Annotated in this window: 51 protein-coding genes (2 of these 51 running past the window's edge); 23 read left to right on the top strand and 28 right to left on the bottom strand. The window is 72.3% G+C overall.

The annotated features are described in order from the left end of the window. Nucleotides 1–496, bottom strand: partial view of a recombinase family protein gene (locus tag CP970_RS24580; RefSeq protein WP_055544324.1) — the start only. 1,244 nt of this gene lie to the left of the window's left edge; the window shows 496 of its 1,740 coding nt (coding positions 1–496); the start codon lies at nt 494–496; its stop codon lies off the left edge, out of view. 223 nt (nt 497–719) lie between these two features. After that, nucleotides 720–2,324, bottom strand: a complete 1,605-nt coding sequence (locus CP970_RS24575) for a FadD3 family acyl-CoA ligase (protein WP_079043207.1) — start codon at nt 2,322–2,324, stop codon at nt 720–722. A gap of 105 nt (nt 2,325–2,429) precedes the next feature. Here CP970_RS24575 and CP970_RS24570 point away from each other — a divergent pair, with 105 nt between their 5' ends. The 3 genes from CP970_RS24570 (at nt 2,430) to CP970_RS24560 (ending at nt 4,898) form a co-directional block, all read left to right on the top strand. Beyond that, complete coding sequence (locus tag CP970_RS24570) at nt 2,430–3,581, top strand: lipid-transfer protein (RefSeq protein WP_055544317.1); 1,152 nt, start codon at nt 2,430–2,432, stop codon at nt 3,579–3,581. An 85-nt stretch (nt 3,582–3,666) separates the two neighbouring features. After that, nucleotides 3,667–4,125, top strand: coding sequence for a Zn-ribbon domain-containing OB-fold protein (locus CP970_RS24565; RefSeq protein WP_055544318.1), 459 nt, complete (start codon nt 3,667–3,669; stop codon nt 4,123–4,125). Continuing rightward, a complete protein-coding gene (locus CP970_RS24560) occupies nt 4,122–4,898 on the top strand; it encodes an enoyl-CoA hydratase/isomerase family protein (protein ID WP_107098828.1) in 777 nt (258 codons plus the stop codon). Before CP970_RS24565 ends, CP970_RS24560 begins: the two co-directional genes overlap by 4 nt. Before the next feature lie 50 nt (nt 4,899–4,948). On the opposite strand, the gene CP970_RS24555 is transcribed toward CP970_RS24560, so the two are convergent. Further along, entirely contained in the window at nt 4,949–6,121 is a 1,173-nt protein-coding gene (locus CP970_RS24555) for a DNA glycosylase AlkZ-like family protein (RefSeq protein WP_055544319.1), read from the bottom strand. A 97-nt stretch (nt 6,122–6,218) separates the two neighbouring features. Here CP970_RS24555 and CP970_RS24550 point away from each other — a divergent pair, with 97 nt between their 5' ends. Beyond that, the gene (locus CP970_RS24550) at nt 6,219–6,752 is read left to right on the top strand and encodes a hypothetical protein (RefSeq protein WP_317987165.1); all 534 of its coding nucleotides are present in this window, start codon (nt 6,219–6,221) and stop codon (nt 6,750–6,752) included. A gap of 25 nt (nt 6,753–6,777) precedes the next feature. Here the strand turns inward: CP970_RS24550 and CP970_RS24545 are convergent, their stop codons facing one another. Then, nucleotides 6,778–9,150 carry a serine/threonine-protein kinase gene (locus tag CP970_RS24545; RefSeq protein ID WP_150493907.1) on the bottom strand — a complete coding sequence of 791 codons (2,373 nt, stop codon included), beginning with the start codon at nt 9,148–9,150 and terminating at the stop codon, nt 6,778–6,780. Nucleotides 9,151–9,438: 288 nt separating this feature from the next. Between CP970_RS24545 and CP970_RS24540 the strand changes: the two genes are divergently transcribed. Further along, the gene (locus tag CP970_RS24540; RefSeq protein ID WP_055544320.1) at nt 9,439–10,086 is read left to right on the top strand and encodes a TetR family transcriptional regulator; all 648 of its coding nucleotides are present in this window, start codon (nt 9,439–9,441) and stop codon (nt 10,084–10,086) included. Between the two features lie 187 nt (nt 10,087–10,273). On the opposite strand, the gene CP970_RS24535 is transcribed toward CP970_RS24540, so the two are convergent. Then, entirely contained in the window at nt 10,274–10,747 is a 474-nt protein-coding gene (locus CP970_RS24535; protein WP_055544321.1) for a nitroreductase family deazaflavin-dependent oxidoreductase, read from the bottom strand. After that, a complete protein-coding gene (locus CP970_RS24530) occupies nt 10,747–12,084 on the bottom strand; it encodes an acyl-CoA dehydrogenase family protein (protein WP_055544322.1) in 1,338 nt (445 codons plus the stop codon). The genes CP970_RS24535 and CP970_RS24530 overlap by 1 nt, the downstream gene beginning before the upstream one ends. 204 nt (nt 12,085–12,288) lie before the next feature. Between CP970_RS24530 and CP970_RS24525 the strand changes: the two genes are divergently transcribed. Both CP970_RS24525 and CP970_RS24520 read left to right on the top strand, forming a co-directional pair. Next, nucleotides 12,289–13,470 carry a thiolase C-terminal domain-containing protein gene (locus CP970_RS24525; protein WP_150493906.1) on the top strand — a complete coding sequence of 394 codons (1,182 nt, stop codon included), beginning with the start codon at nt 12,289–12,291 and terminating at the stop codon, nt 13,468–13,470. A gap of 85 nt (nt 13,471–13,555) precedes the next feature. After that, nucleotides 13,556–14,329 carry a pyridoxine/pyridoxamine 5'-phosphate oxidase gene (locus CP970_RS24520; RefSeq protein WP_150493904.1) on the top strand — a complete coding sequence of 258 codons (774 nt, stop codon included), beginning with the start codon at nt 13,556–13,558 and terminating at the stop codon, nt 14,327–14,329. A 15-nt stretch (nt 14,330–14,344) separates the two neighbouring features. On the opposite strand, the gene CP970_RS24515 is transcribed toward CP970_RS24520, so the two are convergent. Then, nucleotides 14,345–14,863 carry an Imm63 family immunity protein gene (locus CP970_RS24515; protein ID WP_055556606.1) on the bottom strand — a complete coding sequence of 173 codons (519 nt, stop codon included), beginning with the start codon at nt 14,861–14,863 and terminating at the stop codon, nt 14,345–14,347. A 126-nt stretch (nt 14,864–14,989) separates the two neighbouring features. Between CP970_RS24515 and CP970_RS24510 the strand changes: the two genes are divergently transcribed. Next, nucleotides 14,990–15,562 (top strand): EF-Tu/IF-2/RF-3 family GTPase, encoded by a 573-nt coding sequence (locus tag CP970_RS24510; protein WP_055556604.1) that lies wholly within the window; start codon nt 14,990–14,992, stop codon nt 15,560–15,562. Nucleotides 15,563–15,613: 51 nt separating this feature from the next. On the opposite strand, the gene CP970_RS24505 is transcribed toward CP970_RS24510, so the two are convergent. From CP970_RS24505 to CP970_RS24495, 3 genes are all read right to left on the bottom strand, one after another. After that, on the bottom strand, nt 15,614–16,498 hold the full coding sequence (locus tag CP970_RS24505) for a GNAT family N-acetyltransferase (RefSeq protein ID WP_150493902.1): 885 nt from the start codon (nt 16,496–16,498) through the stop codon (nt 15,614–15,616). A gap of 103 nt (nt 16,499–16,601) precedes the next feature. Further along, entirely contained in the window at nt 16,602–17,105 is a 504-nt protein-coding gene (locus tag CP970_RS24500; RefSeq protein WP_398655680.1) for a Zn-ribbon domain-containing OB-fold protein, read from the bottom strand. Continuing rightward, complete coding sequence (locus CP970_RS24495) at nt 17,105–17,554, bottom strand: DoxX family membrane protein (RefSeq protein ID WP_055555120.1); 450 nt, start codon at nt 17,552–17,554, stop codon at nt 17,105–17,107. Before CP970_RS24495 ends, CP970_RS24500 begins: the two co-directional genes overlap by 1 nt. Nucleotides 17,555–17,751: 197 nt before the next feature. Here CP970_RS24495 and CP970_RS24490 point away from each other — a divergent pair, with 197 nt between their 5' ends. The 3 genes from CP970_RS24490 (at nt 17,752) to CP970_RS24480 (ending at nt 22,477) form a co-directional block, all read left to right on the top strand. Continuing rightward, nucleotides 17,752–18,918 carry a flavin-containing monooxygenase gene (locus CP970_RS24490; protein WP_150493901.1) on the top strand — a complete coding sequence of 389 codons (1,167 nt, stop codon included), beginning with the start codon at nt 17,752–17,754 and terminating at the stop codon, nt 18,916–18,918. A gap of 426 nt (nt 18,919–19,344) precedes the next feature. Next, complete coding sequence (locus CP970_RS24485) at nt 19,345–21,570, top strand: acetate--CoA ligase family protein (protein ID WP_150493899.1); 2,226 nt, start codon at nt 19,345–19,347, stop codon at nt 21,568–21,570. A gap of 85 nt (nt 21,571–21,655) precedes the next feature. Then, nucleotides 21,656–22,477 (top strand): enoyl-CoA hydratase/isomerase family protein, encoded by an 822-nt coding sequence (locus CP970_RS24480; protein ID WP_150493897.1) that lies wholly within the window; start codon nt 21,656–21,658, stop codon nt 22,475–22,477. A gap of 90 nt (nt 22,478–22,567) precedes the next feature. Here the strand turns inward: CP970_RS24480 and CP970_RS24475 are convergent, their stop codons facing one another. Next, nucleotides 22,568–23,554 carry a hypothetical protein gene (locus CP970_RS24475; protein ID WP_150493895.1) on the bottom strand — a complete coding sequence of 329 codons (987 nt, stop codon included), beginning with the start codon at nt 23,552–23,554 and terminating at the stop codon, nt 22,568–22,570. Nucleotides 23,555–23,637: 83 nt separating this feature from the next. On the opposite strand from CP970_RS24475, the gene CP970_RS24470 reads away from it, so the two are divergent. Continuing rightward, complete coding sequence (locus CP970_RS24470) at nt 23,638–24,294, top strand: flavin reductase family protein (protein ID WP_079043816.1); 657 nt, start codon at nt 23,638–23,640, stop codon at nt 24,292–24,294. 32 nt (nt 24,295–24,326) lie between these two features. On the opposite strand, the gene CP970_RS24465 is transcribed toward CP970_RS24470, so the two are convergent. Then, entirely contained in the window at nt 24,327–25,646 is a 1,320-nt protein-coding gene (locus CP970_RS24465) for an MFS transporter (protein ID WP_055552486.1), read from the bottom strand. Between the two features lie 71 nt (nt 25,647–25,717). Here CP970_RS24465 and CP970_RS24460 point away from each other — a divergent pair, with 71 nt between their 5' ends. Next, nucleotides 25,718–26,752, top strand: a complete 1,035-nt coding sequence (locus CP970_RS24460) for a GlxA family transcriptional regulator (protein ID WP_055552488.1) — start codon at nt 25,718–25,720, stop codon at nt 26,750–26,752. Here CP970_RS24460 and CP970_RS24455 read toward each other — a convergent pair. From CP970_RS24455 to CP970_RS24440, 4 genes are all read right to left on the bottom strand, one after another. Next, a complete protein-coding gene (locus CP970_RS24455) occupies nt 26,666–27,955 on the bottom strand; it encodes an MFS transporter (RefSeq protein ID WP_079043817.1) in 1,290 nt (429 codons plus the stop codon). The two genes, CP970_RS24460 and CP970_RS24455, sit on opposite strands and share 87 nt — an antisense overlap. Nucleotides 27,956–28,036: 81 nt before the next feature. Continuing rightward, the gene (locus tag CP970_RS24450) at nt 28,037–29,086 is read right to left on the bottom strand and encodes a Zn-dependent alcohol dehydrogenase (RefSeq protein WP_055552522.1); all 1,050 of its coding nucleotides are present in this window, start codon (nt 29,084–29,086) and stop codon (nt 28,037–28,039) included. Between the two features lie 10 nt (nt 29,087–29,096). Beyond that, a complete protein-coding gene (locus CP970_RS24445; RefSeq protein ID WP_055552491.1) occupies nt 29,097–30,368 on the bottom strand; it encodes an acyl-CoA dehydrogenase family protein in 1,272 nt (423 codons plus the stop codon). A gap of 8 nt (nt 30,369–30,376) precedes the next feature. Beyond that, the gene (locus CP970_RS24440; RefSeq protein ID WP_055552493.1) at nt 30,377–31,288 is read right to left on the bottom strand and encodes an SDR family NAD(P)-dependent oxidoreductase; all 912 of its coding nucleotides are present in this window, start codon (nt 31,286–31,288) and stop codon (nt 30,377–30,379) included. An 84-nt stretch (nt 31,289–31,372) separates the two neighbouring features. Here CP970_RS24440 and CP970_RS24435 point away from each other — a divergent pair, with 84 nt between their 5' ends. Continuing rightward, nucleotides 31,373–32,332 (top strand): cyclase family protein, encoded by a 960-nt coding sequence (locus tag CP970_RS24435; RefSeq protein ID WP_055552495.1) that lies wholly within the window; start codon nt 31,373–31,375, stop codon nt 32,330–32,332. A 404-nt stretch (nt 32,333–32,736) separates the two neighbouring features. On the opposite strand, the gene CP970_RS24430 is transcribed toward CP970_RS24435, so the two are convergent. The 3 genes from CP970_RS24430 to CP970_RS24415 all read right to left on the bottom strand — a co-directional run bounded on the left by CP970_RS24430 (nt 32,737) and on the right by CP970_RS24415 (nt 35,687). Continuing rightward, nucleotides 32,737–33,231 carry an ATP-binding protein gene (locus CP970_RS24430; RefSeq protein ID WP_055552497.1) on the bottom strand — a complete coding sequence of 165 codons (495 nt, stop codon included), beginning with the start codon at nt 33,229–33,231 and terminating at the stop codon, nt 32,737–32,739. Nucleotides 33,232–33,619: 388 nt separating this feature from the next. Next, nucleotides 33,620–34,516: an acyl-CoA dehydrogenase family protein gene (locus tag CP970_RS24420; protein WP_055552499.1), complete on the bottom strand. Its 897-nt coding sequence runs from the start codon at nt 34,514–34,516 to the stop codon at nt 33,620–33,622. A gap of 7 nt (nt 34,517–34,523) precedes the next feature. Further along, a complete protein-coding gene (locus tag CP970_RS24415; RefSeq protein ID WP_055552501.1) occupies nt 34,524–35,687 on the bottom strand; it encodes an acyl-CoA dehydrogenase family protein in 1,164 nt (387 codons plus the stop codon). Nucleotides 35,688–35,844: 157 nt separating this feature from the next. Between CP970_RS24415 and CP970_RS24410 the strand changes: the two genes are divergently transcribed. Further along, on the top strand, nt 35,845–37,422 hold the full coding sequence (locus CP970_RS24410; RefSeq protein WP_055552503.1) for a class I adenylate-forming enzyme family protein: 1,578 nt from the start codon (nt 35,845–35,847) through the stop codon (nt 37,420–37,422). Nucleotides 37,423–37,446: 24 nt separating this feature from the next. On the opposite strand, the gene CP970_RS24405 is transcribed toward CP970_RS24410, so the two are convergent. After that, on the bottom strand, nt 37,447–37,959 hold the full coding sequence (locus CP970_RS24405) for an EF-hand domain-containing protein (protein WP_055552505.1): 513 nt from the start codon (nt 37,957–37,959) through the stop codon (nt 37,447–37,449). A gap of 182 nt (nt 37,960–38,141) precedes the next feature. Here CP970_RS24405 and CP970_RS24400 point away from each other — a divergent pair, with 182 nt between their 5' ends. Next, nucleotides 38,142–38,603, top strand: coding sequence for a hypothetical protein (locus CP970_RS24400; protein WP_055552507.1), 462 nt, complete (start codon nt 38,142–38,144; stop codon nt 38,601–38,603). A gap of 4 nt (nt 38,604–38,607) precedes the next feature. Here CP970_RS24400 and CP970_RS24395 read toward each other — a convergent pair whose 3' ends face one another. Continuing rightward, nucleotides 38,608–38,982, bottom strand: a complete 375-nt coding sequence (locus CP970_RS24395; RefSeq protein ID WP_055552509.1) for an STAS domain-containing protein — start codon at nt 38,980–38,982, stop codon at nt 38,608–38,610. A gap of 258 nt (nt 38,983–39,240) precedes the next feature. Between CP970_RS24395 and CP970_RS24390 the strand changes: the two genes are divergently transcribed. Together CP970_RS24390 and CP970_RS24385 are read left to right on the top strand one after the other, a co-directional pair. Continuing rightward, nucleotides 39,241–39,816: a sigma-70 family RNA polymerase sigma factor gene (locus tag CP970_RS24390; RefSeq protein ID WP_055552511.1), complete on the top strand. Its 576-nt coding sequence runs from the start codon at nt 39,241–39,243 to the stop codon at nt 39,814–39,816. After that, nucleotides 39,798–41,147 (top strand): maleylpyruvate isomerase mycothiol-dependent enzyme family protein, encoded by a 1,350-nt coding sequence (locus tag CP970_RS24385; protein WP_055552514.1) that lies wholly within the window; start codon nt 39,798–39,800, stop codon nt 41,145–41,147. Before CP970_RS24390 ends, CP970_RS24385 begins: the two co-directional genes overlap by 19 nt. Nucleotides 41,148–41,159: 12 nt before the next feature. Here the strand turns inward: CP970_RS24385 and purU are convergent, their stop codons facing one another. Then, the gene (purU, locus tag CP970_RS24380) at nt 41,160–42,041 is read right to left on the bottom strand and encodes a formyltetrahydrofolate deformylase (protein WP_055552516.1); all 882 of its coding nucleotides are present in this window, start codon (nt 42,039–42,041) and stop codon (nt 41,160–41,162) included. 42 nt (nt 42,042–42,083) lie between these two features. Continuing rightward, entirely contained in the window at nt 42,084–42,584 is a 501-nt protein-coding gene (locus tag CP970_RS24375) for an SCO4402 family protein (RefSeq protein WP_079043819.1), read from the bottom strand. 118 nt (nt 42,585–42,702) lie between these two features. Between CP970_RS24375 and CP970_RS24370 the strand changes: the two genes are divergently transcribed. After that, entirely contained in the window at nt 42,703–43,977 is a 1,275-nt protein-coding gene (locus CP970_RS24370) for an ABC transporter substrate-binding protein (RefSeq protein WP_055552520.1), read from the top strand. Between the two features lie 50 nt (nt 43,978–44,027). Here the strand turns inward: CP970_RS24370 and CP970_RS24365 are convergent, their stop codons facing one another. Both CP970_RS24365 and CP970_RS24360 read right to left on the bottom strand, forming a co-directional pair. Continuing rightward, nucleotides 44,028–46,019 carry a hypothetical protein gene (locus CP970_RS24365; RefSeq protein WP_150493893.1) on the bottom strand — a complete coding sequence of 664 codons (1,992 nt, stop codon included), beginning with the start codon at nt 46,017–46,019 and terminating at the stop codon, nt 44,028–44,030. A 159-nt stretch (nt 46,020–46,178) separates the two neighbouring features. Further along, a complete protein-coding gene (locus tag CP970_RS24360) occupies nt 46,179–47,567 on the bottom strand; it encodes a hypothetical protein (RefSeq protein WP_055546674.1) in 1,389 nt (462 codons plus the stop codon). 284 nt (nt 47,568–47,851) lie between these two features. On the opposite strand from CP970_RS24360, the gene CP970_RS24355 reads away from it, so the two are divergent. From CP970_RS24355 to CP970_RS24340, 4 genes are all read left to right on the top strand, one after another. Beyond that, nucleotides 47,852–48,511: a bifunctional DNA primase/polymerase gene (locus tag CP970_RS24355; protein WP_055546676.1), complete on the top strand. Its 660-nt coding sequence runs from the start codon at nt 47,852–47,854 to the stop codon at nt 48,509–48,511. A gap of 138 nt (nt 48,512–48,649) precedes the next feature. Beyond that, entirely contained in the window at nt 48,650–49,429 is a 780-nt protein-coding gene (locus CP970_RS24350) for an ABC transporter ATP-binding protein (RefSeq protein ID WP_055546678.1), read from the top strand. Then, nucleotides 49,426–51,027, top strand: coding sequence for a hypothetical protein (locus CP970_RS24345; protein ID WP_055546680.1), 1,602 nt, complete (start codon nt 49,426–49,428; stop codon nt 51,025–51,027). The genes CP970_RS24350 and CP970_RS24345 overlap by 4 nt, the downstream gene beginning before the upstream one ends. A gap of 477 nt (nt 51,028–51,504) precedes the next feature. Further along, nucleotides 51,505–52,869: a PAS domain-containing protein gene (locus CP970_RS24340; protein ID WP_150493892.1), complete on the top strand. Its 1,365-nt coding sequence runs from the start codon at nt 51,505–51,507 to the stop codon at nt 52,867–52,869. 396 nt (nt 52,870–53,265) lie between these two features. Here the strand turns inward: CP970_RS24340 and CP970_RS24335 are convergent, their stop codons facing one another. The 3 genes in view from CP970_RS24335 to CP970_RS24325 are tightly spaced (each overlapping or abutting the next) and all read right to left on the bottom strand, a layout consistent with a single transcriptional unit that may run on beyond the window. Beyond that, nucleotides 53,266–54,486, bottom strand: coding sequence for an ABC transporter permease (locus tag CP970_RS24335; protein WP_055556448.1), 1,221 nt, complete (start codon nt 54,484–54,486; stop codon nt 53,266–53,268). Then, nucleotides 54,486–55,190, bottom strand: a complete 705-nt coding sequence (locus tag CP970_RS24330; RefSeq protein ID WP_150493890.1) for an ABC transporter ATP-binding protein — start codon at nt 55,188–55,190, stop codon at nt 54,486–54,488. Before CP970_RS24330 ends, CP970_RS24335 begins: the two co-directional genes overlap by 1 nt. Next, a protein-coding gene (locus tag CP970_RS24325; protein ID WP_224058664.1) for a peptidoglycan-binding protein crosses the window boundary here: on the bottom strand, nt 55,187–55,924 show its 3' portion. 333 nt of this gene lie beyond the right edge of the window; 738 of the gene's 1,071 nt are visible here — the last part of the coding sequence; its start codon lies off the right edge, out of view — the gene reads right to left on this strand; the stop codon is at nt 55,187–55,189. The genes CP970_RS24330 and CP970_RS24325 overlap by 4 nt, the downstream gene beginning before the upstream one ends.

The raw sequence follows: 55,924 nt of genomic DNA, 5'->3' as shown, positions 1-55,924 counted from the left end.
CCTTGATGCTCTGCGACTCGACCTGAGCGGCAAACGCCAACATGAGCATCATGAGTTCGCTCATGGGGTCCATGGGGTTGCGGAAGTCGAACACCAGCCGTCCCCCGCCGATGCCCTCGGCGAAGACGAGCATCTTCCGGTGTTCCTTGGCCCATTTCGCAAGCTCGTGCATGTGCGCCATGGACCGGATGGCACGGTCAAACCGCCACCACACCAGTGCATCAAAGTCATCGGGGCGCGCGAGCCACCCGCCGAGCTCTGGACGGTCGAACGGGCCGAACTCGGACGCACTCACGTCAAGGTCTACGGCCTCGCGCAGCTGGTCACCCTCGCCAAAGTCGATACCGAGGGCTGCCGCTGCTATGTCGTCGGCCTCGCGCTGACGCTCGGGGCTGGTGGTCTCGTCGGTGAGCACGGACAGGCGTACGCACCGCACACCCCGCAGGGTCTCGGTTTCGTAGACCGTGCCCGCAAGCGGGTTCGATGTCTCTTCCATGCCCGCTGTGGAGGGCAAAGGTTGCCTGCTACTGCCCTTGACCAGCGTTGATGCCACCATGCCGCACACTCCAGAACGTCAAGTTCTGAGTGCTGGGAGACCCGGAGGGCAACGAGTTCTGCGTGGAGTGCGGCGCCGCCGAACGCGCCGCCATCATCGCGGCCGAGGAGCGCGCCAACGGCTGAGCCGACTCCGCAGCCACCCCCCAAGCCGACGCCAGCGCCTAGCGCGCCGCGCCCCGCAGCTCCCCCTTGACCACCTTCCCGCTCGCGTTCCGCGGCAGTTCCGCCACGAACTCCACCGCCCTCGGCACCTTGTAGTTCGCCATCTCCCGGCGCGACCAGGCGATCAGGTCGTCCGCCGTGACGAGCGCGCCCGGGCGGCGTACCACGTACGCCTTGCCCACCTCGCCGAGGCGCGGGTCGGGGACGCCGATCACCGCGACGTCCGCCACCTCCGGGTGGACGCCGAGGAGTTGCTCTATCTCGGCCGGGTAGGCGTTGAAGCCGCCGACGATGAACATGTCCTTGATCCGGTCCGTGATGCGCAGGTTGCCCTGTTCGTCGAGCACGCCCACGTCCCCGGTCCGCAGCCAGCCGTCCGGGGAGATCACCAGGGCGGTCTGCGCCGGGTCCTCGAAGTACTCCCGCATGACGTGGTGGCCGCGTACGAGGACCTCGCCGGGGTTGCCGGGCGGCAGCGTCTCCCCCGCGGGGGAGACCACGCGGACCTCGGTCCCGGGGATCGCGCGGCCCGAGGTCGCCGCGATGACCTCCAGCGGGTCGCCCCTGCGGCACATCGTGACGAAGCCGCTCGCCTCGGAGAGTCCGTACGCCGTCAGGACGGTGCCCACCCGCAGTTCGCTGCGGAGCCGCTCGACGAGCTGGAGCGGCACCACCGCGGCGCCGGTCACCACGAGGCGGAGCGCCGACAGGTCGTGTTGGTCGCGCGCCGGGTGGTCCAGGAGCGACTGGTGCAGGGTCGGGGGACCCGGCAGTACGGAGATGCGCTCGGCGGCGACGTTGGCGAGGACGGTGTCCACGTTGAAGACGGGCTGCGGGACCATCGTCGCGCCGCGCATCAGGCAGGCGATGATCCCGGCCTTGTAGCCGAAGGTGTGGAAGAACGGGTTCACGATCAGATAGCGGTCGCCCTCGCGCAGGCCCGCGAGTTCGCTCCACACGTCGTAGCAGCGCAGGGTCTGCGCGTGGGTGATGACGGCACCCTTGGGGCGCCCCGTGGTGCCCGAGGTGAAGATGATGTCCGAGGGGGCCGAGCTCTCGACCGAGGCCGCCCGCGCGCGGACCGCGTCGGCCGCCACCCGGTCGCCGCCCGCCAGGAAGTCCTTCCAGGTGCGGAAGGAGTCGGGGGCGTCGTCCGAGAGCACGACGACCCGTTCCAGGTGCGGAAGGCCGGGCAGCGGGCCCTCGCCGGGGCCCTCCGCCGTCGCGCGGCGCAGGGACGCGACGTACGACGTACCGAGGAAGGTGCCCGTGATGAAGAGGAGTTTCGCGCGGCTGCGCTCCAGGACGTAGGCCGCCTCGGCGCCCTTGAAGCGGGTGTTGAGCGGGACGAGGACCGCGCCCGCCGAGACCGCGCCGAGGGCGGAGACGATCCAGTCGAGGGTGTTCGGGGCCCAGACGGCGACGCGGTCGCCCGGTTCGACGCCGTCGGCCATGCACGCGGCGGCGGCCCGCTCCACGCGCTCGCCCAGTTCCCGGTACGAGAGGCGGGTGCGGCCCTCGACGACCGCTTCCCGGTCGCCGTACCGCGCGGCGGCCGCCCGCACCAGTGCCGGGATGCTGCCCCATTCCAGGTCGCCGCGCATCGCAAGCCCTCCCATTGCAGTAGCTGACTATCCGTCAGATTAGCTGTAGCCTGACGCGCTGTCAGCAGTGGTGACACGCGCGACAAGGCGGAGGTGCCGTTGCCCATGGCTTCACTCAAGGACGCTACAGCGATAGTCGGGATCGGCCAGACCCCCTTCGCGAAACAACTCCCCGACAGCGAGAAGACGTTGGCGTGCAAGGCGATACTCGCCGCGCTCGACGACGCGGGCATCGCCCCGTCCGAGGTCGACGCGTTCGCCTCGTACACGATGGAGGAGACCGACGAGGTCGAGGTCGCCAAGGCCATCGGGGCCGGCGACGTGACCTTCTTCAGCAAGGTCGGCTACGGCGGCGGCGGTTCGTGCGCGACGGTCGCGCACCTCGCCGCCGCGATCGCCACCGGACAGGCGAGCGTCGGCATCGCCTGGCGCTCCCGCAAGCGCGGCAGCGGACCCCGGCCCTGGAAGAACACGGCCGTCCAACTCCCCACCCCGGCCCAGTGGACCCGACCCTTCGGCCTGCTCCGCCCAGCCGACGAGATAGCCATGCTGGCCCGCCGCCACATGCACGAGTACGGCACGACCCGCGACCACCTCTTCAACGTCGCCCTCGCCTGCCGCAACCGCGCCAACCAGAACCCGGCCGCGATGATGTACGAGCGCCCACTGACCCGCGACATGTATATGACCTCGCGCTGGATCAGCGAACCCCTCTGCCTCTTCGACAACTGCCTGGAGACCGACGGGGCGTTGGCGTGCGTCATCGTCTCGGCCGAGCGCGCCCGCGACTGCCGCCAGAAGCCCGTCTACGTCCACTCCACCGCCCAGGGCCTGCCCGCCCAGCACCACGGCATGGTCAACTACTGGAACGACGACCCGCTCTCGGGACCCGCCTGGACGGCGGCCCGACACCTGTGGAAGCAGGCCGACTTCGGGCCGGAGGATGTGGATGTGGCGCAGATCTATGACGCCTTCACTCCACTCATCCCGCTCTCCCTGGAGGGCTACGGCTTCTGCGGCCGAGGCGAGGGTGGCGCGTTCACCGAGGGCGGCGCCCTGGAGAGCGGCGGCCGCCTCCCCATCAACACCGGCGGCGGCGGCCTCAGCGAGGCCTACGTCCACGGCTTCAACCTCATCAACGAGGGCGTCAAGCAACTACGGGGCACGAGCACGGCCCAGGTGCCGGACGCGGCGACTTGTCTGGTGACGGCGGGTGAAGGGGTCCCCACGTCGGCGGTGCTGCTGAGGGCCCCGTAAGGGGCGCGGGGCTGCATCAATATGCGGCTCCGCCGCGTGAGCGCGAGCAACCACAACAAACCCGCACCCGGCGAAGGACACCCACATGGCAGACGCGAAGACGAAACAAGAACCCCTCCTGACACCGACCGTCGACGACGACGGCGCCCCCTTCTGGGAGCACGCCGCCCGAGGCGAACTACGCATACAATCCTGCACCGCCTGCGGCGAACTCCGCTTCCCGCCAAGGCCCTGCTGCCCCCACTGCCAGTCCTTCGACAGCGAGTGGCGCAAGATGAGCGGCCGGGGCCGCATCTGGTCGTACGTCTTCCCGCACCCGCCCCTGCTGCCCGCCTACGCCGCACAGCCCGGCTACAACGCGATCGTCGTCGAGCTGGCCGACGCCCCCCGCATCCGCCTGGTCGGCAACCTCGTCACCGCCCCCGACGCCCCCTTGAACTCCATCGCCCCGGAACGGCTCCGCATCGGCGCGAAGGTGCAGGTCGCCTTCACCACGCTGGACGACGGCCACACGGTCCCGCGCTGGGTCCTGGAGCGGCCGTGAGCGCGCTGCGCAAGGCCACCGACAAGGACACGGGCGTGGCGACCCTGACGCTGGACCGCCCGGCGCGGCACAACGCGATCGACTTGGAGACTGCGGCCGAACTGGCGGACGCCTGGCGGGAGTTCAGGTTCGACGACACCGTACGGACGATCGTGGTGACCGGCGCGGGCGACAAGGCCTTCTGCACCGGAATCGACCGCGGCGTCGACGTGCCGCAGCCCGCGTCCCCGTACACGATCGACGATCCGCTGATCGCGATCGGGCCGAAGGCGAACGACCTCTGGAAACCCGTCATCGCGGCCGTCAACGGCATGGCGTGCGGCGGCGCCTTCTACCTCATCGGCGAGGCGGAGTTCGTCGTCGCGGACGAGCACGCCACCTTCTTCGACCCGCACACCACGTACGGCATGGTCAGCGCCTTCGAAACCATCCACATGGCGCAGCGCATGCCGTTCGGCGAGGTGGCCAGGATGGCGCTGATGGGCACGGCCGAACGGATCTCCGCGCGCCGGGCCCACGAGACCGGACTGGTCTCCGAACTCACCGCGCCGGGCGGCGCGTTGGCGGCGGCCACCCGTGCGGCCGAGGTCATCGCCTCGTACCCGACGGAGGCGGTGCAGGGCACGGTGCGGGCGCTCTGGTCGGCGAAGGAGGCGGCCCGCGCCCAGGCCCTCGCGCACGCGCCGCACCTGATCGCCCTCGGGAACCTGCCTCCCGACCGACAGGCGGAACTCTTCGGAACGCGACGCAACGGCGACTTCCGCACCCGGTGAATGGTGAACCGTGAGCAGTGAACGGTGAGCAGCGGCCACCACTCCCCGCCTCACCCCCGCAGTTCGGCCACCCGAGGCTCCCTGCTCTTCGGGGAGTCGAGGCTGAAGGCGCGCGCGTCACCGAGTTCGTCGCGCACGAAGGTCTCGGTGGCGGCGACGGCGGCACGCAGCGCGGCGGCCGCCGTACCGCGATCACCGTCCCCGTCGAACACGCGCCAGACCACCTCGCGCGCCGCCACGTCGTACTCCCAGAGCCCGACGAGCCGCCCCCGGTCGACGATGACGTGCGCGGGCGCGTCCGCGAGCCCGCCGAGCCGCCTGCCGCCGAACTCCCGCTCGGCGTCGGCCGGTTCGAGGATCCTGGCGAGGTCGCGGTGCAGCAGGTGGATGCCGTCGAGCCCGGCGAGCAGTGCGTACGAAGGGGTGGTGGGCGGCGCGTACGCCCGGAAGTCGTCGACGAGATACGGCGGCATCAGCAGCCCCTCCCCCACGTCGACGAGCCCGAGCCCGGCGACCGCCGCCCTGGCCGCCGCCGCGGTGAACCCGGAGAACCAGCGGAAGTGCGCGAGCGTGGCCGGGGCCGCCCAGTCGAAGTAGCGCGCGGCGAGCTCCGCGCGGGCCTCCTCCACCGTGCGGGCGCCGACGTCCAGGTCCCAGCGGACGTACCCGTACCGCTGCTGGTCGAGGCGGCCGCCCACCGGCACGCGGCGGATCAGGCCGCGGGCCTGGAGCAGCCCGAGCGCGAGCGGCAGCGTGGTGCTCAGGCCCCGCTTCTTGCCGTCGGCACCGAGGCTCCGGACCGCGTCGCCCGTGGCGGCCTTGATCTTCGCGGGATCCAGCGGGACGTCGCCGAGCGCGTCGTGCACCGCGACGCACAGGCCCTCCACCTCGGCCTCCGTCACCCCCAGGTGCTTCGCGGCCTGCCGGGCCTCGGCCAGCGGGGCGTGGGCGCCCACGGTGAGGCCGAGGGCGTAGTCGGCGGCGGGCAGGACGTAGGCGCAGCCGCGGGCTGCGGGCAGCTCGTGGATCTCCAGGCGGGCGACGGCCGCGTCGATCTCCTCGCGCGAGGCGCCGCAGCGGGCGCGCAGCCCCAGGTAGGGTCCTGAACCGCCGACGGAGCGGGCCCAGCCGGTGCGGGCGAGCACGTCGGCGGGCGCGGCCCCGAGCAGGGTGCCGTCCAGTCCCTGGCGGTGCGCCCACCAGGCGCGCGGGTGAGGGTCCATGGGGCAAGTGTCGTCATCTGGCGGGGGTCACGCACCCGGCGTAGCGTCGATCTTGAGAGACACACGGTTGCACGGTGCACCCACGAGGAGGCCCGACATGGTCCGCAACGTCCTCGGGTCGATCCTCGCTCTCATCGGAGCGACGGCCGCCGTCTCGAGCCCCTTCCAAGCCTGGAACGACGGCCGTCACGGACGTTACTTCCGCCTAGACGAGCTCTTCTCGGGCGCCGGGATCACGGACGCGAGGGCCGAGCTCCTCGGCTCCGTCTTCCTGCCGTTCGCCGTCGCCGCGCTGCTCGCGCTGGTCGGGGTGGTCCTGCGGGCGCGCCTCCTGGTGGCGCTCGCGGGCGTGCTCGTCCTCGGCTTCACGGTGCTGTGGATGGTCCGCCAGGGCCAGGCCGAGGGCAGCCTCACGGTGGCGGGCGACGGCTCCGGCCTCGGCCAGGGGCTCCTGAACAGCCTCGGCGGTGGCGTCTTCCTGCTGCTCGGCGCGGCGGTCATGTCGGGCCGAACCCGCCGCCGTACGACTCCGGAGCCGCAGTCGGCACCGGCACAGGAACCGGAACGGGGACCGGAACCGGCACCCCCGGTCCCGACCCTGGACGGCGACGGCTGGCCCCCGCGCGGCTAACGCCAGAGCCAGGTCCGGGCCCCGGTCAGGACCTCGGCGACGTCCCCGTCCCCCGCTCCGCGTCCAGCGCGTACACGCAGCGGTCCTTGCTGCACGCGTACACGACCCCGTCCCGCACCACCGGAGCCCCGGTGATCTCCCCGCCCGTGGCGAGCTTCCAGCGCAGTCGGCCGTCGTCGGCCTTGAGCGTGTAGAGGAGGTGGTCCGTGGAGCCGAAGTGGATGCGCCGGTCGGCGACGACGGGCGTGCCGACGATCTCGCCGCCCGCCTGGAACCGCCACTTCGGCGTGCCCGTGACCGCGTCCAGGGTGTAGAGCCCCTTGCCGCTGCCCACGTGGACGTGGCCGTCGGCGACGAGGACGGGCTCGATGGAGGAGCGGGACTCGGTGGCGATGCGCCACCGGTCGCGGCCGTCGGTCGCGTCGAGCGCGTACACCGTGCCCAGGTAGTCGGCGAGGTAGACGCCGCCGCCCGTCACCGCGGGCCCCGGCGCGAACGCGGGCGGGCACAGGAAGGCGGCGGGCGCCTCGAAGTGCCAGCGGACGTGGCCGCCCGCCACGTCGATCGCGAGGACCCGGCTGCCCGCGGCGACGTACACGTAGCCGTCCTGCGCCTGGGTGAGCCGCACCGGGACGCCGCCGCAGGAGGCCGTGTCGCCGACGGGGTACGACCAGCGTTCCTCGCCGGTGCGTGCCTCCAGGGCGCGCAGGCGCGCGTCCTTCCAGACGTACACCGTGCCGTCGAACACGGCGGGCCCGGCCTCCGGCGTCTCGAAGTCGGTCTGCGCCCCGGTGATCTCCCAGAGCTTCTCGCCGTTGGCCGCCTCCCACGCCTGGACGCCGCCGCCGCGCGTGCCGGTGACGACGGTGCCCCTGTCGGCCTGGAGGGAGTAGACCCAGGCGTCGGTCGGCAGGCGCCACAGGTCGGATCCGTCGGTACCGTCCAGGGCGTAGAGCGTGGGGCCGTCCGAGGCGTGGATGCGTCCGTCGGCGACGGCGAGCGACCAGGCGACGTCCCGCGTCTTGAAGCTGCGGCGGCCGGTGGAGACGTCCAGGGCGTGCACCTCGAAGGAGGTGACGTAAACGAGGTTCCCGGCGACGGCGGGCGTGCCCCATACGTCGTTGGACATGCGGAAGCGCCACGGCCGCCAGGACGTCGTGTCCGGGGCAGGTGCGGGCGCGGGCACCGGGGCGGGCGCCGCGGGCGCGATGCCGTTGGCCGCGACCTTGGAGCGCGACCAGGAGGCGGCGAGCCCGGTGTCGCCGGGCCCGGGGGCCGAGCGGGCCGCGGCGACCCGCGGTCCGGGACCGATCGACACCTTCGCCCCGGCGAGCCGCACGGGCCCGGCGTCGGGCGCGGGCGCGAACGGCGCCTGGGACGGCGCGGGCGCCGGGGGCGCCGGGGGCCGCTGCGGGGGCGGCGGCGCGGTGACCGGGGCGGCGGCGCCGCGGCCGCCGCTGCGCGCGCCGGTGACCGCCGCCCTGGCGGGCGGGCGGCCGCCCCTGCGCGCCTCGATGAGCGCGACGGCCCGCTCGGGCAGCCACGCGGACGCGGTGCCGCTGTCGTCGCCGTCGGCGCTCTCGGAGGCGAAGAGGTGGGGTGCGAGCTGGGCCTGGAGGTCGGCGGGGGTGGGCCGGAGCGCCGCCTCCATCTGCATGCACGTCTCGATGAGCGGACGCAGCTCGTCCGGGAGTCCTTCGAGGTCAGGGCCCTCGCGGAGCAGCATGAAGACGGTCTCGACGGGGTTCGCGCCGTGGAAGGGCGCGTGCCCGGTGGCGGCGAAGACGAGCATCGAGCCGAGCGAGAAGACATCGCTGGCGCCGGTCACGCTCCGCGAGTCCTTGGCCTGCTCGGGCGACATGTACGCGGGGGTGCCCACGGCGACGTTCGTCATGGTCAGCCGGGTGTTGGAGACGCCGGACGCGATGCCGAAGTCGATGACGCGCGGCCCGTCCTCCACCACGAGGACGTTCGACGGCTTGAGGTCACGGTGGACCAGGCCCGCGCCGTGGATGGACTCCAGGGCCTCGGCCACGCCCGCCGCCAGCCAGCGCACCGCCTGGGTGGGCAGCGGCCCGTGTTCATTCACTATTTCCTCGAGCGAGGGCGCGGGGACGTACGCCGTGGCGAGCCACGGCACCGCCGCGCGCGGGTCGGCGTCCACGACGGCCGCCGTGTAGAAGCCGGACACGGCCCGCGCCGCCTCCACCTCGCGCGTGAAGCGGACGCGGAACAGCTGGTCCTCGGCGAGCTCGGTCCGCACTGTCTTGATCGCCACGCGTCGTCCCGACGCGGAGCGCGCGAGATAGACCAGGCCCATGCCTCCGGCGCCCAGCCTGCCGAGGACCTCGAACGGGCCGATCCGCCTGGGATCGTGCTGCGTCAGCTGATCCACCACTTGCCCTGCCACCTCCCCGTACGCGGCCGCCGTACAAGGCAGCCCCGTGCAGCGTCTCACCACCGAGCCGCTACGGCGGCACGCACCCTGATTCTTCCTGTCCGAGCCGGTCGTGGCGAACCCGGGGCGGGATCGGGGTGTCTAAGGACAAATCCCCGCCCCCACATCACCACGATTCGAACATTTGCTCAATTATTTCCGGACGCGCGGAGGGCCGCCCCTACGCGCCCCAACCCCATTTGCACTCGGCCGAATCGCGCTCCGATCACCCCTCGGTAAGCTGACGGCATGACAGGACAGGTACGTACCGTCGACGGCCGTGTGGCCGGTCGACGTGGTCAGGCGACACGTCAGAAACTGCTCGACTGCCTCAGCGAGATGCTCAGCTCCTCGCCCTACCGGGACGTCAAAGTCATCGACGTCGCCCGGAAGGCGGGCACTTCACCCGCGACGTTCTACCAGTACTTCCCGGACGTGGAAGGCGCGGTCCTGGAAATCGCGGAGCAAATGGCCGCGGAGGGCGCCGAGTTGACGCAGCTGCTCGACGGCCGCTCATGGGTCGGCAAGGCGGGCTGGCAGACCTCCCAGGACCTGGTCGACGGGTTCCTCGACTTCTGGCGCAAGAACGACGCGATCCTGCGCGTCGTCGACCTGGGCGCCGCCGAGGGCGACAAGCGCTTCTACAAGATCCGGATGAAGATCCTCAACTCGGTCAACAACTCCCTTACCGACACGGTGAAGGAGCTGCAGGCCAAGGGGAAGGTCGACAAGGACGTCAGCCCCGCGGCGATGGCCGGTTCCCTGGTCGCGATGCTCGCCGCGGTCGCCTCGCACCAGCGCGGCTTCCAGACCTGGGGTGTGAAGCAGGCCGAACTGAAGCCGAATCTGGCATTGTTGGTGCATTTGGGCGTGACCGGGAAGAAGCCGACGAAGTAGCCCGAGGGCTCCCTTCCACTCTTCCCTGTGGTGCCTCGGCGGTACTTCGTCGGCACCTCAGCAGCACGCGATTCCTGTCAGCCGCGCGGCGGATCAGCCTCATGGAGGTGATCCGCCGCTGTGGTCTCAGCGCTGCTCGGGAGCGGCGCGCTCAGCGGCACACTCGGCCGCACGCCCAGTGGTCCACTCAGCGGCGCTCCAGCCTGAACAGGCGGATCTCCCGCTCGATCCGGGATTGATACGCGGCGTACGGCGGCCAGAACACCAGCGCCTCCTGCCATACGGCCGCCCGCTCCTCCCCTTCCAACAGCCGCGCCCGCACCGGGATGTCCGCGCCCCGCCAGTTGACGTCGGCGTCCGGGTGGGCCAGCAGGTTGGCGGTCCAGGCGGGGTGCCCAGGGCGCCCGAAGTTGGAGCCGATGAGCACCCAGCCGCCCGTGCTCTCCTGCGGCATGCACGCCAGCGGCGTACGCCTGGGGAGCCCGCTCCTGGCCCCCCGCACCGTCAGGATCACCCCCGGCAGCATCTTCGCGCTGAGCAGCACCTTGCCGCGGGTCAGCCGGTGCACCGCGCGGTCCATCGCGGGGATGAAGTGCGGCGCGACTTTCGCGAACGTCCGGGTGGACGACACCTTCTGCATCAGACGTACGCCCGGTGGCATCAGACGGCCTCTCCGAGCTCGGCGGCGGCGTGGGGCACGGCCGCCTCCTGTCGTACGCCCTCCTCGAACAGCTCCGCGCGTTCGGCCGCGCGGGCCCGCAGCCGGTGGACGGGCCCGAAGAGCAGCTCGTCGCTCGACGCCCGCTTGAAGTACAGATGGGCCTCGTGCTCCCAGGTGAAGCCGATGCCGCCGTGCAGCTGTACCGCCTCGGACGCGGCGGTGCGCAGCGCGTCGAGGCCCTGCGCGAGGGCGAGCCCACCGGCCCGTTCGGCGCCCTGCCCGCCGAAGCCCGCGGCCTCGGCTCCCGCGGCCCACGCCGCGTAGTAGGCGGCCGACCTGGCGGCCTGCACCTGGACGTACACGTCGGCGAGGCGGTGCTTGACCGCCTGGAAGGACCCGATGGCGCGGCCGAACTGCTCGCGCTGCTTGACGTATTCGACGGTGCGCTCCATGACCCGGTCGGCGGCGCCGACGGCCTCTGCGGCGACGACGGTGGCGGCGACGTCGCCGACGGCGGCGAGCGCGGCGGGCACGTCGACCCGGTCGCCACCCTGCTGATCGCCTTGGCCGTCACCTTGGCCGACACCCTGGCCGTCACCTTGGCCGACATCCTGGCCGACAACCTGGTCGTCGCCCAACAACTCCGCCTCGACGTCGCGCAGTTCGACGCGCGCCTGGGTGCGGGTCTCGTCGAGTGCGGTCTGCCGCGCCCGCACCATGCCCGCGGCTCCCTCGCGCACGAGGAAGAGGAGCGTACGGGAACGGGCGAAGCCACCCGCGTGCGCGGCCACCACGAGCAGCCCAGCGCTGTGCCCGTCGAGGACCTGCTCGGCCTGCCCGTAGAGCCGCCACCCGCCCTCCGAGAGCCTGGCCTGCACCCCGCCCGCGCGACCGCCACCGGCCCAGTCGCCGGTGTTGTCGCCGACCAGGCCGAGCGCCGTGGCGAGCCCGGCGCCGGGCACGGCGAGCGTCGCGGTCAGCTCGCCCGCGGCGATGCGGGGAAGCAGTTCGGCGCGCTGTTCGTCGGTGCCGAGCGCGAGGATCAGCGGGGCGGCGAGCACGGCGGTGGCGAAGAGCGGGGACGGCGCGAGGGCCCGCCCCAACTCCTCGCAGCCAAGCGCTAGTTCGGCGGGCGTGCAGCCCACGCCTCCATACGTGTCCGGGAGCGCGAGCCCCGGAAGGCCGAGCTGTTCGGCGAGGGCGGCCCAGAGGGCGGCGTCGTACCCGGCAGGGGTGCGCACAGCGGCCTTGACCTCGTCGGGGCCGCAGCGTTTGGTGATCACTTCGCGAAGAGTGCGGCGGATCTCGCCCTGCTCCGCACTGAAGGCGGCGTCCATCGGCAGGCTCCTCCCCCGGGTCGGACGACCCGGACCCAGATCTGACGGGCCGTCATGTTAGGCCGGTGGCGGCGATATGCACAGAGTGGTGACGGGAGGTGGGGTGGCGGGCGGGTCCCGCCCTCCTGGAGTCCTGGAATCCCGGAGTTCCGGAGCGATCTCACCCCTCCACCGGCAGTGGTTATCTGATGTACCGTCAGAATCATGGCTACAGCTACCCGCTCCACCTCCCGCAAGGTCGCCGTCGTCGGCGTGGCCCTCTCGGACTGCGGCCGGGTCGACGAGGCCACGCCCTACGCCCTGCACGCCCAGGCCGCCCGTCGCGCGCTCGCCGACTCCGGGCTCGGCCGCGAGGTGATCGACGGGGTCGCGTCGGCGGGCCTCGGCACGCTCGCACCGGTCGAGGTCGCGGAGTACCTGGGGCTCAAACCCCTTTGGGTGGACTCGACTTCGGTCGGCGGAGCCACCTGGGAGGTGATGGCGGCGCACGCGGCGGAGGCGATCGCGGCGGGTCGGGCGAACGCCGTGCTCCTCGTGTACGGCTCGACGGCCCGCGCGGACATCAAGGCGAAACGGCGCACGTCCAACCTGTCGTTCGGCGCGCGGGGCCCGCTGCAGTTCGAAGTCCCCTACGGGCACTCCCTGATCGCGAAGTACGCGATGGCCGCGCGCCGCCACATGCACGAATACGGCACGACCCTCGAACAGCTCGCCTCGGTGGCCGTCCAGGCACGGGCGAACGCGGCGGCCAATCCGGACGCGATGTACCGCGACCCGATCACCGTCGACGACGTCCTGAGCGGCCCGATGATCGCGGACCCGTTCACCAAACTGCACTGCTGCATACGCTCCGACGGCGGCTGCGCGGTCCTGCTGGCCGCCGAGGACTACGTACAGGACTGCGCGTCCGAGCCGGTGTGGGTGCTCGGCGCGGGCGAGCACGTCTCGCACACCACGATGTCCGAGTGGGACGACTTCACGGTCTCCCCGGCAGCGATCAGCGGCCGCCTCGCGTTCGAACGCGCGGGCGTGCGGCCCGCCGACATCGACATCGCGCAGATCTACGACGCCTTCACCTATATGACGATGGTGACCCTGGAGGACCTCGGCTTCTGCGCCAAGGGCGAGGGCGGCGCCTTCGTGGAGAAGGGCAGACTGCTGCGGGACGGCGAACTGCCGACCAACACGGACGGCGGCGGCCTCTCCGCCCAACACCCGGGCATGCGGGGCCTGTTCCTGCTCGTGGAGGCGGTACGGCAACTGCGCGGCCAGGCGGGCGAAGGACAGGTCCGCCGCCCCGACGGCGACCTGCCGAAACTGGCGGTGGCTTCGGGGACGGGTGGGTGGTTCTGCTCTTCGGGGACGGTGGTGTTGGGGCGGGGGTGAGGGGGTGACGGGGTGAGGGGGTGAACAGCGCCCATGCGACTCGTCCCCCCACCAGGCACAGAGCCCCACGCGCCACAATCGGCACATGACTTCATCCGGCGCACAGCCCTCTCCTCCCCACCCATCCCCTCCCTCCCCTGCATCCCCCACCTCCCCCACCTCCCCCACCTCCCCCACCTCCCCCACCTCCCCCACAGAGTTTCAGCGCCTCCTGCGGGCGCAGCGGGTCTGGGACATCGACCTGCCCGCCTTCGACCCGGCGGAGGCACCGGCAAACCCGCTGCCCCTCTTCCACGAGTGGTTCGCGGAGGCCGTGGCCGCCGGGCAGGCCGAGCCGCACACCATGGGCCTGGCGACGGTGGACGAGACGGGCCTGCCCGACGTACGCACGGTGATGCTGCACGACGCCGACGACCGCGGCTGGCACTTCGCCTCACACGCGACCAGCGCGAAGGGCCGCCAGCTCGCCGCCCGCCCGGAGGCCGCCCTGCACTTCTACTGGCCCGCGCAGGCCCGCCAGATCCGCGTCCGTGGCCGGGTCGCCGAGGCCCCGCACCACGAGGGCATCGCGGATCTGCACGCCCGCTCGACCGGCGCCCTCGCGGCGGCGCTCGTGGGACACCAGAGCGAAGTCCTCAGCTCCTCGGACGAGTTGGCGCGGGCATCGACGGGCGCCTGGGAGCGGGCGGCGGCCGAGCCGGACGCGGACGCGGCGTCGTGGACGCTGTACGTGCTCGACCCGGTCGAGGTGGAGTACTTCCAGGGGGACGTGCGACGACGACATGTGCGACTGCGCTACCGACGGAACGGCGAGGCCTCCGAACGCGCCGACTGGGTGCGCGAGTTGCTGTGGCCTTAGCGTCGCCGCTGACGCTCAGTAGGGTTCGCGGAGCTTGTCGCGGAGCTTGCGCCAGCGCCGGGCGAGGAAGGACTCGTCGGCGGCTTCGATCGCGACCCAGCCGTCGAGGGGGTGGGCGTCCACGTCCTCCAGCCGGACCCCCGGGCATCGCTCGGGGATCTCCGCCCGGTACTCCTCGGCCCACTGATCGTCGAGGAGGCGCAGGAGTCCGACCTGCTTGGCGTTCCAGCCGATCCGAGTGTCCCGGTCCTCGGGCCACCTGTCCCGCTGGCCCAGCTCCCAGTACATGGCCATGGACCTGGTGGCGTCGAGGGCGACCCAGTGCATGGCCTCGTGCAGGTCCTCGGTGGTGGTGGGGCCGAATTTCACGCCGCGCTCCATCAGGGTCCAGTGGATGACGCCGTCGTGGACCTCGATCCAGGGGTAGGAGCCGTCGCGGATGGTGAACCCGACCAGGTCGCGCCTCTGCCCGTCGTAGAGCTTCGCGGACATGTCGTGCACCGCGGCCCGCACACCCTCGACCGTTATCGTCATGACGACGATTATTACATCTGACCGATCCGCTACGGGATCCGGCCGACGAGGAGGACGGTGCTCGGCCTGTGATCACTGTTATCCTCGGCGATCCGCTGATGGCTGGCCGTGGGGAGGGGAACCCGGATGGACGCACCGGGCAAGCCGTTCCTGATGCGCGTCGAGGATGTCTTCCGCCGGAACCAGGGCAGGATCGTCATGCTGACGGGCCGGATCGAGCGCGGGCGGGTTCGCAAGGGCGACGAGGTGGAGATCGTCGGCTTCGGCGGCGACGCCATCGTCACCGTAGGAGACATCGAAGCTTGCCGTCGGTACGTCGACGAGGCGAGTACGGGCATGAATGTGGGCCTGTTGATACGTGGGGCGGCGGCCGGTGCGGTTGAGCGAGGGCAGGCGCTGGCGGCACCTGGCTCCATCAGCGAACACACCCGTTTCGCCGCGGACATATCGCTGCTGTCCGAGGAACACGGCGCTGCTGAAGTACGCACTGGTGAGCGGCTCCACTGCTACATCGGCACCGCTGTAGTAACGGGTGACGTGACGCTCAGCCGGGAATCGGACACCTTGCATCCGCTCCACAGGGGCGATGTGACGATCACACTTGACCGGCCCGTCGCTCTGGAGCACGGCCAGTCCTTCACTTTCCGGCACCTCGGACGGGCTGCCGGCTCGGGGGATGTGACGCTCCTACTCGACTGAGCCTCGTCGGCGGAGCCAATGTCCGTCCGTTGCCGGGTAGCTGATGCCCCACTAGTAGGCGAAGTCGTACTGGGTGTAGTCGCGGACGGGCCGGTAGCCGATGCGTTGGTAGAGGCTGTTGCTCGTCGGGTTGTCGAGGTCGGTGAAGAGCAGGACGTCGGACGCGCCCGCGTCGAGGGCGGCGCGGCTGACCGCCACCGTGGCCGCGCCCCCGTAGCCACGGCCTCGCAGGGCCGCCGGGGTGTAGACGGGGGCGACGCGGACCTGGCCCGCGGTGCGGCGGGTGACACCGGCCATCGCGGCGGGGGTGCCGTCGGGGGTCTCCCAGAGGGTGATGCCTCCGTAGGTGAGGCGGGAGTCCGTCCACTCGCCGGGGTTCATCGCCGGGCGCTCGCCGACCGCCTCGCCGAACTCCTGGTGCCAGCGCGACAGGAGCTCCCGGTCCGCCCCGGTGGCGACGCGGGCGCGGCCGGGGGGTGCGGGCTCGGGCGGGGTGAGGGTGCCGAGCCGGTACAGACGCTGGTGGATTCCGGCCGACGCGGAGGCCCCGGTGTGCTTCTGCCAGGCCCGGACGAACGCCTCCCCGGTGGCGACATCGGCGGCGACTCCCGGCAGGTCCGGGCTGACGTCGGCGAGCTGCCGGGCGAGATCCTCGGCGGCCTCGGGGGCGAGCGGGCTGAGGGAGAGGCGGTGCGGAGGGGTCCACACGAAGGCGCCGCGGACGTCGCCGTCGGCATCGGCATCGGCATCGGCGTACGTACCGAAGAGCGGCGCCCCCTCCCCGTACACCTGGAGCCCCCGCACACGCAGGGTTTCCGTGACGCTGAGCAGGACGGTGTGCGGGGCGGGCGCGGAGTGCAGGAACTCTTCGGCGCGCGCGAGAAAACCGTCGAGGTCGGTGGTCAACTGCCAGGCGTGGTGCGGTTCGGAGGGCATGAACCATGGTGCATGGGGCCGCTCCACCTGCACAAAAACTTTTCGGCGACGCATCCTGGGTGACGACCGAGGCGCCACCCAGGCCCCGCCCCACGGCCCGTCGCTACCCGCGCCCCGCGGGCCCGAACACCGGCACCACGAACTCCCCGACCTCCCGGAACCCCACCTCCAAAGCCATCCCCATCCGCAGCTCTCCTCCCCCCTGCGACCGGCCTTCCCCCTCCCTCTCCCCCGCCCCCTCCGCACAGCCGACGATCTCCGTCATCATGCGCGGGCCCTCGGCGAGATCGACGACCGCGGCGACGTAGGGGACGCGGCTGCCGAAGGGGGGCAGGTCGTTGCGGTGCACCACCGACCACGTGTAGAGCGTGGCCCGGCCGCTCGCCCGCTCCCAGGTGACGTCCTCGCTCCAGCAGTGCGGGCAGAACTCGCGCGGATAGTGGTGCGCGGCGCCGCACGCCCCGCAGCGGCGGATCAGGAGCCGCCCCTCCGCCGCCGCGTCCCAGTAGGGGCGGGTGAAGGCATCGGCCTCCGGAAGGTCGAACCGCACGCCGCCCGCCCCACCGCTCATGCCGCCGCTCACGCCGCCGCCCATGCCGCCGCCCATCAGAAGAGTCCGATCGCGTTGTCGAGCGACCAGCTCTGCCAGGACATGGCGAAGAGGGCGACGAGCGAGGCGAGCGCCATCATCGCGTTCTGCCCCTGCTCGGCCCAGTCGTGGATCATCAGGACGAGGTAGAGGAGGTTGAGGAGCAGGCCGCCGAGCAGCGCGATCGGGGTGAGGAGGCCGACGATCAGGCCTAGCCCGAGGGCGAGTTCGGCATAGACGACGACGTACGCCATCGTCTTCGGCCGGGGCGCGACGACCGTGTCGAAGCCGCTGCGGACCGCGTTCCACTTGTGCTTGGCGGCCACGTCGGACGCCCACGCGATGCCCGTACCCCGCTCGAACCAGCCTTTCTTGTCCTTGTGGCGCCAGCTCTCCAGCCACCACAGACCGAGGCCTATGCGGAGCACGGCGAGCCATTCGGCGCCGGTGAGCCAGATCGAGTCCATGCCGTGGCCTCTTCCACTTCGGCTTGCGGGTACGCGCACGTCGGTCGGCGGTTACGCGTTTCTGACGGTACGTCAGTTCAGCGCACGGGGCGGCCGATGCGCAAGGGGCCGGAGCCGCACACACCCCGTGATCAATTCGCAACCGGTTCCGGACTTGACCGTCACCCATCAAGTAATCGCGCGATTACTCTCCAGTCATGGCCGACTCGACACCTCCGCTAACGACCCAGCAGGACCGCCCCGTCTACGTCATCGGCGGCGGTCCCGGCGGGCTCTCCGTGGCGGCGGCCCTGCGCGCACGAGGCGTACGCGCGGTCGTCCTGGAGAAGTCCGAACGCGTCGGCGCCTCCTGGCGCGGCCACTACGACCGCCTCCGGCTGCATACGACACGTCGACTCTCCAGCCTGCCGGGACTGGCCATTCCCCGGTCGTTCGGCCGCTGGGTGGCACGTGACAACGTGGTCCGCTACCTGGAGAAGTACGCCGAGTACCACCGCCTCGACGTCGTCACCGGCGTCGAGGTGACCGGCCTCGAGCGTGCGCCCGACGGCACCGGCTGGCTCCTGCACGCCACCGGCGGGCGGCAGTTGACGGGCAGCGCGGTCGTCGTCGCCACCGGCTACAACCACACCCCGCACCTCCCCGACTGGCCCGGCCTCGACACGTACTCCGGCGAACTCCTGCACGCGAGCGCCTATCGCAACCCCGCCCCCTTCGCGGGCAAGGACGTCCTGGTCGTCGGCGTCGGCAACACCGGCGCCGAGATCGCCGTCGACCTCGTCGAGGGCGGCGCGTCCCGGGTGCGGCTCGCGGTGCGCACGGCGCCGCACATCGTGCGCAGGGCCACGGCCGGGTGGCCCGCGCAGCGCACGGGCATCCTGTGCCGACGGCTCCCGGTCGCCCTGGTCGACCGCCTGTCGGGCCCGCTCGCCAGGATCAGCGTCCCCGACTTGTCGGCCAAGGGTCTGCCCCGCCCCGCCACGGGCCTGTACTCGCGGGTCAACGAGGGGGCGATCCCGGTCCAGGACGTGGGCCTGATCGACGCCGTGCGCGCGGGGCGCGTCGAGCCGGTCGCCGCGGTGGAGTCCTTCGAGGACGGCAAGGTCGCCCTCGCCGACGGCACCCTGATCGCCCCGGAGGCCGTCATCGCCGCGACGGGCTACCGTCGCGCCCTGGAAGACCTGGTCGGCGACCTCACCCCCCTGGACCCCCGAGGCCGTCCCACCACCCACGGCCCCCACACCCTCCGCCAGACCCCCGACCTCTACTTCACCGGCTTCACCAACCCCATCAGCGGAATGCTCCGCGAACTCTCCCGAGACGCGGAGAAGATCGCGAAGGCGATAGCGCGCCGCCACGGATAGCCCCCGAAGGGGCGCGGGGAACTGCGCGGCCAGCCCTCACAGACCCGCGGTCGCGTCTGCCGCGCCAGGCTCCTTGGCGGGTGCGGCTTTTCACTGGGTTGCTCGCGCAGGGAACGCAGCCGTTTAGGGGCGCGGGGAACTGCGCAGCCGTTTAGGGGCGCGAGGAACGGCGCAGCCGTTTAGGGGCGCGGGGAACGGCGCAGCTGTTTAGGGGCGCGAGGAACGGCGCAAGGGGCGAGGGGAACGGCGCGAGCAACCACAACGAGGCCCGCACCCACCCCACGACCCCACCACCCCACGACCCACCACCCAAGGCGCCCCCGCCAGAGCCGAGCCTTTGCCTGCAGCCCTGTTCCTGACACAGCGTCAGTTCAGTAATCTGACTATGCGTCAGTTAAATGCTGTCACACAGGAGCGGGCGGACCGATGCTTGGATCGACTCACGGCACCTTCACCACCGACCCCCGCCGCGCGCATGTTGTGGCCTGCGGCGAACTCCCACCCCCCGCCGTCCACGGCAGGGCCGCCACGGCGGACGACCTGGACGTCAGCGGCCGACCGCTGCACTCCGACGTACCCGACCTCGATCGCTTCTTCCGGCCCGAGTCCGTCGCCGTCATCGGCGCGTCGGACGCCGAGGGCCGCCCCAACACCGGCATCACCCGGCAGCTGATCGCCTGGTCCGAGCGGGTCGGCGCGCGACTGCATCCCGTGCACCCCACCCGTCAGTCCGTCTTCGGCATCCCCTGCTTCCCCTCCGTCGCGGACCTGCCCGAACAGGTCGATCTGGCCGTGCTGTTGGTCGGCGACCCGGGGCCCGTGATCGAGCAGCTCGCCGAGGAGAAGGTGCGCTTCGCCGTCGCCTTCGCCTCCGGGTTCGCCGAGACCGGCGAGGCAGGCGCGGCCGCCCAGGCCAGGCTCGCCGCGGCCGTAGGACGCTCCGGGCTCAGGCTGCTCGGGCCGAACACCAACCTCAACGCCTTCGAGAGGTTCCGCGACGACCTCGAAGGCCCCGCCATCGCGCTGATCACCCAGTCCGGGCACCAGGGCCGCCCCGTCTTCACCATGCAGGAACTCGGCGTCCGCCTCTCGCACTGGGCGCCCACCGGCAACGAGGCCGACCTGGAGACCGCCGACTTCATCTCCTACTTCGCCGAGCGCCCCGAGGTCGGCGCCATCGCCTGCTACGTGGAGGGCCTCAAGGACGGCCGCTCGTTCCTGCTCGCCGCCGACCGGGCGGCCCGGCGCGGGGTGCCCGTCGTCGCCGTCAAGGTGGGCCGCACCGAGACCGGCGCCCGCATGGCCGCCTCACACACCGGCAAACTGACCGGCGCCGACGCGGTGGTGGACGCGGCGATGCGGCAGTTCGGCGTGATCCGCGTGGACGGGCTCGATGAACTCCAGGACACCTCCGCCCTGTTGGCGAGGGCGCGCAGGCCGAGCGCCGACGGCGTCGTCGTCTATTCGATCTCGGGCGGCACGGGCGCGCACTTCTCCGACCTGGCGAGCGAGCGCGGGCTGCGGCTTCCCACGCTCTCCGCCGCCAAGCAGGCGGAACTGCACCAGTGGATACCGGAGTACCTGAACGTCGCCAACCCCGTCGACAACGGCGGCCACCCGGTCGGCGACTGGCGCGGCCGCAAGATCATCGACGCCATCCTCGACGACCCTGAGGTGGGGGTGCTGATCTGTCCGATCACCGGCCCCTTCCCGCCGATGAGCGACAAGCTCGCGCAGGACCTGGTGGACGCGGCGGAGCAGACGGACAAGCTGGTGTGCGTGGTGTGGGGCTCGCCGGTCGGCACCGAGGACGCCTACCGCCACACGCTGCTCGGCTCCTCGCGCGTCGCCACCTTCCGCACGTTCGCCAACTGCATCACGGCGGTGGGCGCCTATCTCGACCACCACCGCTTCACGGCCGGCTACCGCTCGCCCTTCGACGAGGCGCCGCGCTCCCCCTCGCCCTCCTTCCGCAAGGCCCAGGCCCTGATGCGGCCCGGCCAGCAGCTCAGCGAGCACGCGGCGAAGCAGCTGCTGCGCGCGTACGGGATTCGCGTACCGCGCGAGCAGTTGGTGACCAGCGCGGCGGCGGCCGTCCGCGCGGCCGGGCTCGTCGGCTACCCCGTCGTCATGAAGGCGTCCGGCCCGCAGCTCGCGCACAAGACCGAACTGGGCCTGGTGAAGGTCGGGTTGACCTCGGCGAGCCAGATCCGCGACGCCTACCGGGAGCTCACCGACATCGCCCGCTACGAGGGCATCGCGCTGGACGGCGTACTGGTCTGCCAGATGGTCGAGCCGGGGGTCGAGATGGTCGTCGGCGTCACCCACGACTCCCTGTTCGGCCCGACGGTGACCGTCGGGCTCGGCGGCGTGCTCGTCGAGGTCCTCAGGGACGCGGCCGTGCGCGTGCCGCCCTTCGGGGAGGACCAGGCGAAGACGATGCTGTCCGAACTGCGGGGGCGCGCCCTGCTCGACGGGGTCAGGGGGGCGCCGCCCGCCGATGTCGACGCGCTCGTCGAAGTCGTCCTGCGGGTGCAGCGGATGGCCCTGGAACTGGGCGACGACCTCGCCGAACTCGACATCAACCCCTTGATGGTGCTGCCCCGCGGGCAGGGCGCCGTGGCGCTCGACGCGCTCGCCGTCTGCCGCTGAACGGACCGCCGGTGAACGGCCCGAAGGCCCGCCCGGCCCGCGACGCCACCGCACTCCCGCCCGCACGAAACGGAGCCGATCCCCCATGACACCCTCCCCCGAAGCCCCCCGCGATCCCCTCGACTCATTGATACTCCACACCACTGACAACGGCGTCTCGTGGATCACGCTCAACCGTCCCGATGCCATGAACGCCGTCACCTGGGACCAGCGCGAACGCGTCATCTCGCTGCTCTCCGACGCCTCGGCCGACCCCGCCGTGCGGGCCGTGGTGATCACCGCGACCGGCAAGGGGTTCTGCGCGGGCGCCGACCTGCGCGGCGCGCCCGCCACCGGTGAGCGCGTGCCGGGCGACGTCGCCCGCACCATCAAGCGGGGCGCGCAGCGGCTGATCGCCGCGGTCCTCGACTGCGAGAAGCCGGTGATCGCCGCGGTGAACGGGACCGCGGCGGGCATCGGCGCCCATCTGGCGTTCGCCTGCGATCTGGTCATCGCCGCCGAACCCGCGAAGTTCATCGAGGTGTTCGTGCGCCGCGGCCTCGTGCCGGACGGCGGCGGCGCCTATCTGCTGCCCCGGCTCATCGGGCCGCAGCGCGCCAAGGAGCTGATGTTCTTCGGGGACGCGGTGTCCGCGGCGGACGCCGAGCGGCTGGGGCTCGTCAATCGCGTGGTGCCCGCCGACGAGCTGGAGAAGACGGCCCGGGAGTGGGCGGAGCGCCTGGCCGCCGGGCCGACGCGCGCGCTCGCGATGACCAAGCAACTGGTCAACGCCGCGCTGGAGTCGGACCGCGCCACGGCGTTCGCCGCCGAGGCCGCGGCGCAGGAGATCAACATGACCACGGCGGACTCGAACGAGGGCGTGGCGAGCTTTGTGGAGCGCCGGTCGCCGTCGTACGAAGGGCGTTGACGACCCCTACGTACGGGTACGGAGGGCATTGCCGACCACTACGTACGGAGGGTGCTGACGCCCCCCTTCCCCCGAGGCCCGACCCGCCCCCTACCTCTGATGCAGCTTCTCGATGTCCGGCGCGTCCATGTCCCCGGTCGCCACGAAGAGTTCGAGGTCGTCCTCCGTGCCGCCGATCATCCAGGACCGAGCGCCGTCTCCGCACGTGCCGACCTCGATCACGACCGTCGGGCGCCGCGGCGTGCCGTTCATCGGCTCGCCGGTGCCGACCGTCCACGTCCCGGTGCCCCCGCACGACGCACGCGCGCGTGGCACCACCGCTCGCCCGTCCGCCGCCAGCGTGAACGCGACCTTTCCGTCGTCGGACCGCCAGGCCCCCGCCAGTTGCCGGGGTGAGGGCTGCGGCGGCTCGTACTCCTTGATGAGGCCCGCCATCGTGGCGGGCACCGCGAGCCCCACGACCGCGACGCCGAGGACCACGGACGCGAGGGCCGAGCGGAGCCAGATCCCGCGTCGGCGCGGTGTGGCGCCGAGGCGTTCGGCCTGCCGCCGCCAGTACGCGACCGCGAGGACGGGCACCACGCCGCTCGCCGCGGCACCCAGCGCCAGTGCCACGAACGGGCCGCCCAGGAGGGCGAAGAAGGCCGCCCACGCGGCGCCCACCGGCAGCAGACCGACCAGCGAGAGCCCGAGGGACCAGGCCCGCTCATGCCCCCTGCCCCTGCCCCGGCGCCGCCGCCACCGGTCCGCGAGGCGCCCCAGTGCCATCGCGGGCAGCGTCTGCAGCGCGGAGTGCACCACTCCGGCGAGCGGCAGCAGCAGCGGCGCGAAGACGATCACGCAGGCGAGGCCGATGTAGGGCCCGCCGCCCGCTCCGTAGTCGTCGTTGTCGAGGGAGAGGACGTACGCGAGGAAGCCCGCCACCGGCAGCTGCGCCGCGCACGCGGCAGCAGCGGCCGTCATGCCGCTGCCGTCCCAGACGTCTCCCATGCTGCCCCGGACGTCTCGCGTGCCGCCGCCCGCGACGTCTCCCGTGCCGCCCCGCGACGCGGCTCCGACGGCATTCCCCCAGTTCATGGGCCTGAAGATACGCAAGGGGCCGGTGAGGTCCGGCAGCACCCTTCCCATCTGACACCCCGTCAGCTTCAATGGTGGATGTGATGGGACACGCAGGGATGGCGGCCACCGCCGTCCGATACCTCAGGTCGGTCGGGGCCCCCACCACTACGGGGCCCGTCGAAACTTCCCCGGCCGCCGCCGGGCCGTACCCGGGCGCGCCGCCGCGCCCCCGACTGCGCGCGGTCGGCGACGACGAGCGGGCGCCGCTCGATCCGGGCGAATTCCGGCGTGTGCTGGGGAACTTCGCGACGGGCGTGACCGTTGTCACCGCACCCGCCGCGGACGGCGAGGCGGGCCCCGCCGGTTTCGCCTGCCAGTCCTTCTCCTCGCTCTCCCTCGACCCGCCGCTGGTCTCCTTCATGGTCGCGCGTACGTCGACGACGTGGCCCCGGATCGCGCGCGCGGGCGTCTTCTGCGTGAACGTCCTGGGCGCCGACCAGGGCGAGCTCTGCCGCGGCTTCGCGGTGAGCGGCGCCGACAAGTTCGCCGGGGTGGTCTACGACGCGGCCCCGGTGTCCGGTTCGCCGCGCCTCACCGGTGCGCCCGCCTGGATCGACTGCACGGTCCAGGCCGTGCACACCGGCGGCGACCACCTGATCGTGGTCGGCCGCGTCGACGCGCTCGGCACCGACTCCGCCGATGCCGACGGAGAGCCGCTGCTCTTCCACCGCGGCAAGTTCGGCCGGTTCACGACCTGACCCGACCCGACCTGACCCGACCGTCCCACCGGTCACGCCGCGACGGGCCCCACCTTCGCCTGATCGCCGCTCCTGATCACCAGGGCCATCAGCGCCGCCGCCGCGCACAGGGCGCCCGAGGCATACCAGACCACGTCGTACGAGCCGAAGGTGTCCCGCGCCAGACCGCCGAGGAAGGCGACCAAGGCCGCGCCCACCTGGTGCGACGCCAGGACCCAGCCGAACACGATCGCGCTGTCGTCGCCGTACTGCTCGCGGCACAGGGCCAGCGTCGGCGGGACCGTCGCCACCCAGTCGAGGCCGTAGAAGACGATGAAGAAGATCATCGGCGGGTGGACGGTCTCCATGAGGAGCATCGGCAGGAAGAGCAGCGAGATGCCGCGCAGCGCGTAGTAGACGGCGAGCAGCCGCCGGGCGTCGAAGCGGTCCGTGAACCAGCCGGACGCGATCGTCCCCACGACGTCGAAGACCCCGATGACGGCGAGCAGCGAGGCGGCCGTCGTGATCTTCATGCCGTGGTCGTGCGCCGCGGGCACGAAGTGCGTCTGGACCAGGCCGTTCGTGGAGGCGCCGCAGATCGCGAAGGTGCCCGCGAGCAGCCAGAAGGGGCCCGTGCGGGCGGCCTTGACCAGCACCCCGATCGTGCGCCGTGCGGCCCCCGTGACGGGCGGCGGCTTCGGCACGAACTCCTTTGACCCGTACGGCTTCAGGCCCACGTCGGCCGGGTGGTCGCGCAGCAGCAGCCAGACGAAGGGGACCACGGCGAGGGCCGCGAGCGCGACCGTCACCGCGGCGGGGCGCCAGTCGTGCTCCTCGACGATCCAGGAGAGCACCGGCAGGAAGATCAGCTGACCGGAGGCGGAGGCCGCCGTGAGGATGCCGGTGACCAGGCCGCGCCGCGCCGTGAACCAGCGGTTGGTGACGGTGGCCGCGAAGGCGAGCGCCATCGACCCGGAGCCGAGGCCCACGAGCAGCCCCCAGCAGAGCAGCAGCTGCCAGGCCGAGTCCATCCAGTACGTCAGGCCCGAGCCGCACGCGATGACGACGAGGGCGACCGCGACGACCCTGCGGATGCCGAAGCGGTCCATCAGCGCGGCGGCGAACGGGGCGGTCAGGCCGTACAGCGCGAGGTTGATGGAGACCGCGAGCCCGATGGTGCCGCGCGACCAGTGGAATTCGTCGTTCAGCGGGTCGATGAGCAGCCCGGGGAGGGAGCGGAAGGCGGCCGCGCCGATGATCGTCACGAAGGTCACCGCGGCGACGAACCACGCGCGGTGGATGCGGGACGCGCGGCGCCCGCGCTCGGGTCCGGGAGTCCGCGTCGCGTCGGCCGGGTCGATTGTCTGGGTCACGTCAGCAAGGATCCGGCCGGAATCCGACCCGAACGAGTGGCCCGATGGTCAGCCTTCGCTAGGATCGGGCCATGGCCGCCGACCGTCCCGGAACACGGACAGACCCCGCCCCCGCACGCCACCGCATCGTCGTCCTCGCCCTCGACGGCGTCATCCCGTTCGAACTGGGCATCCCTCAGCGGATCTTCGGGCGGGCCAGGGACGCCGCGGGGCACCGGCTGTACGAGGTGGTGACCTGCTCCGTCCGGCCACCGGGGCCGGTGCGGACGGACGCGGACTACGCGATCCTCGTCGAACACGGGCCGGGGGCCCTGGCCGATGCGGACACCGTCGTGGTGCCCGCCTCGTACGAACTGGGTCCCGTGTACGAGGAGGGGCGGCTGACCGACGAGCTCACCGCCGCACTCGCGCACATCAGGCCGGGCACCCGGCTCATCTCCATCTGCACGGGCGGGTACGTCCTGGCCGCCGCCGGATACCTCGACGGCCGCCCCGCGACCACGCACTGGAGCTCCGCCGAGCACTTCCAGCGGCTCTTCCCGAAGATCAAGGTCGACGCGGACGTGCTGTTCATCGACGACGGTGACGTCCTGACGTCGGCGGGCGTGGCGTCCGGCGTCGACCTCTGCGTCCACATCGTGCGCCGCGACCACGGCACGGCCGTCGCCAACGCCGTGGCCCGCCTCACCGTCGTCCCCCCGCACCGCGACGGCGGCCAGGCGCAGTACATCGAACGCCCGGTCCCCGAGCCCCAGTTGGCGACCACGAGCACCGCGCGGGCCTGGGCGCTCGACCGCCTCGACCGGCCGCTCCAGCTGCGCGACCTGGCCGAGCAGGAGGCCATGTCGGTGCGCACGTTCACCCGCCGCTTCCGCGAGGAGGTCGGCATCAGCCCCGGGCAGTGGCTCACCCAGCAGCGCGTGGAGCGGGCGCGGCACCTCCTTGAGTCAAGCGGCCTCTCCGTCGACCAGGTGGCGCGGAACGCGGGCTTCGGCACGGCGCAGTCGATGCGCCAGCACCTACAGGCCGCGCTCGGCGTCACCCCCACCGCGTATCGCCGCACGTTCCGCGATGTCGTCGCCGCGCCCGCCGACGCCGTCCGCTGAAGCCGGGGAGGCGCCGGCCCCGCTGGACACGACCTGCCCCGTGGACGGTGCGGGCCGCACCTCACCGAGCAGCCCGACCACCGTGAGGACCACGCTGAGGCCGACGCCCGCCAGGATCGCCGTCGACGGCGACGCGACGCTGAGCAGGGCGCCCGCCAGGGAGCCGCTCGCCGCGTAACCCGCGCCCACCGCCGCGTACATCACCGAATAGCCCGCCGCGAGCGCGCTCGGCGGCAGGACCTCGCGCAGCGACAGGTTCCGGGTGAGCATCGCGCCCGCCTGCAGCACTCCCGCGACGCCGAGCGCGCCGAACAGCCAGCCGAGGGACGGCAGCAGGGCGACCAGGGCGAGGCAGCCCGAGACGGCGAACATCAGCACCATGCTCTGCGTCCGCAGCCGCCCCGGCCACGAGCGAAGGCCGTAGCAGAACGATCCGACGGCGGAGCCGAGCGCGAGCCCGGCGAGCAGCGGCCCCGCCCAGCCCACGGCTATGCCGCGCTGTTCGAGGAGGGCGGGCAGCACCAGCTCGGCGAGGGCGAGCATGGACAGGCTGGCCGCGCCCGTGACGTAGATCGGCCAGGCCCGCACGAGGATCCGCGTCATCGGCTCGCCGCCCCGGTCGTCCGCGTCGGAATCCCAGCCGACGGGCAGCAGCCAGAGCCCCGCGACGGCGGACGCCATGAGCGCGGCGGCGAGCAGGAGCGGGAGCGCGGGTGAGACGCCGAGGGCGAGCCCGGTGACGGCGGCGGGCGCGACGGCCCATATCCCGAAGGTCAGCATCGACTCGACGGACAGCGCCTGCGCGGCGGCCTTCTCCGGCACCACGCTGTTCAGGAGCGCGCGCAGGCCGCCGGTCGCGGCGGCGGGGGCGGCGCCCGCGACGAAGGCGAAGAGCCCGAGGGCCACGGGGTGCGCGCCGGGCAGCGCGCCGAGCGCGGCGAATCCGAGCGCGCCCACGGCGAGCCCCACGGCCAGCTGCGGCCGCGCCCGCTCGGCCCGCAGCCGCACGCCGAGCAGCGGGGCGCCGATGATCTCGCCGATCACGTACACCGCGGCGAGCACCGCGCCCAGCGCATAGCCGCCGGGCCGCTCGCGCACGAGGAAGACCACCGCGAGCGGCGCCGCGGCCACCGGCATCCGGGCGCCGACGGCCACGACGCCCCAGCGGACGACCTCCTTGGTCATGACCTCGCGATAGCTCATGTTCCGAAGCTAGGCGACGGCACTGACAATGCCCACGGGTTATCCACAGGCGCCTCGCGACCGGCCGCCTCTCGAACGGCTTCAGAACGTCAGCACCCCGCGCGCCACCCGTCCCGCCTCCGCGTCCTGCACGGCCTTGGCGAAGTCCTCGACCGGGTAGGTGGCGGTGACCAGTTCGTCCAGCATGAGCCGTCCCGCGCGGTACAGCTCGGCGTAGAGCGCGAAGTCCCGCTGGGGGCGCGCCGATCCGTAGCGGCAGCCGAGGATGGACTTGTCGAGGAACATCGACGCGACCACGAACGACGCCTCGGCCGTGGCGGCGGGCATGCCGAGAAGCACCGCCTGGCCGTGCCGGTCGAGCAGGTCGATCGCCTCGCGCACCAGCTCGACGCGGCCCACGCACTCGAAGGCGTGGTCGGCGCCGTCCGGCAGGATCTCCTTGACGCCCTCGGTGGAGCGCAGGAAGTGCGTGGCCCCGAACTGCCGTGCCACGGCTTCCTTTTCGGGGTTGGCGTCCACCGCGACGATGCGCGTCGCACCGGCGATCCGCGCGCCCTGGAGGACGTTGAGCCCGATGCCACCCGTGCCGATCACCACCACGGATTCGCCCCGGTCGACCTTGGCCCGGTTGAGCACGGCGCCGACGCCGGTGACCACGCCGCAGCCGATCAGCGCGGCCGAGGTCAGCGGAATGTCATCGGCGATCTTCACCGCCTGCACGGCCTTGACGATCGTGCGTTCGGCGAAGGCGGAGTTGGCGGCGAACTGGTAGATCGGCCGCCCACCGCGCGAGAACGTCTTGTCGGGCCTGCCGATGGCCTTGCGGCACATGGTCGGCCGCCCCCTGTTGCACTCCGCGCAGGCCCCGCAGCTCGCGATGGTCGACAGGGCCACGTGGTCGCCGGGCGCGACGTGGCTCACCCCGGCGCCCACGGCCTCCACGACCCCGGCCCCCTCGTGCCCGAGCACCACGGGCGGCGGGAACGGAATGGTCCCGTCGATCACCGAGAGATCGCTGTGGCAGAGCCCGGCCGCGGCGATCGCGACCAGCACCTCGCCGGGACCCGGATCACGTATCTCCAGGTCATCCACGACCTCGACCCGCTTCCCGTCGAAGACGACACCCCTCACCACGCACCCCTCACCGAGGCCCCCTGGCCTCTCTCGGCAGACCGAGCACGCGCTCGGCGATGATGTTCCGCTGGATCTCGTCCGAGCCGCCGTAGATCGTGTCGGCGCGGGTGAAGAGGAAGAGCCTTTGCAGGGCGTCGAGTTCGTACGGGGATGCCTCGGACCAGTCCGAGGGCCCGACGGTGGCCGCCGCGCCCCTGACGCTCATCGCGAGCTCCCCGAGCCGCTGGTGCCAGCGCCCCCACAGCAGCTTGGCGACGCTCGGCGCGCCCGCGTCGCCCTGCCCGCCGCCCTTCTCCGAAGAGCCGCCCTTCTCCGAAGCCGAAGCCGAAGCCGATCCCGAACCCGAACCCGAACCGCCCAGCGTCCGCAGCGCGTTCCACCGCATCACCCGCAGCTCCGCCCACTGCCGTACGAGCCGGTCGCGCAGCACGGGGTCGTCGGCCGCCCCGCCCGCGACGGCCTCGCGCAGCACGCCCCCGAGCTCCTCGGCGAACCCGATCTGCTGGACGAGCGTGGAGACCCCGCGTTCGAAGCCGAGCAGCCCCATGGCGACGCGCCAGCCGTTGCCCTCGCCGCCCACCACATGGGCGCTACGCGCGCGTGCCCCGTCGAAGAAGACTTCGTTGAACTCGCTCGTGCCCGTCAGCTGCCGGATGGGGCGCACCTCGATCCGCCCCGGCTGGTCCATCGGGACGAGCAGGAACGACAGGCCGTGGTGCCCCTGGGAGCCCTCCTCCGTACGCGCGAGGACGAAGCACCAGTCGGCGTCGTGGGCGAGCGACGTCCACACCTTCTGGCCGCTGATCCGGTACGCGTCCCCGTCCCGCACGGCGGCCGTACGCAGCCCGGCCAGGTCGGATCCGGCGCCCGGCTCGCTGTAGCCCTGGCACCAGAGGGCGTCGCCGCGCGCGATGGGCGGCAGGAACTCGTCCCGCTGCTCCTGGGTTCCGTACGCGAGGAGGGTGGGCGCGAGGAGGTTCTCGCCGATGTGTCCGTAGCGTCCGGGGGCGCCCACGCGCGCGTACTCCTCGGCCCAGACGACCTGCTGGGTCAAAGTGGCGCGCCGGTTCCCGTACGCGTCGGAGTCCCAGCCGATGCCGATCCAGCCGCCGCGCCCCAACTCGCGCTCCCAGGCCCTGCGTTGCGCACTGTCCTCGTGCTCGCTGCCGGGACCGCCCCGGCCGACCGAGGCGGCGAAGGGACCGGTGAGGTGCTCGGCGAGCCAGGACCGCGCCTCGGCACGGAACTCCTCGTCGGCCGCCGCGAAGCCGAACTCCACGGCCCCGCCTACGCGTTCGGCCGGTCTTTGGCGGCCGCCGCCTTGGCCATGGCCTCCAGCTGCGCCAGCATCGGCATGGGGTCGACGCCGACCGTCCCCGGCAGGAAGTCGGCGATCTTCTCCGGGGTCCATGCGCCGTCCGCGTACCCGGCCCGCAGCTCGCGCGGCTGCGCCCAGACGGCGATCTTGGGTCCGGCGATCGTGTAGACCTGCCCGGTGATCTTCTCCTCGCGGGCCCGGTCGCTGAGCAGATAGGTGACGAGGGCGGCGACGTCCTCGGGCTCGCCGATCTCCTTGAGCTCCATCGGCACGTTCGCCGACATGCGCGTACGGGCGACGGGCGCGACGGCGTTGGCGGTCACGCCGTACTTGTTGAGGCCGAGCGCCGCGCTGCGCACCAGCGAGATGATCCCGCCCTTGGCCGCGCTGTAGTTGGCCTGCGCGACGGAGCCCTGGTGGTTGCCGCTGGTGAAGCCGATGAGCGTGCCGGTGCCCTGCTTGCGCATGACGGCGGACGCGGCCCTGAAGACGGTGAAGGTGCCCTTCAGGTGGGTGGCGACGACGGGGTCCCACTCCTGTTCGGACATGTTGAAGAGCATGCGTTCGCGCAGGATCCCGGCGACGCAGACGACGCCGTCGACGCGCCCGTACTCGGCGAGCGCGACGTCGACGATGCGCTGGCCGCCCGCCATGGTGGAGATGTCGTCGGCGACGGCGACGGCCTCGCCGCCCGCGGCCTGGATCTCCTTGACCACGGCGTCGGCTATCTCGCTGGTCGGCTCGCCGCCTTCCATGGAGACGCCGTAGTCGTTGACGACGACCCTCGCTCCCTCGGCTGCCGCGGCGAGCGCGACGGCCCTGCCGATGCCGCGCCCGGCGCCGGTCACGGCCACCACCTTGCCTGCCAAGAAGTTCCCCACGCCCGGCCCCTTCCCGCGGTTTCTGACGGACCGTTAGATTCTATGACCCGTCAGATACCGAAAGACAAGCCCCGGGGAGGACTCATGTCAGACTCACCAGGCGCGGACGCGGCACCCAGCGCGCTGCCGCCCGAGTTCCACGACATCGCCAAGCGCGTGAACAACTGGGGCCGTTGGGGGTCGAACGACGAGATCGGCACGCTCAACCTCGTCACCGACGAGGTCGTGCGCGAGGCCGCGGCGACCGTCCGCAGCGGTCGGCGCGTGCCGCTCGCGCTGCCGCTCAAGGAGGACGGCGTACAGACCGGGATGATCCCCGGGCGGGTCAACCCGCTCCACACGATGGTGCAGATCAACCAGCAGATCTTCGGCCCCGGCACGGTCGCCACCAGCGACGACGCGGTCACCATGGGCCTGCAGACGGCCACCCACTGGGACGCGCTCACCCATGTCTCGCACTCGGGAAAGATCTACAACGGCCGCCCCGCGGACAGCATCACCGCACACGCGGGCGCCCGGCACAGCGGCATCGACAAGGTGCCGTACGTCGTCTCGCGCGGCGTCCTGCTCGACGTCGCGCGCGCCAAGGGCCTCGACCGGCTGCCCGGCGATCACGCGGTCACGCCCGAAGAACTGGACGAGGCAGCGGAGTTCGGGGGTGTCACGGTGCGGGCCGGGGACATCGTGCTCGTCCGCACCGGACAGCTCCAGGTCTATCTGGCGGGCGACAAGCACGCGTACGCCTACCCCTCACCGGGCCTCTCGCTGCGCACGCCCGAGTGGTTCCACGCGCACGACGTCGCGGCGGTCGCCAACGACACCCTGACCTTCGAGATCTTCCCGCCGGAGATCGAGAACCTGTGGCTGCCCGTGCACGCGCTCGACCTGGTCGAGATGGGGATGCTGCAGGGCCAGAACTGGGATCTGGAAAAGTTGTCCACAGCCTGTGCAGAAGAATCCCGCTACGCCTTCCTGCTCTCGGCGATGCCCGAGCCGTTCATCGGCGGCACGGGGACGCCGGTGGCACCGGTCGCCGTGCTGTAGCGAGCCTCAGGGCTCCCAAGCCTCCCGGAACCTCCCGGGACCCTCCGGAAAGGCGGCGCGTCGGCTTCCGCCCCGAGCGCGATGCCGCGCGCGCCGCCATCCGGCTCCGGCGCTTGACCCTGCCCCTCGTGCCCCCGAAGGGACCGACGCCGAATCACGACCCACGTCTCGTCAAGGACCCTCCCGTCACTGAGCACCCTCGACGTCCCCTCGCAGCGAATCGCTGCACACAAGCGTGATCAATCGGACACGCTACGTCAATACCTGTTCGGCGATTAACGGCTTATGCCTGCTTTGGCCTACCCGCGCACGGGCGCGCGCATCGTGGCACGCGACGGCGCATACGGGGGCAGAAGTCCAGGCAGGGGGCTCAGACCGGCCCGGCCACCTGGGCGCGCACCGGCTCAGACGGCCTCGTACGCGGCATCGGCGCCCGCGTCGGCGTCGTCATAGGTCGTCCCGTCGAACGTGGCCGCGGCGACGCCCGCGTCACACCGGTCGATCTCGCACCAGATGCTCTTGCCCGCACCCTCGTGCTGCCAGCCCCACCGGTCGGCGAGGCCGTCGACGAGTTCAAGACCGCGGCCGTTGGTGTCGTCGCCCTCCGCGTGCCGGGGCCTGGGCGGACGGGCGCTGCTGTCGGCCACCTCGACCCGGACCGTGCCGGGTGCGTCGGCGGGGCCGGGAACGTCCGGGAGCAGCATGCGCAGAACGGCCGGACAGCCCGTGTGCACAACGGCGTTGGTGACGAGCTCCGAGATCAGCAGGATGAGCGTCTCGGCGACCGGCTCGTCCGCCTGTATCCCCGAGCCGGCGAGCCGCGAACGGGCCCATCGCCTGGCCCGTCCCACCTCTGCCGGGTCGGCCCCGACCTCCAGCTGAACTTGAAGCACCTGCACCGCTCACACCATCCGAACCGGCGGACACATCGCCTCGCGACTCCACAGGGTCACCGAACGTGATCCCCTTGGGAGACAGCATGATTGACGTTCAGTCACCCCAACAAGCGCTTCGGGCATATTCCAGCGCGAAGGAGTACGCGTGCTGCATACTGTGCGACGCGTCCCGCCGGGGGTCGAACAGGGGGGTTCGAAATCCCTCCCCGCCCTGCGAGCGGCGCGCATTGCCGGGTCCGGCGCGGCCTCAGGGGCAACACCGGGATGGCTCAGCCTCAGAACCACTCGCATCTCACACAAGGTACCCGAGGCGGACACCGACTCCGTGCCGTGACGAGTCACGCGTAGGACACAACCCGATATCGACGCTCCGTGACGTCACAGCGCGCGGTCACAGCGCGGCGGCGAGCGCCTCCTCGGCGTCGCCCGCCGACCGCCCGGCACCGGCCCGCACCCAGGCCCGCTTCAGATGCAGGTGCACGTCCGCCTCCCAGGTGAAGCCCATCCCGCCGTGCACCTGGAGGCAGTCCCTCGCGTTGCGCACCGCGGCGTCGTCGGCGAGCAGCTTGGCCCCGCACACCTCCAGCGGGTCCCCGGTGACGGCCGCCGCGTAGACGGCGGCGCGGGCGGTCTCCGCGCGTACGAGCATCTGTGCGCAGAGGTGCTTCACGGCCTGGAAGGCACCGATCAACTGTCCGAACTGTGCCCGTTCGCGGGCATATTGAACGGCCATCTCCGTGGTGCGCGCGGCGCTGCCGAGCTGCTCGGCGGCGGTGAGCAGCGCACCGGCACCGGCCCGGAAAGCGCCGCCGGAGGCCCCGGAGCCACCAGCAGGCAGCCGGTGCAGCGGTGTCAGCGGGTCAACCGACCGGGCGGGGACGGCGCCGCTCACGTCCCCGCGTACGACGTCGGCCTCGTCGAGCCAGGCGACCAGCGACCCGTCGGCGGACGTCACCATCACGTCCCCGGACGCGGCGCCCGGAATGTCCCCCGCGGCGAGGAAGGTGGCCACCAAGGGCCCCGGCAGCAGCACCCGCCCTGCCTCCTCGAAGGCGAGCACCGCCTCGGGGAGCCCGAGCCCGACGCCACCCTCGGCCTCCGGCAGGGTCAGCGAGAAGAACCCGGCGGCGCCGAGCTCGCGCCACAGCTCCCGGTCGAGCGGTGCGGTCCCCGCCCGCTCGGACGCGTCCACGGCGGCCCGCAGCGCCGCGCGGTCGAACCGCCCCTCCAGGAGGTCGCGCACGCCGTCCCGCAACGCGCGCTGATCCTCTGTGAGTTGGAAATCCATACGGACCTCACCGCCCCTTCGGGAGGCCGAGTATCCGCTCGGCGACGATGTTCTGCTGGATCTGCGAGGTCCCCGCGGCGATCGTGTAGGACAGCGAGGAGAGCCGGTCGAGGGCCCACGGGTGGCCGAGGTCGAGCGCGCCGGGGCCGAGCACGTCGGCGGCCGCGTCGTACAGCTCCTGGCGCGCGTGCGAGTAGCGCAGTTTGAAGACCGAGCCGCCGACGCCCGGCACCCCGCCGGTGTGCTGGGACTCGCTCACGTTCCACTGGGTGAGCCGCCACAGGGCGCCGAACTCCGCGCTGAGGCGCCCGAGCCTGCGGCGCAGGACCGCGTCGTCCCAGCGGCCGTTCTTGCTTGCCTCGCGGGCGAGTTCGCCAAGGACGCGCCGACAGGCCACCACCTCCCCCACGAAGGCGGTGCCCCGCTCGTACGACAGGGTCACCATCGTCACGCGCCAGCCGTCGTTCTCGTCGCCGACCCGGTTGGCCACCGGCACCCTGACCTCGTCGAGGAACATCTCGGCGAACTCCGTGGACCCGGCGAGCGTACGCAAGGGACGCACGGTGATCCCGGGCGCGTCCATCGGCATCGCGAGCCAGGAGATGCCGCGGTGCTTGGGCACGGACTCGCTCACCGGGGTGGTGCGGACCAGGAGTTCGCACCAGTCGGCGACCTCGGCGTGCGAGGTCCAGATCTTGGATCCGCTCACTACGTAGTGGTCGCCGTCGCGCCACGCGCGCGTGCGCAGCGACGCGAGGTCGGATCCGGCGTCGGGCTCGCTGAAGCCCTGGCACCACACCTCGTCGCCGCGCAGCACCGGCGGCAGCCACCGCGCGCGCTGTTCGGCGCTCCCTTCGGAGGCGATGGTCGGGCCCGCGTGCAGCAGGCCGACGAAATTGGCCCCTACGTAGGGTGCGCCCGCCTTCTCCGTCTCCTCCAGGTAGATCAGGTGCTGCGTGGGCGTCGCGCCCCGGCCGCCCGCGTCGACGGGCCAGTGCAGGCCGGCGTACCCGGCGTCGTACAGCCTGCGCTGCCACCCCATGTCGTACGCCCGCCGCCCCGGCCAGTCCAGCGGGTCGGGGGGCGGCGGCAGTTCGGGGAGCGTCCGGGCGAGCCACCGGCTCAGGCGCGCCCGGAACTCGTCCTCCTCCGCGGTGTACGTGAGGTCCACGCGGCGCCTACCTCCCACAGCCCCACCGGGCTATCTGATGACCCGTCAGAAGGCAGGCTAGCCCCGCACCCCTGGACCGACAAGGCGTCGAAGCTTACGCTCTCGACCTGATCTGACTATCCGTCAGTTACGCCCTTCAAGAGGGGATCTGGACCGCATGAGGACCTCGGAGAACGAGACCGCGTACGAACTGGGCGCCTCCCGCACCCTCTGGGAGCTCATCGAGCGCCGCGCCGCACTCACCCCCGAAGCGCCCGTCCTCATCCAGTCGGCCGACGACCCCGCCGACGACAAAACGCTGACCTTCGGCGGGCTGCGGGACCGCGCCGAACGCGTCGCGGCGGGCCTGTACGCGATGGGCGTACGCCCCGGCACGGTCGTCGCCTGGCAGCTGCCCACCCGCATCGAGACGGCGCTGCTCTCCTTCGCCCTTGCCCGCATCGGCGCGGTCCAGTCCCCGGTGATCCCCTTCTACCGCGACCGCGAAGTCGGCTTCGCGCTGCGGGAGTCGAAGGCGGAGTTCTTCGCGGTGCCCGGCGTCTGGCGCGGCTTCGACCACACGACGATGGCCCGGAGCCTCGCCGAGCAGGGCCGATTCACGGTCTTCGAGGCGTACGACGAGCTGCCCGACGGCGACCCCGCGGTGCTGCCCGCGCCGCCCGCCGACGGCACCTCCGTACGCTGGATCTACTGGACGTCGGGCACCACCTCCGACCCCAAGGGCGTGCTGCACACCGACCGTTCGCTGATCGCGGGCGGCTCGTGCCTGGCCCACGCGCTGCACCTGACCTCGTCCGACGTCGGCTCGATGGCGTTCCCCTTCGCGCACATCGCGGGCCCCGACTACACCGTGATGCTGCTGCTCTACGGCTTCCCCGCGGTGATGTTCGAGCGGTTCGCGCTGCCGGACTCGCTCGACGGCTACCGGCGGCACGGCGTGACGGTGGCGGGCGGCTCGACGGCGTTCTACTCGATGTTCCTCACCCAGCAGCGCCAACTGCCGCCCGGCGAACGGCTCATACCCACGCTGCGCCTCCTCGCGGGCGGCGGGGCGCCCAAGCCTCCGGAGATCTATCACGCCGTCGTACGCGAGATGGGCTGCCAGCTCACCCACGGCTACGGCATGACCGAAGTGCCGATGATCACGATGGGCGCGCCCGACGACACGGCGGAGAACCTCGCGACGACCGAGGGGCTGCCGCCCGACGGCATGCGGATCCGCGTCACGGACGCCGAGGGCAAGGAGCTGCCGCCCGGGACGGACGGCGAGGTGCGGCTGCGCGGCGAGGCCGTCTGCCAGGGCTACCTGGACCCCGGGCAGAGCGCGGGCGTCTTCGACGCGGACGGCTTCCTGATCACCGGCGACCTCGGCCACGTCAAGGAGAGCGGCCATCTGGTCCTGACCGGGCGGGCCAAGGACATCATCATCCGCAAGGGCGAGAACATCTCGGCCAAGGAGATCGAGGACCTGCTCCACCAGCACCCGGCCGTCGGCGACGCGGCGGTCGTCGGGCTGCCCGACCCCGAGCGCGGGGAACGGGTCTGCGCGGTCCTCGAACAGCCGCCGGGCGCACCGGAATTGACGCTGGCCGCGGTCACCTCGTACCTGCGCGAGGAGGGCCTCGCCACCTACAAGCTGCCGGAGCAACTGGAGGTGGTGGAGGCCCTCCCGCGCAACGAGACACTGCGCAAGGTGCTCAAGTACCGCCTGCGGGAACGCTTCTCGCGGCCCTAGGCAGCGACCGCGCTCAACAACGGATCACTCGGGCACCGTGAAGTACGCCGCGAAGGCCCGCACGATCTCCTCCTCGGAGACCCGGCCGTCACGGTCGGCGTCGAGCGCGGCGGCCGCCGCGGCCGCGATGTCCTCGGGCACGCCGAGGGCCTTCAGCGCGCGCTGGGCCTCCTGGGGGCTCGCCGAGCCGTCGCCGTCGCTGTCGGCGACGCGCAGCACCGCGAGCAGGAAGGGGCGCGCGATCTCCGCGAACCGGCCGGGGTTGTCCCGCAGCCGCTTCACCGCGCCGCCCACGAACTCGTCCCGGGTGATGCGCTGGTCCCCGTCCCGGTCCGCGATCCCGGCCATGCCCTGCCAGAACGCCTCGGCACCGATGTAGAGGGCCTGGCCCTTCTCGGAGCGCGCCGTGGCGCCGAACTCCGCACACAGCGCGGCCGCCGCCGTGCTGAAGTCCTCACGGGAGATGTAGCCGTTGCCGTCCTGGTCGAAGGTGGCGAACCGGGCCGCGATCCTACGCTCGTACTCGGCACTGTCCATGATCTTCGGGCCGCCTCACTTCCGCGGTTGGGGGGTGTCTTTCCTGGTGCTGCCTGGTACTTCTCGCAGCGAGCGTACGTCTTCGAAGACGCCGGGGAGACGGGAAACCGGCGCTTGTGCCAAGACCGCGGAAATTCCGCGACACGGGTGTGGCACAGCCGTGATGTGCTGCACTGTTCCGCGTGGAAGCGGTTGCGGCGAGTGTCATAGCGGTGTTGGGAACCCTGCTCGGTGCGGGGGTCACGCACTCCTTTCAGCGGCGGGCGATCGAGCGGACGGAGGAGTTCACGCGCGGCGAGAAGCTGCGGCAGGAACGGATCGACGCGTACTGCGCTTACGCGGGTGCGCTCGTCGGCTACCGGCGGCTCCTGGTCGACCGCTGGTTCCGGCGCGAGGAGAACCGGCACGAGGAGAGCGAGGCGGCGCGCTTCCAGTCCTACGAGCTGCGCTCCGAAGCTCAGGAGGCGCTGTTCCGGGTGCAGTTGCTGACCGCGGACGACGCGCTCGTGCGGCAGGCGGCAGCGGCCCTCGAAGACGTCGCCGAGGTGCACAAGGCCGCCGACAGGGACGCGCTCGCCGAGCGGCGCCGGGTCTCGCGCGAGGCCATCAACTCCTTCGTGGCGGCGGCCAAGCGGCACGTGTGACCGCTCACGCGGAGAGCGGTGCCGCCGTCTCGTCGAGCGCGGCGCCGACGTCCGGGTAGACCTCGAAGAGCCGTCGTACGCCCAGGGCCGCGAGGACGCGGTTCACGTGCGAGCCGTCCTCCGCGCCGCGCGCGGGCAGGATCAGGCGCAACCTGCCCTGGCAGGAACGGATCAGACGGCGCGTGGCGATCAGTACGCCGACGCCGCTGGAGTCGCAGAACAGCACTTCGGAGAGGTCGAGGACGATGCTGCGGCGGCCTTCGGCCACGAAGTCGTGCACGTGTTGACGCACCACGGGCGAGGTCAGCAGGTCCATCTCGCCCGAGACGCACAGCACGGCCCAGCCGGACCGCTCGTCCATCGTCACCTTGAGCGTCACGCGTCACGCCTCTCGCTCGCCCTGCCCTGTTCCGCCGACTCGGTCTGTCCGCCCTGCTCAGCACGGTGATCCGGAAGCAATCCCTACGCTTCGTTCTGCTTCGGCTGCCCCAGCTGTCTCCCATGAAACACCAGCAGGTCACCGTCACTATCATCCGGTGCCCGCCGGGGGCGCCCTTTGCCGTAAACAGGAGTGCGCTGTCAGCGGCGCCGACTACATTCGAGTGAGGGTCAGAAACGGTACGCAGGAGGGGGCCGCATGCCGAAGGACGCGCCGCGGCGCTGGGACCGCAGGATGCAGCAGCGGCTCGCGCACGGGGAAGCCGCCGCGCTCGGCGAGCTGTACGACCGCTTCGCCTCGCTGGTGCACGGCCTGGCCCACCGCGTCCTCGGCGACGAGAGCGCCGCCGACCGCATCACCCGCGAGGTCTTCGCGCACGTCTGGGAGAACCCCGACGCGTACGACCCCAAGCAGGGCCCGCTGCGCTCCTGGATCGCCACGCTCGCCCACCAGCAGGCCGTGCGCAGGCTCCGCCAGACCGAGTCGGCCGCCCTCGCCCGCGGCGGCGAGGGCACCAAGGAAGACCTGGAGCGCAAGGTCCGCCGCGCCTCCGCGGCCGCCCGCGCCGACTACATCGTCACGGCCATGCCCACCCCGCTGCGGGCCGCCCTGGAGCTCGCGTACTTCCAGCGGCGCGACTACCGCCAGGCCGCCGCCGACCTCGGCGTCACCGAGGACGAGGCCCGGCGCAGGCTCCGCCTCGGCCTGCAGCTCCTGTCCACGGCGAACGACACGTCCCCCGGCACCTCGCCCGGATACGGGACGGCGCTGTGAGCGGCGCCGACACCCCCGAGCCGTTCGAAGGTCCGGACCGCCCCGAGGACGCGAACACCGGCACTCCAGGGGGCGCGGCCGTGCCGCGCATACCGATGCCGCGCTCCTCGATAGAGGACACCGGAGAGCCCCTGCCCGACCCCTCGCCCCCGGAGCCCGTGGAGCCGCTCGTCCTGGAGCACCGCGTCCTGAAGTCCCTGCTCGGCGCCTGGGCGCTCGCCGCGTGCTCCGCGGCGGAGTCCGCGGCCGTCGATGACCACCTGGGCGACTGCGGCCCCTGCGCGCAGGAGGCGCTGCGGCTGCGCGACGCCGTCGGCCTGCTGCACCCCGAGGAGAGCCTCGACCTCGACCCCGGTCTGCGCACCCGGGTCCTGGAGAGCTGCCTGGGCCGCCGTCCGCCGCGCATCCCGGTGCCCGAGTGGGCCGTGCCCTACGACGCGGAGACCGCCCGGCTCGACGCCCTCCTCCAGGACATCGGCGACTCGGAGTGGCACGCCCCGGTGCGGCTGCGCTGGTTCGAGGAGAACGGCCCGGTGACCCGCAAGACGACCGTGGCCGGAGTCATCGCGCACCTCCTCGCCGTCGACGGCCTGGTCGGCCTCGCCCTCGGCCTTGACGACCCGCTGGGCCCGGAGACCAAGGGCCCGCGCGACCCGGCCCACCGCACCGAGGCGTACTGGCGCGCCTCGTACTTCCCGCCCACGCGCGCGGTGCGGGGCCCCTGGCGCGAGCAGACCCACGAGGTGATCCGCACGGTGTCGTTCGCGGGCGGCGGCTCGGGAACGCTCCCCGTGCCGTACGGGACGGTGGCCGCGCCCGGACCGGACCCGGGCTCGGGCGCGGGATCCGACGAGGTCCAGAGGATCGAGCTGCCGCTGCGGGACTCGATGGTGGACCGCGCCTTCGAGTGCTGGATCCACGCGGGCGACATCGCCGACGCCGTGGACTACCCGTACGCACCGCCCGCGCCGCGCCATCTGCACCGCATGATCGACCTCGCCGCGCGGATGCTCCCCGGCACGCTGGCCGACCGGCGCCGTTCGGGGCTCGCGGCCCCGTCCCGCGGCCTGGTGGCGGCGGGCGCGCCGGGCCGCAGTCTGCGCCTGGAGATCGAGGGGCTCGGCGGCGGCGAATGGTTCATCCCGCTCGACTCCCCCGCCGCGAGCGCGTCCGCCGAGGAGGAAGTGGCGCACGTGGCGCTCGACGGCGTGGAGTTCTGCCGCCTCGCCGCGGGCCACGTCTCACCGGAGGAGGCGGCCGCCGGTCAGGACGGCGACCGCGAGGCCATCCGCGACGTGCTGTTCGCGGCGGCCTCGCTGAGCCGGATGTAGCCCGGCGGGGGGTTAAGCGAAGACGACGGTCCGGCGCCCGTTCAGCAGGATGCGGTGCTCCGCGTGCCACTTCACGGCGCGGGCCAGGGCCTGGCACTCCACGTCGCGGCCGATCGCGACCAGCTGGTCGGGGGTCACGTCGTGGCCGACCCGCTCGACCTCCTGCTCGATGATCGGCCCCTCGTCGAGGTCGGCCGTCACGTAGTGCGCGGTGGCACCGATCAGCTTCACACCGCGCGCGTGCGCCTGGTGGTACGGCTTCGCGCCCTTGAAGCTCGGCAGGAACGAGTGGTGGATGTTGATGATCCGGCCGCTGAGCGCCTTGCACAGGTCGTCCGAGAGCACCTGCATGTAGCGGGCGAGGACGACGAGCTCCACGTCCTCCTCGCGCACGATCTCCAGGAGCCGCGCCTCGGCCTGCGGCTTGTTCTCCTTGTTCACCGGAAGGTGGTGGAAGGGGATGTCGTACGAGGCGACGAGCTCGGCGAAGTCCGTGTGGTTGGAGACGACCGCGGCGATGTCCACCGGCAGCGCGCCGATCCGGGAGCGGAACAGCAGGTCGTTCAGGCAGTGTCCGAACTTCGAGACGAGCAGCACGATCCGCATCCGGTCCTCGGCGCGGTGGAGCTGCCAGTCCATGTGGAAGGAGTCCCCGATCGCGGCGAAGCTGGCCCGCAGCTTCTCGACGGTCACCGGCGCCTCGGCCGAGAAGTGCACCCGCATGAAGAACAGTCCGGTGTCGTGATCGCCGAACTGCTGGCTGTCCTCGATGTTGCATCCGGTCATGAAGAGATAACTCGACACGGCGTGCACGATGCCCTGCTTGTCGGGGCAGGAGAGGGTGAGGACGTACTGCTCAGCGGGTGCGGCGGGCGCGACGGACTGCTCGTTCATGCGCCCAAGGTTCCCATACGCGCGAGCGCGCTCGGAGCGCGCTCAGGCGGACCGCGTCAGAATCCGCAGCACCTCAAGGGTCCGGGGTTCCACATCCGGATCCTCCCCGTCGCCGGCCGCGAGGCGAACATGCGCCTCGCGCGCCGCGTGCACCGCTTCCGGCCACCCCGGGTGCTCGAGGTAGACGGAGACCATCGCGTCGGGCCCGACCTCGTGCATGATCCGCAGGACCCGCAGCACGGCCGTGTCGACGAGCGCCGCCTCCTGCGGATCCCGGAAGATCGTCCCGACGTATTTCTCCGCGGACCAGTTGTCCAGCCAGGTGTCCTCGACGAGCCGGTACACGGCATCGGTCACGTCCCCGTACTCCTCACGCCCCGCGAGCCAGCACGCGCGCTGGAATTCGGGGTCGGAGAGCATGTGCAGCGCCGAGCGCACGTTGCTGCGCCAGCGCCACCACGGCATGTCGTTGGTCGGCATGCCACCCATGGTGCTGGAGCGACGGCCGCGACGGGAAGACTTATCCGAACCTTGCACGGTCATCGATCGTACGTTCCCACTCTCTGCACTCGAACCAGCCCCCACACGTTCACCTTGATGTCACTGTCCGTTGAGAACGCGTCACGCCACGGTTGGCAAGCCACCGCAATCGTGCATACCCATGACCGGCAGGCGACGCACCTTCTTCCCCCGCCCCTCCCGAACCGCGGCACTCTCCGCGGCAGCGGCGGCGGCGTGTACGTCACTGATAGCCGGGTGCGGGGTCATCCCTGGAACCACGGGGGGTTCCAGGGAAGACCCCATCACCGTCATGACCTGGGCCCCCGAGAAGACCAAGGCCACCAACAAGCCCGGCGTCCCCGCGATGGCACAGGCGTACGCACGCTGGGTCAACGCCCACGGCGGCCTCAAAGGACGCGAGCTGCGGGTCATCACCTGCAACGACCACAACGACTCGGCGGGTGCCGCGGACTGCGCGCGCGAGGCCGTCGACAAGAACGTGGTGGCCGTCGTCGGCGCCTACAGCCAGCACGGCCGGTCCTTCCTGTCCCCGCTGGAGGTCGCGGGCATCCCCTACATCGGCGGCTACGGGATCACCGAGGACGAGTTCAGCAGCCCGCTCTCGTACCCCGTCAACGGCGGCGAGCCCGCGCTCCTCGCGGGCAACGGCCGCCAGCTCGCCGCCCGCTGCGACCGCGTCTCCCTCGTACGCCCCGACACCCTGGCCGGTGACGAACAGCCCAAGCTGCTCAACGCGGGCCTCGCCGACGGCCACCACAAGCCCGTCGCGGACATCCGCGCGCCCGAGGACGGCACCGACCTCACGCCCCAGGCCGAACAGGCCCTGCGCCACGCGGGCGCGGCCGACGGCTGCGTGACGGCGACGCTCGGGGCGCGCACGGACACGTTCTACGACTCGTTCAGGCGCATCAAGGACGACTATCCGCCGGTACGGACCTCCTCGGTGCTCGGCAGCGTCGACCAGTCCCTCGTCGACCGCGCCGGCGGCGCGACGGGCCCCTACGAAGGGGCGTACGTCACCGGCTGGTACCCCGCCTCCAGCGATCCCCGGTGGTCCCAGATGCGCGAGGTCGTCCGCGAGCAGGCGTTCGGCGACAACCGGGTCGACCCGGCGGACGCGGGCGTGCAGACGACCTGGATCGCGTACACCGTCCTGAAGCGGGTCGTCGAGTCGCTCGACGGCGGCGAGGTCTCGGCGAGCACGCTGCGCCGCGCCCTCGACGACGGCCTCAAGGTCGAGACCGGGGGCCTCACGCCCACGCTGAGCTGGCGCTTCGAGGACATGCTCGCGGCCAGCGAGTTCCCGCGCCTGATCAACTCGGACGTCACGTTCCAGGTGGTGCGCGACGGACGGCTCGTCCCGGCGCGCAAGGGGTTCGTGAACGTGGAGAAGACGCTGGAACAGACGGCGTAGCCACGGGGGCGGCGTAGCGGCGAGCCCCGCAGGGCCCGCCGCCGGGCGCCTCAGAGCTGGGTCTTGTTCCGCTCGGTCAGCTGGTACTTGCGGGCGATCGCGTTCCAGTGGTTGGCGGCCTGCTCCTTGGCGGTGGTCGCCGCGTTGCTCTGCTTGTTGCCCGCCACGGTCTGCGAGGTGGTGCGGGCGTGGCCCTTCTTGCAGCCCTTCTTGCCCCCCACCTGCTGCGCCCACGCCGCGTAGTGGTTGTCGGCGGCCGCCGACGCCTTCCACGCCTTGTTGAGCGAGTTGACCAGCTGGTCGTTGGCCGGGAGCTTGTCGACCTTCAGCCCGGCGAGCCTGCTGACGAGGCCGTTGCGCTGCTTGGCCGCGTTGCGCAGGTCGGTGGCCGACGGGCCGAGGTTCTGGCACTTGCCGACGTTGCGTACGGCGGCGATGACCGAGTCACGGCTGTTGTTGCTGTCGGCCAGGAGCTTGTCGAGGGCGACCGCCTGCTCCTTGGCCGGGTCGGCGGTCGGCGAGGGCTTGTCGTCGGCGGGGGCCGACGCGGAGACCGGCTTGCCGTCGTCCTTCTTCTCGTCGTCGTCACCGCCGGAGCTCAGCAGCGCGCCCGCTCCGACGCCGAGCACGGCGATGCCGATGCCGACGGCCGCGATCAGCGGCACCTTCGAGCCGGTGCCGCCGCGGCGGCCGCCGCCCCTGCCGCCGCTGCCACCCGGCTCGGGGGCGGGGGCGGGCGCGGGGTGCTCCGGGACCTGGACGCGGGGCATCTGCTGCGTGGAGGCGGGGCCTTCGGCCGCCGCCTCGGTGCGGAAGAGGCTGTCGAACTCGGCGGGCGGCTGCCGGTCGCCGGGGGCGCCGGGGCGGATGCCGTAGGGCGCGGTGCCCGGCTCGGGCGGGGGCCCGTTCCCGCTGGGGACGGGCGCGATGAACTGGGTGGGGTCGCTGTCGGACACCGGGGCACCGGGTGCGGGTGCGGCGGGTGTGTTCGCGCGGCCCAGGAACTGCGTGGCATCGGCGGCGGAAGCCTCGGGCGGCAGGGCGCCGGGTCCCACCGGGGGTATGTACTGCGTGGCCCCCTCGTCGCCACCGGGGGCGGCGGGCACGGGGGCGATGAACTGCGTCGCGTCGGCGTCCGACCCGGCACCGGGCGCGGCGACGGGCGGCAGCGGCATGCTCTGCGAGGCTCCCGCGGCGGGCAGCTGATGCGCCTGCGCGACGGGGGGCAGCTCCTGACCGGCTCCGCCGTGTCTCCCGTGTCCGGGCTGGCCGGGCTGACCGGGTTCGCCCTGAGCGGGCGGCGCCGCGTGGGCACCGTGCCGGGGCTGGGCGGCGTAGGGTTCCTGCCCCGCTGCCTGGGCCGGGTAGCCGTACGAACCCTGGGCGGGCTGACCGCCGTACGGCCCCTGGGCGGGCTGCCCGCCGTACGAGCCCTGCCCGGCGGCCTGGGCCGGGTAGCCGTACGAACCCTGGCCCGGCTGCCCACCGTACGAATCCTGCCCGGCCGCCTGAGCCGGGTAGCCGTACGAACCCTGGGCGGGCTGAGGAGGCTGCGCGCCCTGTTCCGGCTGACCGGCGTGCGCGCCGTGCGCGGGCTGCGCCGGGTACGCGCCCTGGGCAGGATGCCCGCCGTACGAGCCCTGCCCGGCGGCCTGCGCCGGGTAGCCGTACGAACCCTGGGCAGGCTGGCCGCCGTACGAGGCGTCCGCGTTGCCCGCGGGGGCGTACCCGCCGTGCTGCGGCGCGTACGGGTCGGCGGGCGGAGCCGCGCCCTCCGGAGGGAGGGGCATCGCCTGTCCCGGCTGGGGCGCGGGCGCGCCCCAGGCCTGGCCCTGGCCGTGGCCGGGCGGCGGGCCCGCCGTCTCGGGACCCCAGGGCTGGCCCCAGGGGCTGCCGCCCGCCGGGGCGGTGTGGCGGCCCGCGGAGCCGGGCAGCAGCGGTTCACTGCCGTCCGCGGGCAGCACGACGCCCTCGTGGGCGGGCCGGTCCGCGGGCTGCTGCGGATCGGAGGAAGCAGCGCCCTGACCGCTCTGCTGCGTCACCGGGACTCCTACATATGGGGGACCTACGGAACCGTCGGGTCACGCTACCGGGTCGCCACATCCCTCTGCCACGCAGCTCAGAACGCCGCCTCACGCTCAGCGGCGGCAGTAACACATCCTCACTCCCCGACGCTGTCTATGGGTGCCGCGGGCGGTTCCTCACGCCGCCTGGAGGTCGACGCGCGCCCCGAACTCCCGTACCACCGGCTCCTCCCGGTAGGGCTCGAGACGCTGCTGGAAGTCGTCGAGGTACTCCGCGCCGCGGTTGGACCGCAGCGTGCCGAGGAGTTCGACGGCCTTCAGGCCCGTGTGGCAGGCCTGTTCCACCTCGCGCCGCTGCACCTGCGCCGTGGCGAGCAGCACGAGGCCGATCGCGCGGCGCCGTGCCCGGGTCTCCGGGTGGCCTTCGAGGGATTCCTGCGCGCTGCGGGCCGCCGCGTCGGCCTGCCCCAGGTCACGGTGGCAATGCGCCATTTCATCGGCCAGATACGCGTGGTCGAAGTGCCGGATCCACACCGGGTCGTCACCGGACCCCGCTTCGCCGGACGCCCGGTCCATCGCCTCGACCGCACGGCCCGCGACCACCTGGGTCGCGCGCGCGTCGCCGAGCAGCGCGTGGCCGCGCGCCTCGGCGGCGTAGAACATCGCCTCCGCGCGGGGCGTGACCCGCCCGCGCGTACCCTCCTGGGCGGCGCGCGCCAGCTGTGCGATCTCGCGCGGGTTGCCGAGCTGGGCGGCGAGGTGACTCATCGAGGCGGCGAGCACGTACCCGCCGTACCCCCTGTCCCCGGCCGCCTGGGCCAGGCGCAGTGCCTGGATGTAGTAGCGCTGGGCGAGTCCCGGCTGGCCCGTGTCGACGGCCATGTAACCGGCGAGCTCGGTCAACCGTGCGACGGCCGCGAACAGTTCACGGCCGACCGCTTCCCGGTAGGAGCCCGCGAGCAGACCGGAGACCACGGAGTTGAGGTAGTGGACGACGACCGGACGCACATGACCGCTGCCGAACTGGTGGTCGAGCTGGGTCAGCGCCTCCGTCATCGCCTTGACGGCCGCCACGTCCGAGAGCCCGACGCGCGGCCCCGCCGTGCGTCCGACCTGCGGGTCCGGCGAGGAGATCAGCCAGTCGCGGCTGGGCTCGACGAGCGCGGACGCGGCCACGGACGAGCCGGAGAGGAAGTCCCTGCGGCCCACGTCGCTGCGCCACAGCTCGCAGACCTGCTCGATGGCGCCGAGAACGGTGGGCGAGAACTGCAGTCCCACGCCGGATGCGAGGTTCTTGCCGTTCGCCATGCCGATCTCGTCGATGGTGACGGTGCGGCCGAGCTTGCGGCCTAGCGCCTCCGCGATGATGCCGGGCGCCCTCCCGCGCGGCTGCTGCCCGCGCAGCCAGCGGGCCACCGATGTCTTGTCGTAGCGCAGGTCGAGACCGTGCTCCGCGCCGCACATGTTGACCCGGCGGGCCAGTCCGGCATTGGAACAGCCGGCTTCCTGAATGAGCGCCTGCAGCCTTTCGTTGGGCTGCCGCGCGACGAGTGGCCTGGCGGCCATGGGTACCCCCTGTGTGCACCGGGACCATCGAACCGAACGGCCACCGTGGACCGCTTCTCGATGATCAATGCCCTTGGGGCAAACGGAAGATGCGCCACAAACGGGCGATAAGTACGAACCCGGGCGTCCTCTGGTTGCCCCTGACCTGGCTACCCGCGCATGGAAGCCATTTCCCCTGCGCGCCCCCACCAGTGCACCCATGCGCCCCGTTCGCAGGATCGATGCTCCTCCTCCGCCCTCGCGTGCGCCCGTAACCCGAGGTGGCGGCGGGAGTTGAGAACTCCGTGGAAGAGACCATCGGAGTCACGTCAGCCGCGCAGATCCCGAAGCAGCGCGGAGAAGCCCTGCTGGACACGGCCGTGCGATACGCGGAAGAGCGTCACTGGGACGTGTTCCCCGGCACCTGGCTGGAGTCCGCGGAGGGCGCCGAGCAGTGCTCGTGCGGGGAGACCGCGTGCGCCTCGCCCGGCGCACACCCGGCGCGCGAGGACTGGGCGACGCAGGCCACCGGCAGCGCGACGGTGGCCAGGCGGCTGTGGCAGAAGCAGCCCACCGCGTCGATCCTGCTGCCCACCGGGCGTACCTTCGACGCGATCGACGTGCCCGAGACCGCCGGGTTCCTCGCGCTCGCCCGCATGGAGCGCATGGAGCTGACGCTCGGGCCCGTCACCTGCACGCCCGACCGGCGCATGCAGTTCTTCGTACTCCCCGGCGCCCTGGTCAAGGTCCCCGACCTGGTCCGCAAGCTGGGCTGGCCGCCTGCCGCGATCGACCTGGTGACGCTCGGCGAGGGCGCGTACGTGGCGGCGCCGCCGACCCGCTTCGGCGCGTCGGGCGCGGTCCAGTGGGCCTGCCGCCCCACAGCCGCCAACCGCTGGCTCCCGGACGCGGAGGAGATCATCTCCCCGTTGGCGTACGCCTGCGGCCGCGAGGCCCGCCGGTAGCAGATCCGGCTGCCCTGTGGGCAGTTGTTCCGCAGGGCGGAACGGGTGGGCACAGCCCCGGTGCCGAGCAACTCAGAGTCGACGGCGAGCTACCCGACGTAGGGTTTCGAGCACGGGCCGACAACGAGGGGCAGAAGCGTGACCGAGACAGCACCAGCCGTACGGGTGACAGGGCTCTGGAAGCGGTTCGGCGAACAGGTCGCGGTCGCCGGGATCGATCTGAGCCTGCCCGCGGGCAAGTTCATCGGCCTGGTCGGCCCGAACGGCGCGGGCAAGACGACCACGCTCTCCATGGTCACCGGACTGCTCAGGCCGGACCAGGGCACCGTGGAGGTCGTCGGCCACGACGTGTGGCGCGACCCGGTGGAGGTCAAGGCCCGCATCGGCGTACTCCCCGAGGGCCTGCGGCTCTTCGAGCGGCTCTCGGGGCGCGAACTGCTCGCGTACACCGGACGCCTGCGCGGACTGCCGGGCGCCGAGGTCGACAAGCGCGCCACCCAGCTCCTCGACGTACTCGACCTCGCGGGCGCCCAGCACAAACTCGTCGTCGACTACTCGACGGGCATGCGCAAGAAGATCGGCCTCGCCGCGGCGCTCCTGCACAACCCCGAAGTGCTCTTCCTCGACGAGCCGTTCGAGGGCGTCGACCCCGTCTCCGCCCAGACCATCCGCGGCGTCCTGGAGCGCTACACCGCCTCCGGCGCCACGGTGGTCTTCTCCTCGCACGTCATGGAGCTCGTCGAATCGCTCTGCGACTGGGTCGCCGTGATGGCCGCGGGCCGCATCCGCGCCCAGGGCACCCTCGCCGAGGTGCGCGGCGATGCGGCCTCCCTGCAGCAGGCGTTCCTCGAACTCGTCGGCGCGAACGGGCGCGACGCGGGCTCCGACCTCGACTGGCTGGGCGGCGGCGCCCGATGAGCGCCGCGGCCACCCCGGGGATCACCCCCGTCTTCGTACGCCTGAAGCTGTCGCTGCTCCGCAACGGCCTGCGCCAGTCCGCGGGACGGCGCGCCGCCTACATCGCGTCCGTCACCGTCGCCCTGCTCTTCGCCGCGGTGCAACTCCTCGGCCTGATCGCGCTGCGCGGCAACGAACACGCCACGACGGTCTGCGTGCTGCTCGTCGCGATCCTCGCGCTCGGCTGGGCGGTGATGCCGCTGTTCTTTCCCAGCGGCGACGAGACCCTCGACCCCACCCGCCTGGTGATGCTGCCGCTGCGGCCACGACCGCTCGTCCGGGCGCTGCTCGTGGCCTCGCTGGTGGGCATCGGGCCGCTGTTCACGCTCTGTCTGGCGCTCGGCGCGGCGATCGCGCTCGCGCACGGCGCGGCGGCGACCGTCGTCGCCGTGCTCGCCGTCGCCCTGACGGTGCTGGTCTGCGTGGCGCTCGCGCGCGCGGTCGCGGCCGCCAACATCCGCCTGCTGACCAGCCGCAAGGGCCGCGACCTCGCCGTACTCAGCGGCCTCGTCATCGCGGTCGGCGCGCAGGTCGTGAACTTCGGGGCGCAGAAGCTCGGTTCGTCCGGGCTCGACACGCTCGACCCGGCGGCGGACGTGGTGCGCTGGATCCCGCCCGCCGCCGCGCTCGGCGCGGTCGACTCGGTCAGCGAGGGGTCGTACGCGACGGGGGCGGCCCAACTCGTCCTCTCCGCCCTGGCCCTGTTCGCCCTGCTCGCCCTCTGGCAGCACAGCCTGACGCGCCTGATGACGACACCGGACGGCTCGACCCTCGCGGCCGCGGAGCCGGACAAGGGCACCTCCCGCACCTCGGGCGCACTCGGCGCGCTGCTCCCCCAGGGCCGCACCGGCACCGTCATGGAGCGCAGCCTGCGCTACGTGTGGCGCGACCCGAAGACGAAGGCGGCCTGGGTGACGTCCCTGGCCATCGGCCTGATCGTGCCGCTGTTCAACGCGCTCCAGGGCACCGGGTCCGTCTACTTCGCGTGCTTCGCGGCGGGAATGCTCGGGATCTTGATGTACAACCAGTTCGGGCAGGACACCTCGGCGTTCTGGATGGTCGCGATGACCATTTCCTCGCCGCGCGACGCGTACGTCGAAATCCGGGGCCGGGCCCTCGCCCTCCTCCTGATCACCCTGCCGTACGCGACGCTGGTCACGGTCCTCACGACGGCGCTGCTCGGCGAGTGGCACGCCCTGCCCGAGGTGCTCGGGCTCTCCTTCGCGCTGCTCGGCGCGATGCTGGCGACCGGCGCGTGGTCCTCGACGCGCTTCCCCTACTCGATCCCGCAGGAGGGCTACAAGAACGTGGCCCCCGGCCAGGCGGGCCTCGCCTGGATCTCGATCTTCGGCGGCATGGTCGCGGCGGCCCTGCTCTGCGCCCCGATCATCGCCCTCGCGATCTGGCTGCACGCCTCGGGCTCGGCGTCCTTGAGCTGGCTGCTGCTGCCGGTGGGCGCGGTCTACGGGGCGGCGATCACCGAGGCGGGCTCGCGGCTCGCGGCGCCCCGCCTGGCGAAGCGTCTTCCGGAGATCCTCACGGCGGTCAGCAGGGGCTGACACGGCGGCGGTCAGCAGGGGCTGACACGCAGGCGACCCGCGAGCCATGTGGTTCCGCCCGTACGAGACGGGCGGAAGCCGGCCGGACGTACCGGCGGCTCGCGGGTCGGGTGACTGCTTGGGATTGGGCCGGCCGCACGCTCGTATCGCGCACTGGTCCGGCACCGCACTCGGTGTGGTGACGGGCCGCTAGCCCGCAGCCACCTCTCGCGTCCGCAATGAAATCACTGCCGGATCACCTCCTTTCGTCGAGTGATGAACACCCTAGGAAGCGGGCCGTCGATGCTCAACCGATTTATTCGCCGGGCCGCGGTCCCGCATTTCTCCCCCACATATTTCGCTCCAACTTCCGGGAACCCCCTGTGGGGTGCGTCACGTTCGAGTTGAATGATCTGACGTGCGGTATACGCAGTTGGCGCGGCTCATGCAGTACAGGCAGCTCATGAGGACGAGGACACGGCCTGCAGGGGGTCCCAGGTGAGTGCTTCCCGACGGAGCGGAACTACCGACGAGCTGGGCCCAGAAGAGCCCGAGCCGGGCGGCGCCGAGCTGCTCGCGGCGCTGCTCGACGGCATGGACGCGGCGCTGTGCGCGCTCGACGCGGACGGCGTGGTGACGCACTGGAACCGCGAGGCCGAGCGGATACTCGGCTGGTCGGCGGCGGAGGCCGTCGGGCGGCAGGGGTTCTCCGGCTGGGCCGTGCGGACCGCGGACGCGGAGGAGGTCCGGGGGCGGCTGCTGGCCGCGATGGACGCCCCGGGGCGGCAGGTGCACGAGTTCGCGCTGGTCACCAAGGACGGCGGCCGGGTCCTCGTGCGGATGCAGTCCGCGGCCGTACGGGGCGGGGACGGCAAGCCCGCCGGGGTGTACTGCGCCTTCAGCGAGGTCCACGCGCAGATAGACCTGGAGCGGTCCATCGCCCTGAGCGAGGCCCTCTTCGAGCACGCGTCCTGGGGCGTCGTGCTCGTCGACGCCGACCTGCGGCCCGCCGTCGTCAACGAACACGCGGCGCGCGCGCTGGGAGTCGGCCGCACGGCCGTGCTCGGGCGGCCGCTCGCCGATCTGCTCGGGCAGGGCGTGGAGGAGCTGGAGAGCGCGCTCGCCCACGTCCTCGGCGAGGGTTCGCCGCCCGCACCCGCCGAACTGTGGGTGTCCGTACGCTCCGGCGCCGACAAGTCGGGCGGCGGCTTCGAGCGACGCTGCTGGCGCAGTGGCTTCGTACGACTGGCCTCGCCGCTCGCCGAGGAGCCGGTGCCGCTCGGCGTCGGCTGGCTCTTCCTGGACGTGACGGAAGCCAAGCAGACCGAGCAGGAGGCGTCCCAACTGCGCTTCCGCTCCCAGCAGTTGCACCGGGCGGCGCGGGCCGCGGCCGAATGCGAGGACCCCACGGAGGCGGCCACGGTCCACCTCGACTTCGCCCTGGCGGGCTTCGCCGATCACGCGCTGGTCGACCTGCTCGCGGGCGAGGACCCCGTCCGCCTCGTCCGGGTCGCGGCGACGCCCGCGGGGACGCCGGGGCCGTGCCTGCCGGTCAGCAAGGCGGGCATTCCGGTGCGCTACCCCGAGGGCCATCCCGCGCCGCAGTGCGTGGCGCGGGTGGGGTCCGTACGGGCCAGCGCGGGGGCGGGGGTGCGGGATTGGGCCGAGGTGCGGCAGTGGCCGGAGGGGTCGGTGCACGCGTTGTGCGCGGTGTTGCGGAGCAGGGGGCGGACGTTGGGCGTCGTGACGTTCCTCCGGGGGGCGGGGCGGGTGGCGTTCGAGCGGCCTGATGCGGCGTACGCGGAGAGCGTTGCGGCGCGGGTGGCGGCGGCGCTTGACCTGGCCCAGGCCGTACGGGGCTAGCCCCTCGGCGCCGGTCTCCCCCTGTAGGAACCTTTCCCACCCGCCCACCCGTATCTCCGCGACGGACCGCCCCTGTAGGAGCAACCCGCCTTGGGTTCGGCTGTGGGGCGGGGCCGCGGCGGTATGTCCGTCCTCGCCGTCCCAGGCGCACCGCCACGGCTTGGGCACCTCGGCACGAGGCCCCCAGTGCTCCGGGCGAACATACCGCCACGTCCCCTCGCGTAGCGACGCGGCTGCGGGCCGGTGGGGGCTCCGCCGCTGTGGGCAATCGTGCCGCTGGGCGGCACGGGTGGGCACAGCCCCCGGCGCCGAGGGGCGATAACCAAGGCATCCACCCGTCGCAGGCGGGGCCCAGCCCGGCGCCGAGGGACGGAACGGGGGCACAAGCCACGGTGCCTACACCGCGTGCAGCGCCAACGTCGGTGACAAGCGCGACGCCCGTACCGCCGGGTACAAGCCCGCCACCGTGCCGATCAGCAGCGTCGCGCCGAAGCCGCCCGCCATCGACCACGGCGGCACCACCCACGGCAGGCCGCCCGACACCGCGTACACCGCCGTCGCCCCCGCGCCCAGCACCACCCCGGCAAGGCCCCCGAGCCCGGACAGCATCAGGGACTCCGTGACGAACTGGATCCGGATCTGGCCCCGTGTCGCCCCTAGGGATCGGCGAAGGCCGATCTCGTAGCGCCGCTCCAACACCGAGATGATCATGGTGTTGGCGACCCCGACACCGCCCACCAGGAGCGCGATCCCGCCGAGACCGAGCAGCAGGGTCGAGAAGGCTCCCTCCGTGGCCGCCTTCGCCTGAAGTGCCGACGACGGGTCGGTCACCTGGACGTTGCGCGGGTTCTCCGGATCGACCGACGGGGCCAGCAAGCTCCGTACCGCACGCACCGACGCGTCCGTGGACCGCTCGTACACCGACGTCGGATGCCCGTCGAACCCGAGCAGCTTCCTCGACGCGTCCCAGCCCGTCAGCGCGGAGCGCTCCACGTCCGGCGCGAGCGGCAGCGGACCGAGGATGCCGATGACGGTGAAGTACCGGTCGCCGAGCCACACCTGCTGCCCGGGCGAGGTGATGCCGAGCCGCTCCGCCGCCACATCGCCGAGCACGACCGACGGATAGCGGCTGTTCGCGGCGTTGAACCAGCTGCCGCGCGCCATCTCCCCGCGCAGCACCTTCAGCAGTCCCTCCGTGGCCGCCTTCACGGAGATGCCGCCCGTCTCGTCCTCGGAGATCTTCTCGCTGCGCCGCACGGACCGTTCGAGGTCCCCCGTGGCGCCGACGTCCTGGACCCCGTCGATCCGCCCGATCCGCCCTACGGCATCTCGCGGCAGGGTCACCTTCTCCCCGGAGAACATCGGCTCGCCGGGGGCGGCGACCAGCATGTTCGTACCCAACTCGTCGAGTTCCCGCATGAGTTTGGCCTGGCTGGACGACGAGATGCCCACCACCGCGACCATGGTCGCGATCCCGATGGCGATCCCGAGGGCGGACAGCACGACGCGTACGGGCCGACTGCGCAGCCCGGCGGAGCCGACGTGCAGAACGTCCCTGGGCCCGAGCCGGGCCGCCTTCAACCGCTCACTGCGAAACCGCTCACTACGACCGCGCATCACACGACCCGCCCGTCCCGCATCCGCACCTGCCGTGGCAGCCGTTCGGCGATCTCCGAGTCATGGGTGATGACGGCGATGGTCGCGCCCTCCGCGTTCAGGTCGTGCAGCAGGTTCATGACCGCGTCGCCGGACTCCGAGTCGAGCGCGCCGGTCGGCTCGTCGGCGAGGAGCAGGTCCGGTTCGCCGACGACGGCGCGGGCGATGGCGACGCGCTGTTTCTGGCCGCCGGAGAGTTCGTGCGGCCGGTGCCTCATGCGGTCGGCGAGCCCGACGCGCTCCAGGGCGTCCGCGGCCCTGCGACGGCGTTCGGCGCGCGGCAGGCCGGAGTAGAGCAGCCCCTCGGCGACGTTGTCGCGGGCGCTGATGCCGGGCACCAGGTGGAACGCCTGGAAGACGAAGCCGATGTGCCGGGCGCGCAGCGCGGACAGGCTGCGGTCGGCGAGGGCGGCGACGTCGTGCCCGGCGATGGCGACGGAGCCCGCGGTGGGGCGGTCGAGGGTGCCGACGATGTGGAGGAGCGTCGACTTCCCTGACCCGGAGGGCCCGACGATGGCGAGCAGCTCCCCCTGCGTGACGGTCAGATCGACGCCGCGCAGGGCGGCGACGCCGCCGGGGTACTCCTTGGTGACGCCGGTCAACTCGACGACGGGAGGCGGCGGTTGACCGACACCGCTTTCCACGGACGCAAGCTCGGTGCTCATACCTTCGGCACCCCGACCTTCATCCCCGCCCGCAGCCCCCCACCGCTCACCTCGACCCTGCCCTGCCCGAACATGCCGAGCTTGACCTTCACCTCACGCGTGCGGCCGCCCTCGACGACCTGGACGCCGAAGCCGCCGCCGGGCAGCGCGAGGAGCGCGTTGACGGGCACGGACAGGACGTCCGCGCGCTTCTCCCCGGCGAGGTTGACGGTGACCGGCGACTGGTCGAAGCCCTCGACCTTGCCGGGGTCGGCGAAGGTGACGGTGACCGGGATCTTGGGGGTCTTGTCGTTGGGGTCGTCGCCGGGCTTGGCGGTCCTGCCGACGGAGGCGATCTCGCCGTCGACGGTCGTGCCGTCCGGCAGCGTGACGGTCACCTTCGCGCCCTTCTTCGCGAGCTTGCCCTCGGCGACGTCGAGCTGCACGCGCACGACCCGCTCGGAACCGGTCGTGGAGAGCACGGGCTTGCCGGGCGCGACCTGGTCGCCGACCGCCGAGTCCGCGGACTTCACCCGGACCGCGGAGGGCTGGAAGGAGATCTGCTCGGGTCCCACGCGCCCGGTCTGCTTGCGGTCGTGGGCCTTCTGCCACCGCTTGACCGCGGCGGCGGTGCCGTCGGTGTAGGTGTCGTCGACGGTGAGCCACGCCCCGTAGCCGAGGTCGGTCAGGTTCTGCTCCAACTGCCGTACGTCGTTGCCCTTGTCGCCGACTTTCAGCGTGCGGTACATGGGCTC

Origin of the sequence: Streptomyces kanamyceticus, assembly GCF_008704495.1 — a bacterium.
GTDB classification, from domain to species: Bacteria; Actinomycetota; Actinomycetes; order Streptomycetales; family Streptomycetaceae; genus Streptomyces; species Streptomyces kanamyceticus.
Note: the sequence above shows the minus strand (reverse complement) of the source record. Positions and strands in the feature narration are given on the sequence as shown.

What these genes read in the sequence shown, in the direction of transcription:
- CP970_RS24575 (WP_079043207.1), bottom strand. Translation starts at nt 2,324, where the DNA reads ATGCGCGGCGACCTGGAATGGGGCAGCATCCCGGCACTGGTGCGGGCG.
- CP970_RS24570 (WP_055544317.1), top strand. Translation starts at nt 2,430, where the DNA reads ATGGCTTCACTCAAGGACGCTACAGCGATAGTCGGGATCGGCCAGACC.
- CP970_RS24565 (WP_055544318.1), top strand. Translation starts at nt 3,667, where the DNA reads ATGGCAGACGCGAAGACGAAACAAGAACCCCTCCTGACACCGACCGTC.
- CP970_RS24555 (WP_055544319.1), bottom strand. Translation starts at nt 6,121, where the DNA reads ATGGACCCTCACCCGCGCGCCTGGTGGGCGCACCGCCAGGGACTGGAC.
- CP970_RS24550 (WP_317987165.1), top strand. Translation starts at nt 6,219, where the DNA reads ATGGTCCGCAACGTCCTCGGGTCGATCCTCGCTCTCATCGGAGCGACG.
- CP970_RS24540 (WP_055544320.1), top strand. Translation starts at nt 9,439, where the DNA reads ATGACAGGACAGGTACGTACCGTCGACGGCCGTGTGGCCGGTCGACGT.
- CP970_RS24535 (WP_055544321.1), bottom strand. Translation starts at nt 10,747, where the DNA reads ATGCCACCGGGCGTACGTCTGATGCAGAAGGTGTCGTCCACCCGGACG.
- CP970_RS24530 (WP_055544322.1), bottom strand. Translation starts at nt 12,084, where the DNA reads ATGGACGCCGCCTTCAGTGCGGAGCAGGGCGAGATCCGCCGCACTCTT.
- CP970_RS24525 (WP_150493906.1), top strand. Translation starts at nt 12,289, where the DNA reads ATGGCTACAGCTACCCGCTCCACCTCCCGCAAGGTCGCCGTCGTCGGC.
- CP970_RS24520 (WP_150493904.1), top strand. Translation starts at nt 13,556, where the DNA reads ATGACTTCATCCGGCGCACAGCCCTCTCCTCCCCACCCATCCCCTCCC.
- CP970_RS24515 (WP_055556606.1), bottom strand. Translation starts at nt 14,863, where the DNA reads ATGACGATAACGGTCGAGGGTGTGCGGGCCGCGGTGCACGACATGTCC.
- CP970_RS24510 (WP_055556604.1), top strand. Translation starts at nt 14,990, where the DNA reads ATGGACGCACCGGGCAAGCCGTTCCTGATGCGCGTCGAGGATGTCTTC.
- CP970_RS24505 (WP_150493902.1), bottom strand. Translation starts at nt 16,498, where the DNA reads ATGCCCTCCGAACCGCACCACGCCTGGCAGTTGACCACCGACCTCGAC.
- CP970_RS24500 (WP_398655680.1), bottom strand. Translation starts at nt 17,105, where the DNA reads ATGGGCGGCGGCATGGGCGGCGGCGTGAGCGGCGGCATGAGCGGTGGG.
- CP970_RS24495 (WP_055555120.1), bottom strand. Translation starts at nt 17,554, where the DNA reads ATGGACTCGATCTGGCTCACCGGCGCCGAATGGCTCGCCGTGCTCCGC.
- CP970_RS24490 (WP_150493901.1), top strand. Translation starts at nt 17,752, where the DNA reads ATGGCCGACTCGACACCTCCGCTAACGACCCAGCAGGACCGCCCCGTC.
- CP970_RS24485 (WP_150493899.1), top strand. Translation starts at nt 19,345, where the DNA reads ATGCTTGGATCGACTCACGGCACCTTCACCACCGACCCCCGCCGCGCG.
- CP970_RS24480 (WP_150493897.1), top strand. Translation starts at nt 21,656, where the DNA reads ATGACACCCTCCCCCGAAGCCCCCCGCGATCCCCTCGACTCATTGATA.
- CP970_RS24475 (WP_150493895.1), bottom strand. Translation starts at nt 23,554, where the DNA reads ATGAACTGGGGGAATGCCGTCGGAGCCGCGTCGCGGGGCGGCACGGGA.
- CP970_RS24470 (WP_079043816.1), top strand. Translation starts at nt 23,638, where the DNA reads ATGGGACACGCAGGGATGGCGGCCACCGCCGTCCGATACCTCAGGTCG.
- CP970_RS24460 (WP_055552488.1), top strand. Translation starts at nt 25,718, where the DNA reads ATGGCCGCCGACCGTCCCGGAACACGGACAGACCCCGCCCCCGCACGC.
- CP970_RS24455 (WP_079043817.1), bottom strand. Translation starts at nt 27,955, where the DNA reads ATGAGCTATCGCGAGGTCATGACCAAGGAGGTCGTCCGCTGGGGCGTC.
- CP970_RS24435 (WP_055552495.1), top strand. Translation starts at nt 31,373, where the DNA reads ATGTCAGACTCACCAGGCGCGGACGCGGCACCCAGCGCGCTGCCGCCC.
- CP970_RS24420 (WP_055552499.1), bottom strand. Translation starts at nt 34,516, where the DNA reads ATGGATTTCCAACTCACAGAGGATCAGCGCGCGTTGCGGGACGGCGTG.
- CP970_RS24410 (WP_055552503.1), top strand. Translation starts at nt 35,845, where the DNA reads ATGAGGACCTCGGAGAACGAGACCGCGTACGAACTGGGCGCCTCCCGC.
- CP970_RS24405 (WP_055552505.1), bottom strand. Translation starts at nt 37,959, where the DNA reads ATGGACAGTGCCGAGTACGAGCGTAGGATCGCGGCCCGGTTCGCCACC.
- CP970_RS24390 (WP_055552511.1), top strand. Translation starts at nt 39,241, where the DNA reads ATGCCGAAGGACGCGCCGCGGCGCTGGGACCGCAGGATGCAGCAGCGG.
- purU (WP_055552516.1), bottom strand. Translation starts at nt 42,041, where the DNA reads ATGAACGAGCAGTCCGTCGCGCCCGCCGCACCCGCTGAGCAGTACGTC.
- CP970_RS24375 (WP_079043819.1), bottom strand. Translation starts at nt 42,584, where the DNA reads ATGACCGTGCAAGGTTCGGATAAGTCTTCCCGTCGCGGCCGTCGCTCC.
- CP970_RS24370 (WP_055552520.1), top strand. Translation starts at nt 42,703, where the DNA reads ATGACCGGCAGGCGACGCACCTTCTTCCCCCGCCCCTCCCGAACCGCG.
- CP970_RS24360 (WP_055546674.1), bottom strand. Translation starts at nt 47,567, where the DNA reads ATGGCCGCCAGGCCACTCGTCGCGCGGCAGCCCAACGAAAGGCTGCAG.
- CP970_RS24345 (WP_055546680.1), top strand. Translation starts at nt 49,426, where the DNA reads ATGAGCGCCGCGGCCACCCCGGGGATCACCCCCGTCTTCGTACGCCTG.
- CP970_RS24335 (WP_055556448.1), bottom strand. Translation starts at nt 54,486, where the DNA reads ATGCGCGGTCGTAGTGAGCGGTTTCGCAGTGAGCGGTTGAAGGCGGCC.
- CP970_RS24330 (WP_150493890.1), bottom strand. Translation starts at nt 55,190, where the DNA reads ATGAGCACCGAGCTTGCGTCCGTGGAAAGCGGTGTCGGTCAACCGCCG.